The sequence below is a fragment of the Tissierella creatinophila DSM 6911 genome (assembly GCF_001940565.1).
GTDB lineage: Bacteria > Bacillota > Clostridia > Tissierellales > Tissierellaceae > Tissierella_A > Tissierella_A creatinophila.
The window spans coordinates 1-55,099 of the sequence record NZ_LTDM01000008.1 but is presented as its reverse complement, the minus strand read 5'-3'; the positions used below and the strand labels follow the sequence as shown (position 1 = coordinate 55,099).

Below are 55,099 nucleotides of genomic sequence, written 5' to 3'. Positions count from 1 at the left end.
TTCAATTTCCGTTTTGAGTTATAAACAACTTGATACTGTATATATACCCAAAATCGGGGGAATCCCAGCCATTTCAATAGATTGAAATGCAGTAAAATAGCTCGCTACAGAGTTCTGCAACGAGCTACTAAAGTAACCATAAGGGGGACGAAATACTTTGGATTCAATATCTGTTAATGATCGGATAATTTCTTGAGTTTTATTGAACTCTTCCTCAAATTGTTCCCTAGTGGCTTTACGCACATCGACATGAGAATAAGTGTGATTTCCAATTTCGTGTCCTTCTGCTGCTTGTCTTTTTATTATATCAGGATATTGTTCTGCGAGCTTTCCTAACACAAAAAAGGTGGCTTTAATATCATACTCCTTTAATAGGTCTAATATTTCAGCAGTATATTCAGGATGAGGTCCATCATCAAAAGTTAAAGCAATGTTTTTTTGTTTTTTAGAACCATAACTGATCAAATTTTGCTTATTATTTTTTAAGCTTTGTTCATTTCCAAAACTTATATACCCAATAGATAATACTAATATTAGTGAAAATGTAATAACAACAATAATATTAGTGGACTTATGCTTTCTCATAAAAGTTTATCCTCCTTTTTAATTAGGATATATAATAGTTTGCTTTATAAAATAAAAAGTATTCTTCTAACTTTATAAAATAATATGTATTTTTCTTAAAGCTTTTTTAAAGATGAATGATGTTTAATTTATCTACAAAGTTTTTTTACATCGATTTAATTTAAGGTGGTTTATCCGTCTTTTTTTATTGACTAAAAATAGTTCTATATAAATAAAGCATATAATACAAAGGTTTGGAAATACTAGAATTGATTTTAAATTAAAATAAAAATACAAATTGTATGCTTAAACTTCGTTATTTATTAAAATAACTAGAAAAGTAAAAACATTTGATAAATTGCCTAAATTACAAAATATATTATTTTATTTTTTAAAACTAAGTGATATAATATAAATGAGTAATTAATCATTTGTAGTACAAACAGAAAAAGGAGGAATTAAGTGATGGATTTAATTAAGTTTGTAGATAAAGTAAACGGAATCTTGTGGGATAATGTCCTAATCTTTGTATTAATGGGAACAGGAATATTTTATACTCTTTATTTAGGTTTGCCCCAATTTACTAAAATTGGGAGAGCATTTAAACATACTTTTGGAGGTGTATTTTCCAAAAGAAAAGAAACAGCAGAAGGAGAAATGTCTTCTTTTCAAGCTTTAGCTACTGCTATTGCAGCTCAAGTAGGTACTGGCAACCTTGCAGGTGTGGCATCAGCTATTGCCGCAGGAGGACCAGGGGCTATATTTTGGATGTGGGTAAGTGCATTTTTTGGAATGAGTACTATATTTGGAGAGGCAGTACTTGCTCAAAAGTATAATGAAAAAATAGATGGGGAAACTACAGGAGGTCCTGCTTATTATCTATCTAAAGGAGTTAATAGTAAGTTTTTAGCAAGTACATTTGCAGTTCTTATAATAATCGCTTTAGGATTTGTAGGAAACATGGTTCAGTCAAACTCTATAGCCGATGCAGTTCACGCTGCTTTTGGAATAAACAAACTTATTATTGGTATTATAGTTGCAATCTGTGCAGGAGCTATTCTTATAGGTGGAGTAAAGCGTATAGCATCATTTGCTGAACTTGTAGTACCCTTTATGGCAATTCTTTATATACTGGGTGGTTTAGTTATAATGGCTAAAAATGGTTCGCAAATTCTTCCAGCATTTAAAAGTATTTTTGTAGGTGCATTTAGTCCTCAGGCATTAGGTGGTGGACTGGTAGGTGTTACTGTAAAAGAATCTGTAAGATATGGTATCGCTAGGGGGCTATTTTCAAACGAAGCTGGTATGGGTTCAACCCCTCACGCTCACGCGGTAGCTAAAGTAAATCATCCCGCAGAACAAGGTATGGTTGCGATGGTTGGAGTAGTTATAGATACTTTAATAATTTGTACATTTACAGCACTTGTAAACATAGTAACTGGTGCCAATACTGAAGGACTCGATGCAGCAGCTATGACTCAAAGGGCATTTGAAATAGGACTTGGTAGATTTGGTGTAGTATTTATAGCGGTAAGTTTATTCTTTTTTGCTTTTACAACTATAATAGGTTGGACTTTCTTTGGAGATGCAAATATAAAGTATCTATTTGGTAAAAAAGGATCAGGTCCATATAAATTAGTTGTACTTGTATTTATAGTTTTGGGCTCTACTTTAGATGTAAAACTTGTTTGGAAACTTGCAGATATGTTTAACGGACTTATGGTTATACCAAACATTATAGGACTTCTAATATTAGCTCCTCAGGTAAGAAAACTAGTAACAGATTACAATGAAAATTATTCAAGACTTTCATAATATAATTTAATAACTTAAATATAGTTTGCACAATAAAAACAGGTTGAAGAGTTATAACTCTTCAACCTGTTTTTTAAAAGATATAATATAAAGAGAAAATCCATGTTAGAACTTTTTAAATGTGGTATAATATATATATAATAAAACTTGGACAAAGTATATTGGAGGGGATATATATGTCAACCGAAGAATTTCAAAGTCTAGTGTTAAAAGAATTGCGAACTATAAAAACAGATATAGGCTCAATAAAAGAAGAACAGTCACTAATGAAAACAGACATAAGTTCAATAAAAGAAGAACAGTCGCTAATGAAAACAGATATAAGTTCAATAAAAGAAGAACAGTCGCTAATGAAAGCAGACATAAGTTCAATAAAAGAAGAACAGTCACTAATGAAACTAGACATAAGTTCAATAAAAGAAGAACAATCGCTAATGAAAGCAGACATAAGTTCAATAAAAGAAGAACAATCGCTAATGAAAGCAGACATAAGTTCAATAAAAGAAGAACAGTCGCTAATGAAAGCAGACATAAGTTCAATAAAAGAAGAACAGATAGAGATTAAAAAGTTATTAAATGCAGTTGTAGAACAAACTGCTAATTTAACTGAATTTAAAGAGGAAACAATCAATGAAATAAAATCAATAAAAGCAGATACTTTAGAAATCAGAGAAAACTTTTTAAAACTTGAAATGAACACAGCATATAATTCACTAGATATAGCAAAACTTAAAGCAGTAAGATAAATTATACAAAAGTCAATTAAATCAATAATAGGAGGAATAAATTTGAAAGAAAATATAATAAAACAACCAGCGAGTGCTTCATCATCTCCAAGGTTTGTAAATATGGGTACATTTATGAGAATGGAAAGGATCACAGATTTAGAAGGTCTTGACTTTGCTATTGTAGGTATTCCTTTTGATACAGCTAGTTCTTTTAGAACAGGTGCTAGGTTTGGTCCTTCAGGAATTAGAAATATATCCGTAATGATAAAACCAAACAATGTAATATTAGAAATCAATATTTTAGATGAATTAAAAGGTGGAGACTATGGCGATATCAACATAGTTCCAGGATATATACTTCCAAGCTACGAAAGGATAGAAGAAGAACTGACAAAGATAGTAGAAGCAGGAGTTATTCCTATTTCCTTAGGAGGAGATCATTCTATTACGCTTGCTGAGCTAAGAGCAGTAGCTAAGGAACACGGACCAGTTTCATTAGTTCACTTTGATTCACACGCCGATATAAATGAAGAAGTATTTGGTGAAAAGTACAACCATGGAACACCTTTTAGACGTGCGATAGAAGAAGGACTAATTGACCCCTCAAAATCCATTCAAATTGGTATGAGAGGTTCCCTATATGATCCAGATGAACATAAAATGGCAGCAGAACTTGGATTAAAGCTCATTCCATCTCATAAGATGAGAGAAATAGGATTTGATGAAACTATAAGACAGGTTATTGAAAGAGTGGGAGATAATAAAGTATTTTTAACTTTTGATATCGACTTTGTAGATCCAGCTTATGCACCAGGGACTGGAACACCAGAAGTTGCAGGATTTACATCTCTTGAGACTTTAAATTTAATAAGGGGACTTAAAGACTTAAACTTTGTAGGATTTGATGTAGTTGAAGTTGCACCGCCTTATGATTTTGGTGAAATTACATCGCTTTTAGCTGCTAATATTGTATTTGAATTTTTATCAATGCTTGCTCTAAAAAAGAAAAATAGCAAATAAATTATTTAATTGTAATATTTATTTTTAGATTAGAGTATAAATTTTGATGAATTTGTTATATACTATATTAAGAATTATAAAAATAAATTAAATGAATGTAAATCATAGAGTATTTAATTCACATTTGTGATATTTTACTCTATGATTTTTGTTTATAAAGGAGAAATAAATTTTGTTAATAGAAGATTTAAATTTAATACAGCCCATTCAGAAGGCTTTAAAATCTGAAGGTTATACGGCAGCAACACCTATACAGATTAAAGCTATACCAGAACTACTTAAAGGTAAAGACCTTCTTGGATGTGCCCAGACAGGCACGGGTAAAACGGCTGCCTTTTCTATTCCTATATTGCAAGGACTTGCACAGGCACAAGAGAAAGTAAAGGGTAATAGAATTACTAAGGCCTTAATAGTTGCACCGACGAGAGAACTAGCTATTCAAATCTCAAATAGTTTTAAAGCTTATGGGAAAAACTTAGAATTTAGAATAGTTCCTATATATGGTGGTGTTTCTCAAAAACCTCAAACAAAGAGATTGGAAAAAGGGGTAGAGATAATAGTAGCAACTCCAGGAAGATTGTTAGATCTTATAAACCAAAAATATATAAGTCTTAAATCAATAGAATATTTTGTGCTAGATGAGGCAGATATGATGCTTGATATGGGTATGCTTAAGGATGTAAAAAAGATTATCACATACTTGCCTAAAAAGAAACAAACAATGTTTTTCTCGGCTACTATGCCTACTGAAATTGAAAAACTTGCAAATAATATATTAAATGATCCAATAAAGATAGTAGTTTCTCCAGTTTCTTCTACTGTAGATATAATAAAGCAAGAGTTTTACTATGTTGATAGAAACAATAAGACAAACTTACTTATACATTTACTTAAAAATAAAGATATATCTTCTGCTTTAGTATTTTCAAGGACTAAACATGGAGCAAATAAGATAGTAAAGCAATTAGAGCATAATGGAATTATGGCTGAGGCAATTCACGGCAATAAATCTCAAAATGCGAGACAACTTGCTTTGAGTAATTTTAAAGATAAGAGAATAAGAGTATTAGTTGCTACAGATATAGCAGCTCGTGGGATTGATATAGATGAGCTTTCCCATGTAATAAACTTTGATCTTCCTGAGGTTTCTGAAACTTATGTCCATAGAATAGGTCGAACTGGACGTGCAAGTCATGGGGGGACTGCAATTAGCTTTTGTAGTCATTCAGAAAAACCATTGCTTATTAGCATTCAAAAGCTTATAGGTAAAAAGATTAAAGAAATAGAAGATCACCCATATCCATTAAAAGATACAACAGTAGAAGAAAAGAAAAAACCTTCTAGAAAATCTAACTCTAGTTCAAGCAAGAGCAAATCATCAGATAATTATAGGAGAGATAAAAAGAAAACAGACTCAAAAAAGGATGAATCAAAATATGAAAAGACTTGGAGAAAATATAGAACAAATAAAAAGAGACCGAAGGTTTAAATGTTATATAGATAAAAACCAAACTTGATGTTTGGTTTTTATTTTATTAAAATTAATTTAAATGAAGGATTTTGAAGATAAATGTAGAACATAATATATTAGCATTATATGGATGTTCAAACTTTCCTAAGTGTAGATAAACAAAGGGTATTTAGATAGATTAAAAAAAATAAAGATAAATATTGATTCAATAGATTTAATGAAATCAGAGCACGTGGAAGGAAAGTTAACCTATACAATTATTTATTCTAAAAAATTATAGATTTAAATGTTAATATGCAGAATACAAACTATATTCTGTAGTTAATAAGGACATATTAACTATCTTTATTATTATGATATAATGCATATACTAAAGATACTTGTAAATTAGTATTATATCGAATAGAAAAGGGAAGTTGATTATATGATAAAAGAGAATTTTAAAGATTATAAATTAAGCAGTGATATATTAAAATCGATTGAGATTTTAAATTATAAAAGACCTACTAAAGTTCAAGAAAAAGTAATACCTATTGGTCTTAAAGGTAAAGATATAGTTGTAAAATCACAAACTGGAAGTGGTAAAACAGCAGCTTTTGCGATACCAGTTTGTGAATTAGTAGATTGGGAAGAAAATAGACCTCAAGCTTTAGTTATTACACCTACTAGAGAACTAGCTATGCAAGTAAGAGAAGATTTCTTTAATATAGGTAGATTTAAAAGATTAAAGGTGGTACCTGTTTATGGTAGGGCACCTTTTTATAATCAGCAAAGGGAACTCAAACAAAAAACCCATGTAGTAGTTGGTACTCCAGGACGTATAATTGACCATATAGATAAAGGTACGCTCGACATATCAATGATAAAATACCTAATAATAGATGAAGCTGACGAAATGTTTAATATGGGATTTTTAGAACAAATAGAAACGATAATAGATAAATTACCAATAGAAAGAATGACAATGCTTTTTTCAGCAACATTACCTACAGATATAGAATCTCTATGCAATAGATATATGACTAATCCAACATATATAGAAATAGAAGATGAAAGTGTAACTGTGGATAAAATTGATCAATGGAGATATATGGTAGAAGAAAAAGATAAAATAAAGCTCTTAAAGGATGTAACGGTTTTAGAAAATCCAGATAGCTGTATAATATTTGCAAATACCCGTGAAAAGGTTGATGAAATTACTATGCAAATTGAAGATGAAAATTTTACCTGTGATAAAATCCATGGAGGAATGGAACAAAGAGATAGAACAAAAGTGATGGAGGACTTTAGACAAGGCTACTTTAGATATTTAGTAGCAACGGATGTTGCGGCTAGGGGAATAGACATTGATAATATAACTCATGTTATAAACTATGATGTGCCCATGGAGAGAGAATCCTATGTTCATAGAATTGGTAGAACAGGTCGTGTAGGTAAGAAAGGAAAGGCTATTACATTTGTTACATCTAGAGATGAGAGATTTTTAAAAGATATCGAAGATTATATAGAAAGAGAAATACTCATTAGAGAAATGCCTGAAAAGGAAGAAGTGAACTTCTTAATAGATAAGTTTGAAGAAAAGATGAGAGAAAGACCTGCGATAAAAGAATTAAAAGGTGAAGAATTAAGTAAAAATATAATGAAAATACACATAAATGCTGGTAGAAAAACAAAGATGAGACCAGTAGATATCGTAGGAACACTATGTAATATAGAAGGAATGACTGCAGATGATATAGGTATTATAAATGTTTTAGATATATCCACTTTTGTAGAAATTTTAAATGGTAAAGGTGAGTTTGTTTTAGAAAAGCTTCAGACTACAAAGATAAAGGGAAGGCTAAGAAATGTAAATAAGGCAAACGAATAATTATAGTTAAGGATATTTTGCTAAATCCATCAATAGTGTATAATATAAGACCTAAGAGATGTTAAATATGAAATTAAGGGTATTAAATTATATGAATAATATTATATAAACTCAAATAATATAAATGAGGTAGATTGTTGTGAAAAAACATACAAAAAAATTAATAGCTCCAATTATAATTACCGTTTTAATAGTTTCTTATTTTGTTTTTTATATGTGGATGGGTTTATTTATAAGCGAAATACCTTCAATTATGAAAATGTTATTATTAGTTTTTCCTGTCGGTTTAATAGCACTAAGTGTATATATGCTATTTGAAAGAGTTAAAGAAATAAAGGATGGTGAAGAGGATGATCTTAGTAAATACTGACTATATAACTGGTAAAGAACTTGAAATGTTAAGCCTTGTAAAGGGAAGTACTATTCAGACTAAGAATGTCGGTAAAGATATTTCACAGGGTCTTAAACATCTTATAGGTGGAGAGCTTAAAGCCTATAATGAAATGATGAACGATGCAAGAGCTCTTGCTACAAAGAGAATGGTAGAAGAAGCTATTAGTTTAGAAGCAGATGCAGTTGTAAATATTAGATATGCATCCGCCGCAATTATGCAAGGAGCAGCTGAAGTGATTGTATATGGAACAGCAGTTAAATTCAAATAGGCAGTAAAAAAGAACTCAAAGAATGAGTTCTTTTTTACTGCCATGCACATAATAAGCTTACCTAGAATAAATTGATAATATACTTAAATAGGGAGGTTTTTTTATGACAAAAATAAGAAGAATGTTTCCTGGAGGAAATACAAGTAGAGGATTTTTTCCACTTCAAGAAAATATAATAGGAGAAGATAAAAATTTTCTTTATATATTAAAAGGAATGCCCGGTGGAGGAAAGTCTTCTCTTATGAAGGAAATAGCTAGAAGATCACTTGAAGAAGGATATACTGTAGAGTATCACCATTGTCCATCTGACCCTACATCTGTAGATGCTGTAGTTATAGTAGAGTTAAAGATAGTTATATTAGATGGTACACCACCACATAGTATGGACCCACTTTATCCTGGTGTAAATGAAAGAATAGTAGACTTATCTATATTTATTGATGAAGAAAAAATTAGGATTCATAAAGAGAAAATAATTAAAGCTAAAAAGAATAATAAAAAGTCTTATAGAAGAGCTTTTAATTATTTTAAAGCTGCTAGATCTGTTTATGAAGAAATAGAGATGACCAATAGAGAATTTGTAGACTTTAAAGGTTTAAAAGATTATGAAGATAAGTTTATAGAAGAAATATTTAAAAAAGAGGAAGTAGAGGTTTCTAATTCTCTATTTAAAATAAGACATTTATTTTCTACAGCTTACACACCTGAAGGATACTTTGATTATACGGATTCTTTACTTAAAAACATAGGGAAAAGATATTTTATAAAAGGAGAAATAGGTACAGGAACATCTGAATTTTTACAAAGAATTGTAGATATCTGCAAGTGGAAAGATTACGATATAGAAATTTACTATAATTCTTTTATTCCAGAAAAAATTGAATCAGTATTCATATGGGATCTAGATACTATTATAAGTTCAAATCCTAAGTCAAAAGAATTTCAATGTGAATTAATAAATTTTGATAAGTTTTTTAATCCTTCAAATCAAAATAAGGATGACTATAAGATTTTGGAAGAGTTAAAGGAAAAGGGAATAGAAGGTTTAAAGGGAGCTAAGAAAAACCATTTTATTCTAGAGGAAACTTATAGACCTACTGTAGACTTTAACGGAATTGATAATGAGAGAGAAAAAATATGGAATGAAATATTAGATTTTGCAAGTAAAAAAGACTAGTGATCCACTAGTCTTTAAAATGATTTTTAATTTCTCTATAAAACATTTCAATTACCCTATCAATTATAGCCAGGGAGGTAGTGCCTTGAATCTTTTGTTTATTGCCACCTCCTTTTACTATGATTTTTTCTGCTACTAAATTAAATATTTCTTTTAAATCTATATCTAAATTATGACTTTTACTTACTAAAAAACTGCAATGATCTTCATTTCCTAATTTATAGATTTGGATTAGATTTTCATTTTTTTCTAAATATGAAGATATAAGATTTAGTTCTTCTTTATTTATATTTCCTAGATTTTCTACGACATAATCTACATGATTAATTGTTTTCTTTTTATCTAAAAGGATTTCTGCTTTTAAAGAAATAAGCTCTTCTCTTAGAGCTCTATTTTCTTTTTGCATATTTTCTTTATCTTCTTTTAGCTTAAGAAACTTCTCTAGTACATCTGGTACTCCAGATGAAAGAGATAGGGCTATATCCTTTATATATCTATTTTTTAATGAATAGTCTTTTAAGGCTCTATTTCCACATATAAAGCTCACTCTAGTATTACCCTTGTATCTCTCAAAGTTTATAATTTTTATAAGTCCTATCTCACCTGTACTACCTACATGTGTACCACAGCAAGGAGAGGAACTTATATTATCTATATTTACTATTCTGATAGTTTTCCTCCCTTCTTGTATTTTTGAAATCTTTAAAACTTCTATACTGTTAGAATCTGAAAACTCGCTTAGAACCTTAAAGTTAGATTGTATTATTCTATTGGCAAGAGCTTCGATTTTAGAAATTTCATCTTCTGTTATATCTGGAAGTTCTATATCAATAGTTATATACTTTTCTCCCATATGAAAACCTATAGTTTCTGCATTAAGAAGTTTTTTAAATGCATCAGATAGTATATGTTGGCCAGTATGATTTTGCATTAAATCAAACCTATTCTCCCAATCTATAGATAAATGAACTTTATTAGATTCTATATCTTCTTCTATTACATGAATTATATCTCTACCATCTTCATATACGTTTATTACATTTTTGCCTTCGATAGTGCCTAAATCCCTAGGCTGACCCCCAGACATATTGGGAAAGAATATGGTTCTATCAAGTTTTATAAGAAAACTCTCATCCTTAAATGATTTACTTATTATAGTAGCATGTGTTTCTTTTAAATAAGGATTATTTATATATAGTTTTTTAGTCAATTAAATGTCCACCTTTCAAATTCTGTTGTGTTTTACTCCTCTAAACTATGGTATAATATCTAAAATATATATTTTAGGAGAGCTATATGAAAAGATCTTTTACTAATCTATTAGTTTTTTATATTTTTGGTATACTCATCTTTTATTTCGTGAATATTTCTTCTAACATAATAATTTTTTTATTTTTATTTTCAATACTCTATTTATCTTATAATATAATAAAATCAAGTTTAAATCAAAGTGTTTTATTATATTTGTTTTTAATATTAGGCATTTCTATAAGCTTTTTACACGCAAATGGAAATTTAGAAAAATCACTAGGACAAGAAGTATATGTAAAAGGAGTAGTAGAGCATTTAGATAAAAAAACTTCTGAAATAGAAAAGTATATTATAAGTGTAAAAGAAGTAAATGGTAAAAGTGTCCCAAAAGAGAAATCTCTTTTAACTATTATCGGAGAAAAAGATTTAAAACTAGGAAGTAGGGTTTTCTTTAAGGCTACTCTAAAACTCCCTATGGAAAATACAAATCCAGGACTATTTAATTATAAGCTATATCTTAAAACTAAAGGTATTTATACGCTTATGAGTATAGATAGTAATGCTATAGAGAAAATAGATATATCTAATATACCTATTAGATATAAAGTAAAAGAAAAGTCAATTTTAACAATAGAAAATGTATTTAAGTCTTATTTAAATAAAGAAAATAATTCTCTTATAACTTCTATAATATTAGGAGATAGCGATTATTTAGATGAGTCAAATGTAGAACTTTATAGGGATATGGGACTTGCCCATATACTTGCAGTATCAGGACTTCATATAGGGATCATTTCTTCGTTTTTAATGTTTTTAATTTCAAGGATTGGAATAAAGAGAAAGACAAATATCTTTATAACTCTTATTTTTATATGGTCTTATGGATATATAATTGGTTATCCTCCTTCTATCCTTAGAGCGAGCATTCTTTTTTCATTTCTTTATTTATCAAAGATTATACATAAGCCTTATGATTCATTAAATATACTTAGTCTAGCAGCAATCATACTACTTTTTATAAATCCATATAATTTATTTTCTGTGGGCTTTCAGTTATCATTTATAGCTAGTGGGTCTATAATAGTTTTTACTGATAGGATAACTTATTTACTTTATCCATTAAAGGGAAAGTTTATAGATACAATATCTAGCTTATTAGCAGTAAATATAGGAGTTAGCCCTGTACAGGCCTATTATTTTAATAAAATAAGTATATTAGGGTTTTTAGCCAATATTTTAATTGTTCCTATATTATCTTTTTCGCTTATACTATCATTTATAATGCTTGGGATAGAATTTATAGTACCCAGTTTAAATTCTTTATTGGGAATCGTTTTAAATGGAAGTCTAAATTTACAGTTTTTTATATTAAGACTTATAGGGAAATTTCCGATTAACTTAATCAGAGTTTTTTCACCTGAAATAATAACTATTGTTTTTATATTTATATTTTTCTTTATAATCTTTGAGATGATAGATATAAGCTCATTTAGTAAAGGTATAGAAAAGACTATAGTAATATATCTATTATTTTTAATACTGATAAATATAGTGAGTATAAAAGAAAACATGGAAATTCACTTTATAGATGTTGGACAAGGTGATAGTATATATATTCGAAGTGGGAAAAAAGATATTTTGATAGATACTGGAGGAAGTATATTTAAAAATCATAATATACCAGAGAAGATTGTTCTTCCTTATCTAGAAAAGATAGGTGTTAGAAAACTAGATGCTATATTCATATCACATTTTCATGAAGATCACTCTCAAGGACTTGAGATACTTTTAGATAACTTCAAGATAGGAAATATATTTATAAGTCATATACCTACTGACCCTTATTTAGACTTACTAAAAGATAATAGATACGTGCTTTTAAGAAAAGGGGATAATATTACTATAGATAAAAATACTAATTTTAAAGTGCTTTGGCCAATAGATGATATGGATTATGAAGACAATATAAACAATAAATCAATGGTAGGCGTTTTAAATTATAAGGATATAAAAGTTCTCTTTACAGGTGATATAGAAAAGGAAGTAGAAGAAAGTCTTTTAGAAGAGGTTAGAGGGGTAGATATATTAAAAGTAGGTCATCATGGAAGTGATACTTCTTCTACTTTAAGTTTTATAGAAGCCATAAGTCCAAAAATAGGAGTTATATCAGTGGGCCAAAAGAACATGTATAATCATCCAAGCGGTAGAGTAATAGGTATATTTGAAGAAAACAAAACTAAAGTTTACAGGACAGATAAAAATGGACTAGTTAAAATCGTAATAGTAGAAGATGGATATGAGGTAAGTCCATACCTAATAGATGAAAAAAAGAAGGAAGTATATTTAGAAGATTATTTACTTCATAATTATAATTATTTTCTATATAATTTACTATTCTTTTTAAGTGCCTATATACTTATCAAAAAATCTCCAGAGGAGGAATTAATAAATGATTTATAAAGATTTTTTTTCTAAGCTAAAAAAAGATGAGATAGAAAATTATTATCTTTTTACGGGCGAAGAAGAATATATGATGAAACTTGCTTTAGAAGAACTCAAAAATAAATATATAAGTAATGACTTTGAAACTCTAAATTATAATGTGATAGATGGCAAAAATGCAAATTTAGATACCCTTATAAATGCATCTGAAACACTTCCATTTATGTCTTCTAAAAAAATAGTTATTTTAAAAGACATTTCAAACTTTTTAGAAGAATTAGATGATAAAGCTAAAGAACAACTATACAAATACATAGTTAATTTAGGAGATTTCTTAGTTTTAATATTTATGGATGGATCGTATAGTCTTAAGAAAAACACTAAATTTTACAAACTGATAAAAAAGAATGATAGACAAGTAGAATTTACAAAACTTATAGGACAAGATATGAATAAGTGGATTAATACTCTTGCTAAAAAAAATATAAAGAAAATTTCTCAACTAAATATTAAATATTTTATAGACCAAACTTCTTATAACAGTAGAAATGTAGATTTAAATCTTTATGATTTAGAAAACGAATTTTTAAAAATTGTAGATTATGCGAAAGAGGAAGAAATTACAAAAGCAGATATAGATAATGTACTTATTAAAACTATAGATACAAATATATTTGAATTTTTAGAAGCATTTAGCAGTAAGTCAACAGAGAGGTCCTTGATGCTATTTAATCAAATGTATATTTCTGGTGAACCAATTCAAAGAATGTTTTTTATGATGATTAGGCAAATTAGACTTATACTTGGATATGTAATTTACAAAACCAAGGGATATGATAATAAAAGTATACAAGAGAAATTAAGTATAAAACCATATGAATTTGGTAAGATTCGCAATCAAGCTAGTGGCTTTAAGCTTGAAGAATTAGAAAATATAATGCAAAGACTATTAGAAATTGATAAAGCTATGAAAACTAGTATGACAGATGATAAATTATTAATAGAAACATTTTTTGTAGAGATAGGAAATGGCATGTATAATAAATAAAACTTCGGATATCCGAAGTTTTATTTATATTGCCTTATTTAATTTTTTTGTTAAGTGACTTAATTTCCTAGAAGATGCATTTTTATGAAGTATGTTATGATGTGTAGCTCTTTTTAGTTTTTTATCGATCATTTTTATTAATTCTTTAGCTTCTTCTATGTTTCCACTTTCAATAGCTTGATCAAATTTTTTCACATATGATTTTATTTCTGTTTTTTTACCTTTATTTAATTCAGTTCTATATTTAGCAACTTCTATTCTTTTCTTAGCTGATTTAATATTAGCCAATACTTTCACCTCCAATTAATCTAACACAAAATATTTTATCACGTGGGGATGGAAATTGCAAGGATAAATAATCATATAAATGGTTAAAATTATAAAAGAGGTAAATAAGCTATAAAAGGAGGAAAAAATGAATCATATATATACAGATTTAGCTGTTGAAAGTAGAGAAATATATAGTAAAGGAAAAGATATAGAAGTAGAGGGGGTAGCGGTAAAAGTAGAAGAGCAAGAAAACTACACTATAACTCTAGTAGAAGTGTTAAATGATGAAGGAAGCAAAAAAATTGGTAAGCCAATAGGTAAATATATAACTCTTCATTCCCCAAATCTTGATAATGCAGATGAGGATTTAAAAGATGAAATGAGCTTAGTTTTAGGAAAGGAGTTTAAAGGGTTAATAAAAGATTATAAAGCGGATAAAGTTCTAATAATTGGTTTAGGAAATTGGGATATAAGTTCTGATTCATTAGGTCCTAAGGTTATTGAGAGAGTACTTGTTACTCGTCAATATTTTATCAACTTTAACAAAGAATTTGATGAGTCCATGGCAAATGTAGCAGCTGTATCACCAGGGGTAATGGGTACTACGGGAATAGAGACTTTTGATATAGTAAAGGGAATAGTAGAAAAGATAAAGCCAGATATAGTAATTGCAGTAGATGCTCTATCTTCTAGAAAGATGGATAGGATAAGTACGACTATTCAACTATCCAATATTGGAATAAATCCTGGAAGTGGAATAGGAAATAAAAGAAAAGGGCTAACTGAAAAAACACTTGGGGTACCAGTATTTGCTATAGGTATACCTACAGTTGTAAATGCAGCTACTATGGTAAATGATACTATGGATCTAATAATAGATTCTATGAAACAAACTGAAGGAGTAGGGAGAGAATTTTATAATCTTTTAGATGATCTTTCCAAAGAAGATAAATATTCTTTAATAGATGAAGTCTTAAGCCCTTTTATGGGAAATGTAATAGTTACTCCTAAAGATATAGATGTGATTATAGAAGATCTCTCTATTATAATTGCAAATGGTTTAAACATTGCAGTTCACCCTGGGATAGATTTAAAAGATGTAAATAGATATATAAGGTAAATGTTTTTTATCATAGTTTTTTCACCCAATGAATATATATTAGACTATAAGTTTAAAATAGGAGGGTAAACTATGAGAAGACGAGGAAGCATGAGAAGAAAAACGAGATTTAAAAATCCAAAAAATTCTTTTAAAAATAATAAAAGTATATATATAATAATAGCTTTAATATGTATGATTGGGTTAAATATAGTATATATGACTATAACTTTATCAAAGAATATTAAAGCTAGTATTAGTATTCAAAATGAAGACTTTTCACAGGAAAATAATTTAGATAAGGTAGGGATTCTTTTAAAAGAAATTTTTAATAAAAAAGATAAAAAACAAGCTAAAGAAGATGTTGAGACTGGATATGAAACTGTTGAAGATTTTATTATAATAGATAATCTAGAGGAATATGAAAACTTTATAGTAGTAAGAGATCCTAGTGGAGAGATCAATCTAGAAGATATACCAGAGCCTGTAAATATTAAAAAGATTAAAGTAGATAAAACCAGACCTTATATTTTAGCATTCCATACTCATGCTAATGAAGGATATCAACCATTAAAAAAGCCTATAAATTATACTTCTGATAATAACCAAAATGTAACATCTATTGGAGATATATTTTCTAAGGTTTTAGAAAATGGTAGTCATAAAATAATTCACAATAAAACTCATCATGATGTACCTTCATTTAATAAAAGTTATTCTAGGAGTTTAAATACCATTAAAACTGAAATGGCTAAAGAAGGAAATCTTAAGTTTTTATTTGATATTCATAGGGATGGAGTTCAGATTAAAGCAAATACTGATAAAGAATACTTTGAAAAAATTAAGAAAAATGCTGAAAAGTTTAGTACAACAATTGATGGGAAAGATGTAGCCACATTTTCGCTTGTAGTAGGACCTGATAGTGCAAATTTTAAAGAAAACTTAAGTTATGCTAAATATATAAAGGCAGTTTCTGATGCAGTATATCCTGGACTTTGTAAAGGTATAATAATAAAAAAAGTAGGTAGATTTAATCAATACCTATCAGATTACTCTGCTCTTATTGAAGTAGGGGCAAATGTAAATACAATTGATCAGTCAAAAGAAACTGCAAAACTTATAGGGGAAATATTGAATATTGTAATTTCAAAACTTATCCTTTAATTATCCTATTAAAATGGTATAATATAAGTATAGAAGGAGGAATAAAGTTGGTAAATAATAGAAATGATAAAAATGAATCCAATAATAATAAAGGAAATAAAGATGATATAATGGATTGGATAAAGAGTATTACATTTGCTATAATAGTTGCGGTTCTAATTAATACTTTCTTGTTTAACTCTACTTATGTATTAGGAAATTCTATGCAGCCCACCTTACATGAAAAAGATAGGCTATTTTCTGTAAAGGTGTCATTGTTTTTTAAGGGTCCTGAAAGAGGAGATATAGTAGTTATAGAAGCACCAGATGATACTAAAAAAGATTATATTAAAAGAGTAATAGGTGTAGAAGGCGATTTAGTGGAGATAATAGAAGGAAGAGTATATTTAAATAAAAAACTACTAGAAGAAGATTATATAGAAAAAGACTCTTATACACATGTATACAATACGGACACTTGGGAAGTTCCTAAAGGAGAAGTCTTTGTATTAGGAGATAATAGAGAAAAAAATGCTAGCAAGGATAGTAGAAGCTTTGGAACTGTAGATGAGAAAAGTGTAAAGGGAATAACTGGATTTAGATATTTTCCTATAGATAATAGATTTGGATCTTTAAATTAGAATAGACTTCCAGATAACTGGTTAAAATAATTTGGGTGATAATTATTGGAAACTAGAATGGGAAAAAATAAAAGACTTCGAAAATTAGGCAGAAAAAAGAAAGCAAAAAGATTTGTTATTATTTGGATGGTTTTTTTAATGTTAGTAGGACTATATATAGTTAATAGTGAAATACAAAGAAAAAATTATCTGGAAAATTCTAATTTATTTAAATTAGAGATAGAAGATAGAGCAATAAATTTTTTAGGGAAAAAATATTATTTGGATTTAAACTTTTTTAGCAAATATTTACCGTAAGGTTGAAGGATATCTTAAGTAAGATATCCTTATTTTAATAGTGTTTTACATATGTATGAAAATTTGCTATAATTATTTAGAATGAACTAAAGGAGGAACGTACCTTAAATGAATAAAAACAATAAGAGGAATATAAGAAATTTCTCCATAATAGCCCATATAGATCATGGCAAGTCTACTCTTGCAGATAGGCTTATAGAAAAGACTGGAATGTTAACTTCTCGTCAGATGCATTCTCAAGTGTTAGATAATATGGATTTAGAAAGAGAAAGAGGCATAACAATTAAATTAAAGGCAGTAAGACTTATTTATAAGGCTAAAGATGGGGAAGAATACATACTAAATCTTATAGATACTCCTGGTCATGTAGATTTTACCTATGAGGTTTCAAGATCTCTAGCTGCATGTGAGGGTGCTATTTTAATAGTAGATGCAACACAGGGAATAGAAGCACAAACTCTAGCAAATGTGTATTTAGCTTTAGACCAAGATTTAGAAATACTTCCTGTTATAAATAAAATAGATCTTCCAAGTGCAAGACCTGAAGAAGTAAAAGCTGAAGTAGAGGATATAATAGGAATTGACTGTGAAGAAGCCCCTTTAATATCAGCTAAAGATGGTACAAATATAGAAAGTGTATTAGAAGAAATAGTAAGTAAAGTACCAGCTCCTCAAATGGATGTAGATGCTCCTTTGAAGGCTTTAATATTTGATTCTATATATGACACCTATAAAGGAGTAATATGTTATATAAGAGTCTTTGAAGGAACTATAAAGCCAGGAATGGAAATAAAGCTTATGGCTACAGGTAAGACTTTTGAGGTAGTAGAAGTTGGTGTAATAACTGGCAAGCACGTTGTTTTAGATAAACTCGAAGCGGGAGATGTAGGATTTCTAACAGCAAGCATCAAAAATGTAAAAGAAGCTACAGTTGGAGATACTATAACAGAAAAATCAAATCCCACAAAAGAAGCTCTACCAGGGTATAAAGAAGTTATACCAATGGTTTATAGTGGAATATATCCAGCAGAAGGAGAAGATTTCAACTCAGTTAGAGAGGCTTTAGAAAAACTACAGGTAAATGACGCAGCTTTAATATTTGAACCGGAAACATCTGTTGCTCTAGGGTTTGGATTTAGATGTGGATTTTTAGGTCTGCTTCATATGGAAATAATACAAGAGAGACTAGATAGAGAATTTAATTTAAATATAATTACAACAGCTCCAAGTGTTATATATAAAGTAATGAAAAATAATGGAGAGATGCTTGAGATTCAAAATCCAAGTAATCTACCACCCCAAACTGAAATTGATTATATGGAAGAACCAATAGTTAAGGCTTCTATTATGACACCTACTGATTACGTAGGAACTATAATGGAACTTTGTCAAAACAAACGAGGTAGCTTTATAAATATGGAGTATTTAGAAGAAACTAGGGTAATACTTCATTATGAATTACCTCTAAATGAGGTTATATATGATTTCTTTGATGCTTTAAAATCTAAGACACGAGGCTATGCTTCTTTTGATTATGAACTAAAAGGATATGTAAGATCAGATCTTGTAAAATTAGATTTACTTATAAATGCTGAATCAGTAGATGCTTTTTCACTTATAGTTCATAGAGATAAGGCATATGAAAGAGGAAAAAGTATAACCCAAAAGCTAGTAGATGTCATTCCAAGGCATCAATTTGCAGTGCCTATACAAGCTGCGGTAGGTTCTAAAATAATTGCACGTGAAACTATTAGAGCGCTCCGAAAAGATGTATTAGCTAAATGTTATGGAGGAGATATTTCTCGTAAGAGAAAATTATTGGAAAAGCAAAAAGAAGGTAAAAAGAAAATGAGACAAATAGGTTCAGTAGAAGTTCCTCAAGAGGCATTTTTAACTGTATTAAAATATGATGAATAAAAAAATGCGTACCGGAAAGGTACGTATTTTTAAATATGGGAGGAACAATGAAAGAAATAGGACTTTATATTCATATACCATTTTGCAAAAGCAAATGTTACTATTGTGATTTCACTAGCTTTTCAAACCAAGAAAATATCGTAGAAAAATATATAGAAAACTTGGTAAAAGAATTAAGTATCTATAAAGAAATTATAAAGGAAGACAGGATAAAAACTATATTTATAGGAGGTGGTACTCCTTCTTATATAGATGAAAAACATATAGAGCAAATACTTAAGTTTATAAGAGCAAACTTTAATATAGAAACTTTAGAAGAGGTAACTATAGAGATAAATCCTGGTACTTTAGATATTAAAAAAGCAAAAGTATATAAAAATGCTGGGATAAATAGAATTAGTATGGGTGTACAAACTTTAAATGATACTCATCTAAAAAATATAGGGAGAATTCACACTCAAAAAGAATTTTATGATTCATATGATATTTTAAGAAAAGCAGGCTTTACCAATATAAACGTAGATTTTATATTTGGTCTTCCTGATGAAACTATAGAAGATGTAGAGGAAAATTTAAAAGCGATAGAATCTCTCAAACCAGAGCATGTTTCTTATTATGGATTAATACTTGAAAAGGATACACCTTTATATAGATTAAATAAAAACAATAAACTAAATCTTCCAAGCGAAAGTCAAGAACGAGAGATGTATCATCTTATAAAGAAAAGGTTAAAAAATATGGGCTATAGACATTATGAAATTTCAAATTTTGCATTAAAAGAAAAAGAATGTAAACATAATATACTATATTGGACAATAGAACCTTATATAGGAGTGGGGCTCTCTAGTCATTCATATCTTAACAATAGAAGGTTTTGGAATAGAGATAATTTTAAGGATTATTTTATAGATTTAAACAAAGGAATACTACCTATAGAAGGTGGAGAAGATACAAATAGAGATATGGAGATTGCAGAGTTTTCTATAATGAGCCTGAGACTTATAGAAGGTATAGATAAAAAAAGATTTAAAGAAAGATTTAAAAAAGATATAAAATATTATTTTAAACAAATAATTAATAAACATTTAAAGGATGGACTAATAGTAGAAGATGATAACTTTATAAAACTTACAAGTAAAGGATTGGACCTTTCTAATCTAGTAGAAATAGATTTTTTATTATAATAAATAGGAAAGTTCTTGTTTTTTAAATTTATAGATAAAAAGAGCTTTCCGTCAATGAATTTCAATAAAAATTACCTTATAATATTTTTATTGAAGTTTTTATTATAAATTTTGCCTTTATCTATTGACAAATAAGTTTAAAAGTGATAATTTAATACTATAGTAGTTAGCACTCTAAAGGATAGACTGCTAACAACATCCAAGATATAGATTCCGAGGTGAGAATAATGTTGGATGAAAGAAAGTTAAAAGTTTTATATGCTATAATAGATAGTTATATAGATAGTGCTGAGCCTGTAGGTTCTAGAACTATTTCTAAAAACTTTAATTTAGGTGTTAGTTCAGCTACCATAAGAAATGAAATGTCAGATTTAGAAGAACAAGGATATTTAAATAAACCGTATTCTTCAGCGGGCAGAATCCCTTCGGAAAAAGCTTATAGGCTTTATGTAGATGAACTATTAAAGTCACAAGCAACAATTGAAAAGAAATCAAAGGATTTCGATATAAAAAACATGACATCTAAAGAGGGATATGATATAGAGGATTTTATGCAAAATGCAGCTAAGTTTCTTTCTGTATTTACAAATTATACCTCTATCGTTGCTTCACCTAAATTCCAAGATAGCATAATAAAACATATTCAATTGATACCTTTAGAAGGTCTTGGGGTATTAATAGTTATAGTTTTAAACAATGGAATGGTTAAAAATCCTATATATAAATCAACTAAAAAGATTAGTTCAAATGATTTAAATACTATATCTAATATTATCAGTGAAGAATTAAAGGGCATAAATTTAGAAGAGCTATTTATTAAATTGGAAAATGGGTATTCTTATAAAGATGATAAAAAAGAACCCCATAAGTATAAGGAGTTAATAGATAGTATATTTCCGATAATTTTAAATTCTATTGAGGATCTAATTACTATAGAATTATATTTTGAAGGGCTTACTAATATTTTTAATTTTCCAGAATATAAAGATATAGAAAAAGCTAAATCACTGATGTCTTTTATAGAAAACAAAGATTTAATATTAAATATGTTAGCAAATACTTCTTCAAATGAAGATGTAAATATTATAATTGGAAATGAAAATATTTACTCTCCAATAAAAGATATAAGTATTATAACTACCAATTACAAGACTGGAGATAAAATCTTTGGGAGGGTAGGACTTATTGGCCCTATGCGTATGGATTATGAAAACTTGATCAATACTTTAAAAAGATTCTCTAAAGATATAAATGAAGCAATGAATTTTTTATTTGATGAGTAGATGTAGATAAATAATTAAATCTGAGGTGAAAAGATGAAACTAGATAAAGATGAAAAAGAAAAAGAAGATTTGAAAGATGAAAATCTAGAAGAAGAGCAAAATTTCCAAGCAGAACAATCAATAGATTCTAACAATGAAGAATTAGATAAAGTTTTAAAAGAAAATGAAGAGCTTACTACTAGATTTCAAAGGCTACAAGCTGATTTTGTAAATTATAGAAAAAGAGTTGAAAAAGAAAAAGAAAGTCTTGTAAGCTATGGCGTAGAAACATTAGTGTTAGAAATACTGCCTATATTAGATAATTTCGAAAGAGCAATGGATGTTGAGAAAGATAAGGAAGATTCATTTTTTAAAGGTATAGAGATGATTTATGATGGACTCATAGAAGTTTTAAATAAAAATGGTATTGAAGAAATAGATTCTTTAGAAAAACCATTTAATCCAGAGTATCATCATGCAGTCGGAATGGAAGATTCTAAAGAATATGATAAGGATACAATAATTAGAATCTTACAAAAAGGGTATATTATAAAAGATAAGGTTATAAGACCATCAATGGTAATAGTTTCACAATAAATATGTTATTTAGGAGGAAAATTAAATGGGAAAAATAATAGGAATTGACTTAGGTACAACTAACTCTGCTGTAGCTGTAATGGAAGGTGGAGAAGCTACAATAATACCTAATGTTGAGGGAAATAGAACTACACCATCAGTTGTTGCTTTTACAAAAGATGGTGAAAGATTAGTAGGAGAAACTGCAAAAAGACAAGCTATAACAAATCCAGAGAGAACTATACAATCTGTAAAAAGAGAAATGGGTACAGATTATAAAATAAGCATAGATGGCAAAGATTATACGCCACCAGAATTATCCGCTATGATTCTTCAAAAGATAAAAGCAGATGCTGAAAGTTATCTAGGTGAAAAAATTACAGAAGCAGTAATAACTGTTCCAGCTTATTTTACTGATAGCCAAAGGCAAGCTACTAAAGATGCAGGAAAAATTGCAGGTTTAGAAGTAAAAAGAATTATAAACGAGCCTACAGCAGCAGCTCTTGCTTATGGAATGGATAAACAAGAAGGCCAACATAAGATAATGGTGTTTGACTTAGGTGGAGGAACCTTTGACGTTTCTATACTTGAACTTGGAGATGGAGTATTTGAAGTACTCTCTACTAGAGGAAACAATGTTCTTGGAGGAGACGATTTTGACAATAAATTAATAAATTATATAAATGATTCATTTAAAAAAGAAAATGGTGTAAATCTTACAAAAGATAAGATGAGTCTTCAAAGATTAAAAGAAGCAGCAGAAAAAGCGAAAAAAGAATTATCTTCAACTATGTCTACAAGTATAAACTTACCATTTATAACTGCAACTCAAGCAGGTCCTGTTCACTTAAATATGGATATAACTCGTGCAAAGTTTGAAGAACTTACTTCAGATTTAGTAGACAAGACTATGGAACCTGTGAAGCTTGCTCTTAAAGATGCTAATCTTAAAGCGGGAGATATAGAAAAAGTATTGTTAGTAGGGGGATCTACTAGAATACCAGCAGTTCAATCAGCAGTTAAAAACTTAATAGGAAAAGAACCTCAAAAAGATATAAACCCAGATGAGTGTGTGGCATTAGGAGCTGCAATTCAAGGTGGAGTTTTAAGTGGAGAAGTAAAAGATTTATTATTATTAGATGTTACACCTCTTTCATTAGGGCTTGAAACACTTGGAGGGGTAACTACAAGATTAATTGAAAGAAATACAACCATTCCTACTAAGAAATCTCAAACATTTACAACAGCTGCTGATCAACAAACATCAGTAGACATTCATGTACTACAAGGTGAAAGAGAGATGGCAAGGGATAATACTACTCTAGGTAGATTCCAACTTACTGGAATACCAACAGCTCCAAGAGGAGTTCCTCAAATAGAGGTTACTTTTGACATAGATGCCAACGGTATAGTAAATGTTAGTGCTAAAGATTTAGGAACAGGAAAAGAACAAAGAATAACTATAACATCTTCTTCAAATCTAACAGATGATGAAATAGATAAAAAAATAAAAGAAGCAGAAAGATTTGCAGAAGAAGATAAAAATAAAAAAGAAGCTATCGAAGTTAGAAATACAGCAGATACACTAGTTTATCAAACAGAAAAAACATTAAAAGATTTAGAAGGTAAGATTTCAGAAGATGAAAAATCTCAAGTAGAATCTAAATTAGAAGAGTTGAAAAAAACATTAGAATCTGATAATATGGAAGAAATAAAAGCAAAAACTGAGGAACTAAATCAAGAATTTTATAAGATTTCAGAAAAACTATATCAAAATGCAAATCCAGGCGAAGCTGGCCCAGAGGGAAGTGCTCCTGAAGATGATGTAGTAGAGGGAGATTATGAAGTAGTAGATGAAGACTAATACTAGATAAAGATTAGTATTAAATCATTAACAAATAAAATTCAAAGCTAAATCTTAAGATTTAGCTTTGAATTTTTAATGTTACATATCGTTCTTTTAAGAAAGTGGGGAATTTTGTTTGAGAGATTATTATGAAATATTAGGATTAGAAAAAGATGCTAGTGAAGATGAGATAAAAAAAGCATATAGAATTATAGCTAAAAAATATCATCCTGATTTAAATCCAAATGATGAAGAAGCGGAGCAAAAGTTTAAAGAAGCGACAGCTGCCTATGAAATACTTAGAGATTCAGAAAAAAGATCTCGCTATGATAGATTTGGTCATGATGGAGTAGATTCAAATGGACAAGGTTTTGGAGGATTTGGAGGTTTTGGAGATATATTTGAAGATATCGCTGATATCTTTGGAGGAGGATTTTCAAGCAGTAGGGGTAGAAGATCAGGTCCTGTGCAAGGTGAAGATTTAAGATATGGTTTAAATATAGATTTAAAAGATGCAGTCTTTGGAGCTAAAAAAACTATTAATATAAGAAGACAAGAAACATGTAGTACATGTGATGGGAGCGGTGCAAAGCCTGGTACAGATAAGAAAACATGTAGTAGATGCAATGGGTCGGGTCAAGTAAGATATGCTCAACAAACTCCATTTGGACAGTTTGTAAGGAGTGCTACTTGCGATACATGTGAAGGTACTGGAGAGCTATTTGAAGAAAAATGTGATAAATGTGATGGAATAGGAAAAGAATATAAAAATAGAGAAATAAACATAAACATTCCACCTGGAGTAGATAGTGATTCGGTTATATCTATGAGAGGAGAAGGAGAAGCAGGAGAAAGAGGAGGACCTCCGGGAGATCTTTATATTTATATAGATGTAGAAGAAGATACTATATTTAAAAGAGATAGAAACAATATATTTGTAGAGATACCTATAACTTTCCCAGAAGCAGTTCTTGGTTCAGAGATTGAAGTACCAACTTTAGAAGGAATTGAAAAGTTTGATCTTCCAAAAGGAACTCAAACTGGTACTGAGTTTAAACTAAAAAACAAAGGAGTACCAAGCTTAAGAGGTGGAGGAAAGGGAGATTTATACTTTACTGTAGTTGTTCAAGTTCCAAAGACTATAAATGAAAAACAAGAGGAGCTTCTTTTAGAGTTTTCTAAGAGTATGGGAGAAGAACTTCATAAACATAAAAAAGGATTTTTTGACAAAGTAAAAGATGTTTTTAAATAAAAACTATTACCTCTTTTGAGGCAATAGTTTTTTTACTAGAAAATAAACTTTCTTTAAGATATAATTAAATAGAATACAAAAATAGGAAGTGTTATAGATGAAATGGTTAGAGATAAATGCAACTATATCTAATGAAAATGAAGAAATAGTTGCAGGAATATTTTATAGCATAGGGGCAAATGCGTTAGATATAGAAGATCCAAATGATTTAATAGATTTATCCCAGAGAAAACAAGAGTGGGACTTTTTTGGGATAGACTTAGAAGGTCTAAATTTTGATAAGATAAAGATAAAAGCTTATTTTTCTAAGGAAGAAGATATAGATTCAATATTATCTTTTTTAAAAGAAAACATCGAAGCAAAAGGATTAGGGAGCATAAGCACTACAGAAATAGAAGATGAAGATTATCTAAACAATTGGAAAAAGTACTTTAAACCTTTTAAAATAGGTGATAATATAATTATAAAGCCTTCTTGGGAAGAGTATGATGAAAAGAAAGAAGATATAATTATAGATATAGACCCTGGTATGGCATTTGGTACGGGAACTCATGAGACAACTTCTCTTTGTATCGAAGCATTAGAAAAATATATAAAAAAAGGTGATACTGTTTTTGACATAGGGTGTGGGAGTGGTATTTTAAGCATTGTATGTGCTAAACTTGGAGCTAAAAAAGTTGTAGCTATAGACTTAGATCCCCTATGCGTAAAAATATCTAAAGAAAACATATTAAAAAACAATCTAGAAGATATAGTAGAAGTTAAAAAGGGAGACTTGTTACAGGTCATAAAAGGTAAGGCTGATGTAATAGTAGCCAATATAATAGCAGAAATTATACTTAATATGACAGATAGTATCAAAAACTATTTAATTGATGGTGGTATATTTATATCATCTGGTATAATATTGAATAAAAAAGATATGGTTTTAGAAGCTTTAAATAAGAATGATTTCAAAATAGAAGAAATAAAAATACAAGGTGAATGGGTATCTATAATATCCGTTAAAAATTAGGTGATAAGATGCATAGGTTTTTTGCAATTAAAGATGATGTTAAACAAGACAAAATAATTATAAAAGATAAAGACTTTAACCATATTAAAAATGTTTTAAGAATGCAAGTAGGGGAAAAACTAGAAGTATCTTCTGATGGAATGCTCTATGCAGGAGAGATAGCTAGTATTTTAGATGACTCTATAATTATAAATATATTAGAATCCAAAGTTTCTTGCCAAGAAGACATAGAGATAACGCTTTTTCAAGGATTAGCTAAAGGTAGCAAGATGGATTTAATAATTCAAAAGGGAACAGAGATAGGTATCAAAAATTTTTATGCTGTTTCAACCCATAGAACAATAGTTAAGATAAATGATGAAAAAAAAGAAAAAAATCGACTTAATAGGTGGAATGCTATAGCCCAGGAGGCTGCTAAACAGTCAAAGAGAACTTATATACCTGAGGTTAAAGACATAATAAATTTTAAAGAGATGATAGGATTATTAAAGGAAGAAAATATAATTATAGTTCCATATGAAGATGAAAAAAACATCTCTATCGGTGAAGTTTTAAAAGAAATAAAAGGTAAAAATGAGAAAAAAATAAATTTAATTATAGGACCAGAAGGTGGGTTTGAAAAAGAAGAAATAGAGACTATAAAGGATGTAGGAGGAAGCATTGTTTCTCTCAGTTCTAAGATACTACGAACTGAAACAGCGGGTTTCGTTGCTTCTACAATTATATTATATGAACTTTCTGGATTAGGAGTGATTTGATGAAGAAAGTAGCATTTCATACTCTAGGTTGTAAAGTAAATCAATATGAAACTGGGGCTATGGAAAAGTTGTTTGAAGATAGAGATTATTCTATAGTAAGTGATACTGAAGTAGCAGATATATATATTATAAATACTTGTACAGTTACAAATCTATCAGATAGAAAATCTAGGCAATTTATTAGAAGAGTAAAAAAACTAAATGAAGAAGCCATAATAGCAGTAGTAGGATGCTATGCTCAAGTTTCACCTGAAGAAATAGAAGATTTACCGTTTGTAGATGTTATAATGGGAACTACTGAAAGAAATAGAGTAGTAGACTTATGTGAAATGGCTAAACAAGAAAATAAAAAATTTAATATAGTAAAAGATATAAGCACTAATACGGAGTTTGAAAAACTTGAAATAGATAATATCAATTCTAAGACTCGTGCATATATAAAAATTCAAGATGGATGTAATCAGTACTGTTCATATTGTATAATACCATATGCTAGGGGTCCTATAAGAAGTAGAGACTTAGAAGATATAATAGAAGAGGCGAAGACTCTTTCTGAAGCAGGATTTAAAGAGCTAGTCCTTACGGGTATTCATGTTGCATCATATGGAAAGGATTTAAAAGATCTTGCTCTTATAGATGTTATAGAAAAAATATCCCAGATAGATGGGATAGAGAGAATTAGGCTAAGTTCAGTAGAACCAAATCTAATAGATAAAGAGTTTATGGAAAGAATAGTTAAAACTAAAAAGGTATGTGATCATTTCCATCTTTCACTTCAAAGTGGTTCAAATACTGTATTAAAGAGAATGAATAGAAAATATACTTCAGAAGAATTTGAGGAAAAGACTAGTTTAATTAGAAAATTCATGCCCTATGCTGGGTTAACTACAGATATAATAGTGGGTTTTCCAGAAGAAACTGAAGAAGAGTTTAATGAAACATTAGAATTTGTGAAAAAAATAGGCTTTTCAAAAATCCATGTATTTAAATATTCTCCAAGAAAAGGTACGCCAGCGGCTAGATCTAAAACTCAAATAAATGGAATTATTAAAAATGAAAGAAGTAAAAGCCTTATAGAATTAGGTGAAAAATTAACAGAAAAATTTAATAGTAAATTTATAGGTCAAAGTCTTGAGGTGCTATTTGAAGAAAGTTCACAAGAAAATATATTAGAAGGTTATACTACAAATTATATTAGAGCAAAAGTTCACTCTGATTATGATATAATAGGAGATATAAAGAAGATAAATATAGTGGATACAGATGGAGAGATACTAGTAGGAAATTAAAGGAGGTGAAAATTATGGATGATTGTCTATTTTGTAAAATAGCAAATGGAGAAATAGCTAGTGAGTTTTTATATGAAGATGATGAATTTGTGGCATTTTCTGATATAAACCCAATAGCTCCAATTCATATTTTAATCATTCCTAAAACTCATATTGCTTCTGCAGATGATATTGATGAAAAAAATTCATATTTAATTGGAAAGATATTTACAATAGCAAGTCAACTTGCAAAAGATATGGGACTTAAAAAAGGATATAGGATTGTAAACAACTGCAAAGAAGATGGTGGTCAAAGTGTAGATCACATTCATTTTCATTTATTAGGTGGAAGACAAATGTTATGGCCACCAGGTTAAAAAGATTCTTGAAATAAATTTAGATTTAATGTATAATGAATTAGTATGAAAGTTCTACCAGTTAATAGTATGGCAACAGTCTAATGGGTAGAGGGGAGGGAAATCAACATGTCAGAAATAAAAGTAGGAGAAAGTGAATCACTAGATAGTGCTTTAAAAAGATTTAAAAGACAATGTGCACGCTCTGGAGTAATAGGGGAAGTAAGAAAAAGAGAACACTATGAAAAACCAAGTGTTAGAAAAAAATTAAAAGCTGAAGCGGCTAAAAAGAAAAAAAGTAAAAGATTCTAATTGAGAAGGTGAAAATATGTCCCTTGAAAAGAAACTTATGGAAGATTTAAAAACCTCCATGAAAAACAAAGATACCATTAGAAAAAATACTATAACATTGGTAAGAGCTGCTATAAAGCAAATTGAAGTTGATGAAAGAAGAGAAGTATCACAAGATGAGATTATGGAAATAATTTCTAAGCAATTAAAGGAAAAAAGGCTTGCAATTGAAGACTTTGAAAAAGGAAATAGGCAAGATCTTATAGATTTGACAAATAAAGAAATGGACATTCTTTTAGAATATCTTCCTAAACAACTTACAGAAGAAGAAGTTGAACTAATAGTTGAAGAAACTATTGCAGAAATAGGGGCTTCTTCTATGAAGGATATTGGACTTATGATGAAAAGTGTTATGCCAAAAGTAAAAGGCAGAACAGATGGAAATATAGTAAGTAAAATAGTAAAGAATAAATTAACTTAGCCTGGGATTAAATCCAGGCTTTTTTGTAACTAAAATCACTAAAGATGGGTAAATATAATAAGTATACATTATTTATGTTTTATATAGAATTTATTTATGTTTTTAAAATATAAATATAATGGGGGTGGATTTATGAAAAAGATAAGAATTTTTTTACCAATACTTATACTTTTATTAGTTTTTAGTTCTCTTAGCATTGCAGATAATAGTGATGATGTATATGTAGTACCTATAAAGGGAGAAATAAACAAGGCTACTGCAAATTTTGTAAAAGATGCTATAAAAGATGCAAATAAAAATAGCCCAAAAGCTATAATATTTGAAATCAACACATATGGAGGTTTGGTAGATCAGGCTATAGAAATAAAAGATGCTATTATTTCTACTAATATACCAACTATATCCTTTGTAAATAACAAAGCTATCTCAGCAGGGGTTCTAATAACTATAGCAAGTGAAAACGTAGTTATGTCTACAAATTCCACTATTGGATCTGCAGAAACAATTCCAAATACAGAAAAAAACCTTTCATTCTGGAGATCGGTATTAAGAGATACCGCTGTATATAGAGGTAGAAATGATAAAATAATTCAAGCTATGGCAGATAAAGATATAGAAGTAGAAGGATTAAATAAAAAAGGGAAATTAGTAAATCTCACATCAAAAGAAGCTTTAAAATATGAAATAACTGATCATATATCTAATGATTATGAGGATATATTGGCTAAGCTTGACATTGAAAATGCCAATATAAAAGAATACAAAGAAGGTTTACAAATAAAGCTTGCTAAATATATTGCAACACCAGCTCTTAGTAGTTTACTTTTAACTATCGCATTTGTAGGACTTATAATAGAACTTTTAACCCCAGGGTTTGGATTAGGAGGAACTTTGAGTATACTTGGTTTTGGGCTATATTTCTCAGGAAATATTTTAGCCGGAAGCTCAAACTGGACCTCACTTGCACTATTTGTCACAGGGCTTATACTTATTGTGATAGAAGCTATAATTCCAGGGTTTGGGTTGCCAGGTATAAGTGGTGTAATCTTAGTATTAGTTGGGATAGTTTTAGCTACTGATTCTTTAAATATTGCACTGTTTTCATTGAGTATCTCTATTATAATAACTACAATCGTAACTATAATTTTAGTCAAACTTGGTTATAGAAGTAAACTTTTAGATGCGTTTATATTAACCGGACAAAATAAAAAACAAGAAATCTATATAAATTCTAGATCTAAAGATGTATATTTAGAAAAGATAGGAACAGCAGTTACGGAACTTCGACCCTCAGGGTTTATAAATATAGAAGGTGAAAGATTAGATGCATTATCTGATGAAGGATTTATTCACTCAGGAGAATCTATTAAAGTAATAAGGGTTGAAGGATCAAAAATATTTGTTAGGAGGATTTGATATGATAGAAGGAGGTTCAGTTATTTTGCCAATAGTATTAGCTATAATGATTATAATTATAGTTATGTTATTCTTTACATTTATTCCAGTGGGCTTATGGATAACAGCTTTTTTCTCAGGAGTTAAGATTAAGATATTAACTCTAATGGGAATGAGACTTAGAAGAGTAGCACCAGGTAGGATAGTTAATCCAATGATAAAAGCTACAAAAGCAGGACTTGATTTAGATGTTGATGAACTAGAGGCACATTATTTAGCTGGAGGAAATGTAAATACTCTAATAGATGCACTTATAGCTGCACAAAGGGCAGAGATACCTCTAGACTTTGATAGAGCTGCTGCAATAGATTTAGCAGGAAGAAATGTGTTAGAAGCGGTACAAGTAAGTGTTAATCCAAAGGTGATAGAAACACCCCAAATAGCTGCAGTATCTAAAGATGGAATAGAGGTAATAATTAAAGCTAGAGTTACAGTTAGGGCTAATATTGAAAGGCTAGTTGGAGGTGCAGGAGAGGAAACTATAATAGCAAGAGTAGGAGAGGGTATTGTTACTACAGTAGGTAGTTCTAACAACCACAAAGATGTATTGGAAAATCCAGATAGTATATCAAAGACTATTTTAAGTAAGGGTCTTGACTCTGGAACTGCATTTGAAATTCTATCAATTGATATAGCAGATGTTGATATCGGGAGAAATATAGGGGCAAGGTTACAGATGGATCAAGCTGAAGCCGATAAGAGGATAGCTGAGGCAAAAGCTGAAGAAAGAAGAGCAATGGCAGTAGCCAAAGAACAAGAAATGAAGGCGGAAGTTGTGGCAATGAGATCTAAAGTAGTCGAAGCCGAAGCTGAAGTTCCACTAGCACTTGCAACTGCTTTAAGGGATGGAAAACTTGGAGTAATGGACTATTATAATATGGAAAACGTATTAGCTGATACGGATATGAGAAACTCAATTTCCAAGATTACTGATGACGATAAAAAAGGTAAATAGGATGTGATAATATGAAATCCTTAATATTTTTTGCGTTTATAATAGGGATAGACCTTTTTTTAAAGAGTATAAAAGATAAAAAGAAGATACAAGAAGCAAGATACAAAAAGATGCAGGAATTAAAAAACATAGGGAATATTAAAACAGTTAAACAAACTCAAACAAGATTAGAAGAAGAATTCCAAAGAAAACCGAGTCTTTCTAGAAGTCAGGAAAGAGATAATTTATTTGAGGAAAATAAATCTTATATAGAAGATTATCAATTTGATGAAGAAAAATATGAAAATCTCTATAAAGATATAGAAAAAAGGTATGAAGATATAAGAGAGAGTTATAAATATAAAAAAACAGATATGCAAAGTCAAGGTCTTTATGATCCAAACTCAATAGAGCCAAGTGCTAAAAAAGAATATGATGTGTTAGATGTAAGAAATTATGGAAAAAGTGATGAAACAATAGTTAACCTAGCACCTAAAGCTTCAACTTTCAAAAAAGATATTTTAAATGGGATAATCTTTTCAGAAATTCTAGGTAAACCAAAAAGTCTAAAAAATAAATAAACTAAGTAAAGAGTACCCTAAAGTAAATTGATAAATTTAACTTTAGGGTACTCTTTTGTAATAGTCACTTGCTTTTTATCATATATATAATTGGAGGGATTTCTATGAAGAAAAATATTGATAAAGTTAAAAAAGGTATTACAGATGCATTAGAATTGCCATTAGATATAGCATTAGATTTACCTAAAATTACAATGGTTGGTAATTTAAAGGTTGATATTACAAATCATAAGGGGATTATAGAATACAAAAAAGAGATTATAAGAATAAATACAAATATTGGGATAGTAAAAATAACGGGTGATTCATTAGAGATAAAAAATATATTAATAGAAGAAATTAATATAGATGGAAATATTGAAAATATAGAAATAATGAGCTAAGGAGGATTTTATGTTAGCTATAAAAATATGGAATTATTTAAAGGGATATGTTATTATTAGAATTAAGGGACTTAGCCTAGAAAGGCTTTTAAATCTTTGTTTAGTTAACGATATTTATCTATGGAATGTAGATAGAATAAATAATGTAGAAATAGAAGCTTCTATTTCTATTTTAGGGTATAATGATTTAGAAGAGCTAGTCAATAAGGTAGGATGTAGGGTTGAAATAAAGGAAAGAGTGGGTTTTCCCTTCTTCTTGGACAGATTTAAGAAAAGAAAATCACTAGGCATAGGTGCAATTATTTTTTTTGTTTTATTTGGAGTATTATCCTCTATTATATGGAAGATAGATATAATAGGATTACAACAAATCCCTCATGAGGAAATAATAAAAGAGTTAAACAGAGATGGGATTAAAATAGGTAATTTTAAGAAAAACATAGATGAAGACAGTGTACAAAAAAAGATACTTGAAGAATTTAAATACATATCATATATACAAGTTAAGAAAAAAGGTGTTAAACTTATTATAGAAATCAAAGAAGAAGATATGCCGATGGAAGATAATTATAATCAATATCCTAGTAATATTGTAGCAAAAAGAAAGGGAGTAATTTTTAAAGTAATAGCTAAAAAAGGTAAAGCTATAGCTCAAAAGGGTCAAATTGTAAAAGAAAATGATCTTTTGATTTCTGGAACTGTAGATAGTGAAATAACAGAAGAAACGGGCTTAGTATCTGCTAAAGGAGAGGTTTTAGCATATACTACTTATTCTGATACTGTAGAATCTCCCATAATAATAAAAGAAAAAAGAGAAACTGGCAATAAATTTACTCAAAGAGGGATAAAGTTAAAGAAAAAAAGAGTTAAATTTTTTTCAAGTGATATTCCATATAAGGATTATATACAGGAAATAGAAGAAAAATCTATATTGGGTTTAAATAATATAGATATTCCTGTTAAATGGGTAGAATATATATATAAAGAAGTAGAAGTAGAAGAAGTAAAACGTGATGTAGATGCACTCAAAAAGTCGTCTCAAATTAAAGCAATTGAAAATATAAATAAAGAGCTTGCCAAGAAAAGTGAAATAATCTCTAAAAATGCAGTATTTACTATAAAAGATAATATACTTACCACAAAAGTTATTATAGAGACTATAGAAGATATAGGCAAAGTAAAAATTATAAAAAAATAGGAGGCTATAATTTGGAAAATGGGAAAATAGAAAAGGAAATTATAATTGAAAATAATAATATAATAAATGAAATATTTGGTAGATTAGATGAAAATATTAATGTAATAAAAGATAAATTAAATATCAACTTACTTTTAAGAGAAGGAAAAATAAAGCTAGTAGGAAAAGAAAAGCAAGTAGATTTAGGGGAAAGACTTATATATGATTTGATAGAAATTATAAAATCACAAAAAAAACTAAATATGCATGATTTATTATATGCTTTAGATTTGGTATTAAAAGGAGAAGATGGAAAGATTAAGGACTTATTAAATGATATAATTATGGTAACAGCAAGTGGAAAAACTTTAAAGCCAAAGACTTTAGGTCAAAAAAGATATATAGATTCTATAAGGAAAAAGGATATTGTATTTGGAATAGGACCTGCTGGTACGGGAAAAACTTATCTCGCTATGGCCATGGCTATAAAGGCTTTTAAAAATAAAGAAGTAGATAGGATTATTCTTACAAGACCTGCGGTAGAAGCAGGAGAAAATTTAGGGTTTTTACCAGGAGATCTTCAAGAAAAAGTAGATCCATATTTAAGACCTGTATATGATGCATTGTTTGATATAATGGGATCAGATCATTATCTTAAATATTTAGAAAAAGGACTTATAGAAGTAGCCCCACTTGCATATATGAGAGGTAGAACCTTAGATAGTTCATATGTAATACTGGATGAAGCACAAAATACAACAAATGAACAGATGAAAATGTTTTTAACTAGACTTGGCTTTGGCTCAAAAGCTATTATAACAGGAGATATAACCCAAATAGATTTACCGCGTGGAAAAGAATCTGGCCTTAAAACAGCTATAAATATATTAAGTGATGTAAAAGGAATAGATATGATTCATTTATCCAAAGCAGATATAGTAAGGCATCCATTAGTGCAAAAAATAGTAACGGCATATGAAGAGTTTGAAAAGAATAAATAGACTATAGGAAAAAGGATGATTTTTATGGAGGTTTTTCTTGACAACAGACAGTCAAAAGTTGATATAGATGAAAAAATCTTAGATACTTTAATTCGTGTAGTAAAGGAGAGTTTACGAGTTGAAGATTTGGAAGGAGACTTTGAAGTATCTATATCATTTGTAGAAAATGAAGAAATAAAAGAGTTAAACAAAGAGTATAGAGGAATAGATAAGGAAACAGATGTCTTATCTTTCCCACTGGATGAGGATTTATTAGTTCCAGTACCTCTCCTTGGAGATATAATTATATCAGTAGAAAAGGCTTTAGAACAAGCTCAAGAATATGGTCATAGTCTTGAAAGAGAATTAGCTTATTTAACTGCTCATAGTATGCTTCATCTTTGTGGTCATGATCATATGGAAAACCAAGAGAAAATAATTATGAGAGATAAAGAAAAAGAAATAATGAAAAGTTTAGGTGTTTTTAAGGGAGAAAAAGGCGTATGAAAAGAAGCATAATCGATAGTTTCAATTATGCAGTATCGGGAATAATTCTATCGATAAAAACTGAAAGAAATATGTTAATTCATTACATTGTTGCTATAGGAGTACTTTTTGCTAGCCTTTTTTTTGATTTTAGCAGAATGGAATTTTTAATTCTCCTATTTGCTACTACATTGGTAATAGTATTAGAACTTATAAACACTGCTATAGAAAAGACTATAGACATGATAACAAAAGAATATCATCCTCTAGCAAGGCTTGCCAAAGATATAGCTGCAGGAGCGGTACTTATATCTGCTATAAATGCATTTCTAGTAGGATATTTATTATTTTTTGATAGATTAAATTCTTTTACAGAGGTAATAATATTTAAGATAAGAAGTTCAAGTGTCCATTTAACATTTGTAAGCCTGATACTAGTGGTTCTACTTACAATAGGGATTAAGGCCAAATTTTATAGAGGACGAGGAACACATTTTCAAGGAGGAATTGTAAGTGGACACTCAGCCATATCTTTCTGTATAGCTACTATAGTGGCTTTTTTATCAGAAAATATATTAGTGATTACTATGACTTTTGCCTTAGCATTACTAGTTGGGGAAAGTAGAGTAGAAGGTAGAATCCATAGCCTATCTGAAGTGGTACTTGGAGCTATACTTGGAACTATAGTGGGAATTCTTATATTTCAAATTATTGGATAAAGGAGATTTATATGATGAAAATCAAATTGAGATACATCTTTATATTGATGTCTATACTAATGCTATTGACTGCATGTAAAAAGGACAAACAAGATATAGATGCTAAATTGCCTGTTGAGGAAGACCTAACTAAAGAAGAGGGAATTAAAAAAGAAGATGATAAAGAAAATGACATCAATAAGTCTAAGTCTCCTTTAAGTGGAATATATGTGGAAAAAGAGAAAGTAAATAGAAGAATAATGGGAGTTATGTTTGATAATCATCCAAAAGCTAGATGGCAAGCAGGTCTTAAAGATGCAGAAATAGTTTATGAATATGCAGTAGAAGCTCCATATACAAGATATCTAGCTCTGTTTTTAAGTAATGACCCCTCATCTATAGGGCCTATGAGAAGTGCTAGACCATATTTTGTTACAACTATTTTAGAGTATGATGCTCTTTATGTGAGATGTGGAGGAAGTACTGAAGCTGAAGCTGATATAGTTAAATACGATATAGATGATTTAGATGCAAGAGTTAGTGGTTCTAATATATTTTGGAGAAAAAAACATAAAAAATCTCCAAACAATCTATATTCAGACATGAAAACTCTTAGAAAACTGGCAGATGAAAAAGGTTTAAATGAAAAAAGCGATATAAATATGTTTATATTTAATAGAGAAGATAAAGATATAAATGGCTCTTTAGCAAACGAAATAAACATCAAATATAATAGCATGAATACAACAGATTATTTATATAATGAGGAAGAGAAAAAGTATTATAGAAAAAAAGATGGTGAGAAACACATTGATGAAATAGATAATACTCCTATAACTGCTAAAAATATAATTATAAGAGAAGTAGAAACTAAAGCACTACAAAATGGTAAGAAATTAGAGATGGATTTAGTAGGAGAGGGAAAGGGTAAATACTTTACAAATGGGAAAACTGTAGATATAAATTGGGTTAAAAATTCCAGAGAAGAAAAAACTATATATAGTTATGAAAATGGTCAAGAACTAAGGTTAAACCCTGGTGTTACATTTATTCAAGTAGTAAATCCTAAGATGGAAATCACAATTAAAGAATAATTGGAGGCATTAAAATGGATGAAAAAACGCTCATAAAAAAAGCATTAGAAGTTAAAGAAAAAGCTTATGTACCTTATTCAAATTTTCATGTTGGGGCAGCTATTCTTACAGAAGATGAAAAGTTATATAGTGGTTGCAATATAGAGATAGCATCATATTCTCCAACTATTTGTGCAGAAAGGACGGCTATATTTAAAGCGGTTTCAGAAGGAAGTAAAAAAATAAAAAAAATTGCGATTGTGGGAGATGGAGGATTTACTTATCCATGTGGGGTTTGTAGACAAGTAATAAGAGAATTTGGTAAAGATGCAAAGATTATAATTGCAAAATCTGAAGATGAATATAAGGAATACACTCTAGAAGATCTTCTTCCACATAGTTTCGGGCCAGAAGATCTAAAAAAAATAGGAAGTGATAAAAAAGATGTATAAATCAGGATTTATAAGTGTTATAGGAAGACCAAATGTAGGGAAGTCCACCCTTTTAAATGAAGTAATAGGTGAAAAGATATCTATAATATCAGATAGACCTCAAACCACTAGAAATAAAATACAACTTGTATATACAGGAGATGATTTTCAATTAGTATTCTTAGATACTCCTGGTATGCAAATGCCAAAGAACAAACTGGGAGAATACATGTTAAAAGTATCTAAAAGTACACTTGGAGAAGTAGATGTAGTTACTTTTATGGTAGATGAAAGTATGGATATCGGAAGTTTAGATAGCTATATCTTAAATATATTAAAAGAAATAGATACTCCTATAGTTTTACTGATAAATAAGATTGATAAGATGGAAAAAGAAGATATAGCCAAGCTTATAAATAAATATAATAAGATGAATATTTTCAAAGAAATTATCCCGATTTCTGCATTAAATAATGATAATGTAGAAAAGTATGTAGAAGTTTTAAAGTCACTAATACCAGAAGGACCTCAATATTTCCCTGAGGATATGATAACAGATCAACCTGAAAGATTTATAATTTCAGAACTTATAAGAGAAAAAGCTTTAATAAATTTAAACGAAGAGGTTCCCCATGGTATATATGTAAATATAGATGATGTAAAGACTAGAAAAGATGGTGAATTAATAGATGTATTTGCAACTATATATACTGAAAAAGAGTCTCACAAAGGCATAGTAATAGGTAAAAAAGGACAAATGTTAAAACAAATAGGACAGAGCGCCAGAGAAGACATAGAAAGACTTATGGGCACTAAAATAAATCTTCAACTTTGGGTAAAAGTAGAAAAAAACTGGAGAGATAAAGTCAATAAGGTTAAATATTTTGGATATAAATAGGTATGAAATATGATAAAAACAGAAGGAATCGTATTAAGTGAAATGCGATTTAAAGATACCAGTAAGATATTAAATATATATACAAAGAATCTAGGGAAAATTCCTGTTATGGCAAAGGGAGCTTATAAAGCAAACTCTAGGCTTATGGGCAGTACTCAGGTTTTTTCCTACAATGAATATATATTAAAAAAGGGACAAACCTTTTATTATTTAAATCAAGGTAATATAATAGAATCCTTTTATAATATGAGAGAAAACGTTGAAAGATTTGTGTATGGATCCTATATTTTAGAGTTAATAGAAAAGTCTTCTCCGGAAGAAGAGGAAAATTTAACTTTATTTTTACTTTTAGAAAAAAGTCTTAAAATACTATCAGAATTAAATGATGGGTTTTTAAAGTTCATCGTAGCATTTCAATTGAAATTTGTTTCATTTATTGGATACAAGCCTCATCTTAACACTTGTGTTAGTTGTAATAAAACACCTATATCAGATATAAGATGGAGTAATATAGAAGGTGGGATTATCTGTAGTAGTTGTTTTTCTAAGGATATGAGTTCTATTTATATAAATAAGCATATATATAAGGCAATGATAGAACTGCTTTATATACCATTTGAAGAGTTGGAAAATATCAATATTTCCTTAAAAACTTTAAAATCAATGCAATCTCTTTTGGAAAGATATATACTATTTAATATTGATAGAAAAGAATTTAATAGCTTTAAAATGATAGATATGATACTAGAGAATTAGGATTTAAAATGATACAATATTGACATATAGTAAATAATTTGTTAAATTATAAAAAGAAAAGTTTAATAAGGATACGTGAGAATTAAACCTTCATAATGATAAATATGAAAGGTTTTGTTTTCTAAATGAGGAGGATGTTTATGTATTTTCAAGACATGATATTAAAGTTATACGATTATTGGGGCGAAAAAGGATGTACGATTATGGAGCCTTATGACATAGAAAAGGGTGCGGGAACTATGAGTCCACATACTTTTTTAAGAGCACTAGGACCTGAGCCTTGGAAAATAATATATGTAGAACCATCAAGAAGACCAGCAGATGCAAGATATGGAGAAAATCCTAATAGAGTATATCAACACCATCAAATGCAGGTTATAATAAAACCATCCCCAGAAGATATACAAGATTTATATCTAAATAGTCTAAAAGTATTAGGAATAGATCCTTTAAAACATGATATCAGATTTGTAGAAGATAACTGGGAAGCGCCTACCCTTGGAGCATGGGGACTTGGATGGGAAGTATGGCTAGATGGTATGGAAATTACTCAGTTTACTTATTTTCAACAGGTTGGAGGTATAAACTGCGAATTAGAATCTGCAGAGCTTACTTATGGACTTGAAAGAATAGCTATGTATCTACAGGATGTAGAAAATGTATTTGATATAAGATGGAACGAAAACTTAACTTATGGAGATATATTTAACAAAGCAGAATATGAACACTCAGTATATAGTTTTGAAATAGCAAATATAGATACACTAAAACAACTCTTCAATATATATGAAAAAGAAGTTAAAGAAATTTTAAAAGAAAAACTGGTTCTTCCGGCTTATGATTATGTTTTAAAATGTTCACATGTATTCAATGTATTAGATGCAAGGGGAGCTCTTTCTGTATCGGAGAGAACAAAATATATTGGAAGAGTAAGAGATTTAGCAAAAGTAGCTGCATCTTCATATATAGAACAAAGAAAAGAATTAGGATTTCCTTTAATAAAGAAAGCAGGTGAAGTAAATGAATAATACTTATTTACTTGAAATAGGAATAGAAGAAATTCCGGCAAGATATGTAAAAGACACTTTAAGACAGTTAGAAGAAAAATTTTCAAATCTTTTTAAAGAAGAAAATATCTCCTTTTCTAAAATAGAAGTTTATTCTACACCTAGAAGATTAACTACTATAATAAGGGGACTTCAAGAAGATAAAGGTGAAAAAATAGAAAATATAAAAGGTCCTTCTAAAAAGATATCTTTTAATGAAGAAGGAGAACCTTCTAAAGCTCTTTTAGGATTTATGAGAGGTCAAGGAGTAAATTTAGAAGATATCTCTTTTATAGATCATAATGGTGAGGAATATGCCTATGCAAAGGTAGTAAAAAGAAGTAAAGATATAGAAACCATTATAGAAGAAAATGTAGCTGAACTAATAAAGAGTATTAACTTTCCAAAATCAATGAAATGGGGAGGGAAAGATATTAGATTTGCAAGACCGATTAGATGGATAGTATCTTTGCTTGATGACAAAATAATTTCATTTGATTTTGAAGGTATAAGAGTTTCAAATAAGACAAATGGTCATAGGTTTTTAGGAGATTCTGATATTGTTTTAGAAAATGTAGAGGAATATGAAGAAGTTTTAAAGAAAAACTTTGTAATAGTTAATCACAATGAAAGAAAAGAAATAATAAAATATGGAGCTGAGAGATTAGCCAAAGAAAAAGGTGGAAAACTTCTTCAAGATGAAGACCTACTAGATGAAGTAACAAATTTAGTAGAGTATCCTACTCCAGTTATAGGTAGAATTAAAGAAGAATACCTAAATCTTCCTAAGGATGTTATAGTAACTCCTATGAAAGAACATTTAAGATATTTTCCAGTACTAGATATTAAAGATAGATTACTTCCTTATTTTATTACCGTAAGAAATGGTAATGATGAACATTTAGATACAGTAATTAAAGGAAATGAAAAGGTTCTTGGAGCAAGGCTTGAAGATGCTAAATTCTTTTTTAGGGAAGATATAAGTAAACCTTTAGAGGACTATACAGAATCTTTAAAGAACATTACTTTCCAAGAAAAATTAGGTACTTTATATGATAAAAGTGTGAGAATTGCAAAACTTGGTGAAAAAATAGGGGAACACTTAGAAGTTGGAGAAGAGACAAAGAAAAATATTAAAAGAGCGGCTATCTTATCTAAAGCTGATCTTACAACTAAAATGGTAACTGAATTTACAGAGCTTCAAGGTAAGATGGGAATGGTATACGCATCAATTTCAGGAGAAAATGAGATAGTAAGTTTAGCTATATTTGAGCAATATCTTCCAAGATCGCTTGGAGATGAACTTCCTTCTACTACTGCAGGAGCTGTTCTTAGTATAGCAGATAAGCTTGACTCTATATCTGGGCTTTTTGCAATAGGAATACATCCTACTGGCTCACAAGATCCTTTTGCACTTAGAAGAAGTGCACTTGGAATTATAAAGATAATATTAGATAAAAAATTAAACCTCTCCCTACAAGAACTAATAGAGTTTGCACTATATATTCAAGTAGAAGAAAATGTATTAACCTTTGACTATGAAAAGGTCAAAATGGAGATAAATGAGTTTTTCTTAGGTAGAATAAAAAGTATGTTTTTAGAGATGGGAATAAGATATGATATAATTGATTCTGTAACTCAAAATGAGATTGATGATATTTATGATATAAAGATAAAAGCAAATAAATTAAATGAGTGGCTTAAAACTAGAGATACATCTGAAATTCTAACTGCATTTAATAGAGTTGCTACATTAGCAAAGAATACATTATCTAGTGATGTAAAAAGAGACCTACTTTCAGAATATGGTATATCATTATTTGATAGTTATAATAATATTGAAGAAGAGACTTTAAATTCTATAGATAAAAAAGAGTATGATAAAGCATTAGATTTATTGACTAGTTTAAAAGAACCTATAGATAATTTTTTAGATAATACAATGATAATGGTCGATGATGAAATTATTAAAAATAATCATTTATCACTATTAAGAAAGATATATGATACCATTATCAAGGTGTGTGACTTATCTGTGATAGTTAACTAATAATAACTATATTTTAAAATAGGTGGTGAGTCTAATACAATTTAGTAAAAGGCAAGAGAAGATTATTGATATCGTGAAAAAAAATGAACCTATTACTAGTGAAGATATAGGAAGTAAATTGAACTTATCTAGAGGTACTTTAAGAACTGATTTAGCTCTTTTAACTATGATAGAAGTTTTAGATGCTAAGCCTAGAGTTGGTTATTTTTATGTTGGAAGAACAAATTTTAACGATATATATACTAAATTAGAAAATATATTAGTGCAAGAAATTTACTCTGTCCCAATTGTTTTAGCAGATACTACTCTTGTTTATGATGTAGTAGTTACTATGTTTGTAGAGGATGTAGGATCTATATTTCTTTCAAACGATGGAGAACTATCAGGAGTTGTTTCTAGAAAAGATATTATTAAATTTCTTATGGGTGGAAAAGACCTTTATACCGTTCCAATAAGTATAATAATGACAAGAATGCCTCATATAGTATATACTACTCCCGATAAAAGTGCACTAAGTGCTGCCAAGAAATTGATAGACAATGAAATAGATAGCATTCCAGTAGTAGAAATAAAAAAAGAAAAAGCATTACATGTTATAGGGAGGATTACTAAGACAAATATAACGAGGCTATTTGTGGAACTTGGAGAAGATTTATAAGGGGGAATTATGTGGAAAGAAAACTTACCATTTATGTGATATCAGACTCTATAGGAGAGACTGGAGAATTAATTGCAAGAGCAGCAGTAAGACAATTTACAGAAAACTACGAGATTAAAAGATACCCTTATATTGTGAGTGAAAATCAAATAAAAGGTATATTTGATGAGGCGGAAGTAGGTAAAAGTCTAATTATATATACAACTGTTTCTGAAAAAACCAGAGATTTTATAGAAATAAAAGGAAGAGAACGGGGTATACCTACAGTAGATATTATGACTCCTCCTTTAGTTGCCTTGGAAAACACTTTAAACGTTTCACCTAAAAGAGAATCAGGAATAATTAGAAGACTTGATGAAGATTATTTTAAAAAGGTTGAAGCAGTAGAATTTGCAGTAAAATATGATGATGGAAAAGATCCGCGTGGAGTTAAAAAGGCTGACATATGTTTGGTAGGAGTTTCTAGAACATCAAAAACTCCTTTAAGTATGTATCTAGCACATAAAAACTATAAAGTAGCAAATGTTCCTTTGGTACCTGAAGTAATGCCCCCTAAAGAATTATTTGAAAAAGATAAAAATAAAATTATAGGACTTATTGCAAACCCTTATAAGTTAAATGAGATACGAACAGAAAGACTTAAAACTCTTGGACTAGGATTTACAGCTAATTATGCTAATGTAGATAGAATTAACTTAGAGCTTGAATATTCCAGGAAGATAATGAAAGAGTTAGATTGTATAGTAATAGATGTTTCAAGTCGGGCAATTGAAGAGACCGCAGGTATTATTTTAAATCATATGGCAGAAATGTTTAATTAATAAATTAAAAGAAGTGTTTATATAAACACTTCTTTTAATATTCTAAAGAAAGTTTAAAAAGATAAAGGAATTTAACATGTTTTGTAGTATATATAATATAGACTATTTTTAAAATACTTTTATGGAAAGAAGGAATATAAAATGAAGATCAGAGAACAAATAGAACAAAGAGAAAAAGAAATACTATCTCCTTTCGCATCTCTTGCTTCTGATTCCAAAGGTAGAAAAGTATTTGAAGCAAAATGTGATATAAGAACAGAATTCCAAAGAGACAGAGATAGAATAATACACTCTAAAGCTTTTAGAAGATTAAAGCATAAGACACAAGTATTTATCTCTCCAGAAGGTGATCATTTTCGAACTAGACTTACTCATACATTAGAAGTTTCTCAAATCGGAAGAACAATAGCAAGAGCTTTAAATTTAAATGAAGATTTAGTAGAAGCTATTAGCTTAGGTCATGATTTGGGGCATACTCCCTTTGGACATACTGGAGAAGCCATATTAAATGAACTTCACCCACGTGGTTTTAAACATTATGAGCAAAGTTTAAGAGTAGTAGATTTTTTAGAACATAATAAAAATAGACAGGGCTTGAACTTGACTTATGAAGTGAGAGAGGGTATAATTAACCATTCTGGAAAATGTCCAAGTAGGAGTTTAGAGGGACAAATTGTCAAATTATCTGATAGAATTGCTTATATTAATCATGATATAGATGATGCTATTAGAGCTAATATAATAGATGAAAGAAATTTACCAAAAGACTGTATAGAAGTCTTAGGTTCATCTCATGGTGTTCGTATAAATAATATGATTCTTGATATAGTAAATATGAGTCTAAATAAAAACGAAGTAAAGATGAGTCCTAAAATAGGAGAAAAAACAGAAAAATTAAGAGAGTATATGTTTAAAAATGTCTATTATAATAATATAGCAAAGTCTGAAGAGAAAAAAGCCGAGTATATAATTAAAGAATTATATAAATTCTACCTTAAAAGTCCTGATGAAATGCCTTTTGAATATCAATATTCTTATTCTTTAGAAAATTCTTCTCTTGAAGATAGGATATGTGACTATATAGCAGGAATGACAGACCGCTATGTAATACATGTCTTTGAGAATCTATTTGTGCCTAAACCGTGGGAAAAGTATTAAAAATAATAGTAGGTGAATATCAAGGTGATGACATTAAAATGTATATAAATGAAGATTTAATAGACCAAATAAAAGAAAGAGCTGATATTGTAGATATAATATCAAGTTATCTAACTTTAAATAGATCAGGATCTAATTTAGTAGGTCTTTGTCCTTTTCACAATGAAAAAACACCCTCATTTACAGTATCAAGCTCAAAACAATTTTTTCATTGTTTTGGATGTGGTGAAAGTGGAGATAGTATCACTTTTATAATGAAAAAAGAAAATTTAGATTTCAAAGAAGCAGTAGAGTTTTTGGCAGATAAGCTAGGAATTGAATTAGATGGAAAAGAAGTAGACACAAAAGAAATAGAAGAAAAAAGAAGATTATATGAAATAAATAGACAAGCAGGAAGGTATTTTCATGAACTACTTTTAAAAAACAACACATCCTTAGATTATTTGAAGAGAAGAGGAATGGAACTTAGTGAAATAAAAAGATTTGGAATAGGTTTTGCACCAGATGAATGGGGAAATCTATATAAGTTTTTAAAATCTAAAGGATACGTAAGTGGAGAAATAGAAAAGATAGGTCTAATAAACAAGAAAAAAGGTAATAATGGATATTATGATAGATTTAGAAATAGAATAATGTTTCCGATAATAGATAGAAATAATCAAATAATAGGTTTTGGAGGAAGGGTCATAGATGAAACTATGCCTAAATATCTAAACTCCAAAGAAAGTCTTATATTTAATAAAGGAAATAATTTATATGGACTAAATTTAGTTAAAAAATATTCAAATAAAAAAAACATACTTTTAGTAGAAGGATATATGGATGTAATAGCACTTTTTGCTAAAGGAATAAATTATGCTGTAGCAAGTCTTGGAACAGCCCTTTCACCTAATCAAGCTAAACTTTTAAAAAGATATGGAGAAGAAATTTATATAGCATATGACTCGGATTTAGCTGGTACAAAAGCTACTTTAAGAGCTATAGATATAATGTCTATAGAAGGTGTAAAGCCTAAAATAGTTCAATTACCTAAGGGTATGGATCCAGATGATTATATACAAAACAAGGGAAAGATAAGGTTTGAAAGGCTGTTAAAAGAAGCCTTAAGTCCAATTGATTATAAGATAATCTTAAATAAAGAGAAGTTTAATATAAATAATTTTGAAGAAAAAATTCTTTTTACAAAAGAGATATCAAAAGTCATAAAGGATTTAAAAAGTCCAATAGAGGAAGATGTTTATATAGAAAAGATATCTCAAGAAACTGGAATAACTAAAGAAGCAATTGAAAAAGAAGTTAGGGGTAATTATTATAATAATTTTAATAATAAAAAAGAAAATACTAAAATAGAAAAGCCTAATAGAGAAAACATAAATTCTAGAATCCAATCTGCTCATATAAAAGCAGAGATCGATCTTATAAAGCTTATGATAATTGATAAAGAATATTTTTATATTATCAGAGACAAGATTTTAGAAGAGAGCTTTTCAAATTTGGCATGTAGAAAAATATATAATATAATAAAAACTAAATATGAAAATACAGATATTTTATCTATAGATGATTTAATAAAAGAAGCTTTAAATATAGGTGTAAATGAAAATATAATAAAAGAATTAAAAAAAGATTCTTTAGAATATAAACCTACAAACATAGAGAAAGTAATTGATGATTTAACAAATACTTTAATTTTAAATAATTTAGAAGAAAAAAGAAAAAAAACCATTAAGGCTATTAAAGAGCTTGAAGAAGATGCCCAAAAGATGGAATTAGATAGAGTTCATTTTAAAGAGCTTTGTATAGAATTAACCAATTTGAATAAGGAAATTAAATCTATTAGATATGAGTAGGAGGTACAATAGTGAAAGATACAAATAATAAAGAAGTAAATGAATTAAAAGCTTTACTAAAAGTGTTAACAACCAAGGGAAAGAAAAAGGGCAATTTGACATATAAAGAGCTAATGGATACCTTAGAGAGTGTTGAACTAGAAACTGAGGATATAGATAAAGTTTATGAACATTTAGAAGACCTAGGAATTGAAATACTTGGAGAAAAAGATGAAGATTTACTTATAGATAATGAAGAAATGATTGAAGATGAAAAGATTGAAAAAATTGAAAATCTATCAGTTCCAAAGGGAGTAAGTGTAGATGATCCTGTAAGGATGTACTTAAAGGAAATAGGTAAGATACCACTACTAACTGGATTAGAAGAAGTAAATTTAGCTCAAAGAATGGAAAATGGAGATGAATTAGCTAAAAAAGAGTTGGCTGAAGCCAATTTAAGATTAGTAGTAAGTATTGCAAAAAGATACGTGGGAAGAGGTATGCTTTTTTTAGATCTTATACAAGAAGGCAATTTAGGACTTATGAAAGCGGTAGAAAAGTTTGAATATAAAAAGGGATTTAAATTTAGTACCTATGCAACTTGGTGGATTAGACAGGCTATAACAAGAGCAATAGCCGATCAAGCTAGGACTATTAGGATACCTGTTCATATGGTAGAAACTATAAATAAGCTTGTAAGAATACAAAGACAACTTGTACAAGAACTAGGAAGAGATCCTCTTCCTGAAGAAATTGCTAAAGAAATGAGCTTAGATGTAGAAAAGGTAAGAGAAATCATGAAAATAGCTCAAGAACCAGTGTCTTTAGAAACTCCAATAGGAGAAGAGGAAGATAGTCATTTAGGAGATTTTATTCCAGATGAAGATATACTATCTCCTGCTGAAGCTGCTAACTTTACCATGTTAAGAGAACAACTTATACAAGTACTTGATGGACTTACCACAAGAGAACAAAAAGTTTTAAGATTACGATTTGGATTAGATGATGGTAGAGCAAGAACACTTGAAGAGGTAGGTAAAGAATTTGATGTAACAAGAGAGAGAATTAGACAAATTGAAGCAAAAGCGCTCCGCAAACTTCGTCACCCAAGCAGAAGCAAAAAATTAAAAGACTTTTTAGAATAATTAAAGATTCGCTTTTATGCGAATCTTTAATTATATTAAAATAAAAGGAGTAAAGGAATGAATTTAAGTGATAGACTTATTAAAATAGCTGGATTTATTAAAAAGAATACAGTAGTACTTGATGTAGGAACAGATCATGGATATATACCTATATATTTGATTGAAAACCAGATTTCAAAAAAAATAATAGCTTCAGATATTAGCCCTGATTCTTTAAACAAGACTATAGAACTTGTAAAAAAGAAAGGATTAGAAAAAAACATTGACAGTAGACTTGGAGATGGTTTAGATGTGGTTAATCCATTTGAAGTTGAAGGTGTTATTATGGCAGGTATGGGGGGGATACTTATTCAAAATATACTGGAGAAAAATAAAGAAGTTACCAACTCTATAGATTATTTTATCTTTCAACCTATGATAGCTAGCAAAGAATTAAGACAATATTTATCAAGAAATAAATTTAAAATAATAGATGAAGAGTTGTCAAAAGAAGGTGATAAGTTTTATGAAATACTCTATGTAGAAAAAGGGTTTGAAAACCCAAAAGAAGAAATATATTATGAAATAAGTGAAAGATTAATAGAAAAAAAACATCCTTTATTAAAAGAATTCATTGAAAATAAAATAAAACTTATAAACTCAGTTATGGAAGAGCTAAAAGATAAAACTAATAAAAGAAGTATAGAAAGATATAATGAATTAAAAATAAAAACAAAACAATATATGGAGGTGTTAAATCAAGTTGAAACTTAAGAATATAATAGATTATATAGAAGATTGGGCTCCAAAGAGCCTTATAGATACTTGGGATAATACAGGTTTTCAAATAGGTTCAGAAAAAAAGGATATAAAATCTATATTGATAGCATTAGATTTAGATGAGGATATACTAAAAAAAGCCATAGAAGATAAATTTGATCTTATAATTACCCATCACCCTATAATATTCAAGCCATTAAAAAATATAATTTCTACAAATCCAAAAGAAAAACTTATATTGGATATAATAAAAAATGATATTGCGGTTTATAATGCTCATTCAAATTTAGATTTAGCTATAGGTGGAGTAAATGATGAACTTGCCAAGTTATTAAATATTAAAAATACAATTAATTTAAAAGAAATATTTAAAAGAGAAATCAATGGTGAAAGCATATCCTATGGATATGGTAGAATAGGAGAAATATCAGAGACTGGTTTAGAAGAATTTATAGGAGTAATAAAAAGTTCTTTAAATATTGAAAACCTAATCCTATATGGCTCTATACATAAGACTATAAGAAAAGTAGCAGTATGTGGTGGAAGTGGCAGTGACTTTATAGAGAATGCAATAGAAGGAAAAGCAGACTTATATATTACAGCAGATATAAAATACCATGAAGCCCAAGATGCCTATGAGAGAGGTTTAACGCTTATAGATGTGGGTCATTTTCATAGTGAAAAAATCATCTTACCTGTTATAAAAAGATATCTAGAAAAAGAATTTAAAACATTAAGTATAGAAGTTGTTATGCAACAAAGTCTACCCAAAAAAATATATTAGGGGGAAAGAAATGAAAAAACTAGAATTATTGTGGAAACTAGAAGAGAATAATGTTAATCTAGATAAAAATTTAAAAAAACTAGACATTTTAAAAAAAGAATTAGAAACAGGAAGTATTGAAAAGAAGATTACAAATATAAATAGGAAGTTAGAAATATTAACTAACAATAGTGGTATAATAAAAGCTTGTATTATAGAACAAGAGAATAGTTTAACTCAGTATGAATATGAAATAAATCTTTTAAACGATAAATTATATAAAGATAATATAACAGATATTAGACAACTAGAATATTTAAGCTTTGAAAAAGAAGAAATAAAAAAGAAATTAAAAGAAATCGAAATAGAAATGATAGCATATATGGAAGAAGATGAATCCATAGAATCAAAACACAAGGATAATGTGTTCATATTAAAAGAACTTAAAGAAAACTCAAAAGAAAAAAGCTCTTCTATTAAAAATGAATTAAAAAGTTTAGAAGAAAAAGTAAAACAAGAAGAAAGTAAAATAAAAGAAATTGCTGATAAATTAGATGATGATTTATTAAAACAATATAATAACTTAAAAGAAAGAAAACATAGTCCTATTGTATTAATAGAAAACAATATATGTATAGGATGTAATATGAGATTACCGACATATCAACTAGAGGAATTAAAAAACAAAGAAAACATTATAAACTGTGAATCCTGTGGAAGAATTCTCTATTTAAGGGATTAATATTAAGTAAAAATTCTTTGCTAAAAACTTAAAAACATGTTATAATTTTAAATGTACTAAGAGTAAGTTGTTTGATCGCGTGCTTTATAAGCATGAGGAAAGTCCGTGCTCCATAGAGCAAGATGCTGGATAACGTCCAGTGGGGGCAACCCTAAGGATAGTGCAACAGAGAGATACCGCCTATCTATTATATAGATAGGTAAGGGTGGAAAGGTGAGGTAAGAGCTCACCAGCGTTTAGGTGACTAAGCGGCTATGTAAACCCCATCTGGAGCAAGACCAAAAAGGATAACAAAGGGTAGTGGCTCGTTACCTTTCCAATGGTAGGTCGCATGAACTTATTGGCAACAATAAGTCTAGATAGATGATCAAATAAACAGAACACGGCTTATAGATTTACTCTTAAACAATTGTGGAAAATGCAGCCTTCAAGGGCTGTATTTTTTTATAATCTTCTTTTAGTATCTAATTATAGTACAAATGTACTATAATTTACTAAATGGAGATGATGTATTTGGAAAAGACTGATGAATATATGTAAATACTTGTGAATTCAAGCTTGGTTCAAGAAACTTTGAAAAACGTCCTTCCATGAAAGGAAAAATCGCCTTTCATAAGTCAGTCCTTATTTTCAAAATTTCTTCGATCTAGAAGTAGGTTTTGTTTAATATTAGTAGAATTATACGAAGAAGTAAGGAGTTGTAATTAGTGAGAGAGATAAATGTTAATGGTGAAAAGGTTATAATTAGAAAGGCTAACAAATCTGATGCTAAAGAATTAGTAGAATATGTTAATATAATTGGTGGACAATCAGATTTCTTGACATTTGGAGTAGGAGAATTTAATATAAGTATTGAAGAGGAAGAAAAAATTATTGAAAACAGTTTAAAAAAAGACAACAAGTTGTTTATTATAGCTGAATATAAAGGAGAAATAATTGGAAATCTTAATTTTTCTGGAGGTTTAAGACAAAGAACCGCTCATACTGGAGAGTTTGGAGTTAGTGTTCTTAAGGAATATTGGGGAAATAAGATAGGAGAAGAACTAGTCAACTATTTAATTAACTGGAGTGAAGAAACTGGAATAATTAGAAAGATTAATTTAAGAGTCAGAACAGATAATGAAAGAGGTATTTGTTTATATAAAAAGCTTGGTTTTGTAGAAGAAGGTATGTTAAAAAGAGAATTTTTAATAGATGATAAGTTTTATGATTCTTTAATGATGGGTTTACTTATTAATTAATATGCAATGTTAATAAAGGACGTAACAAGGGAGGTTTTATAACATGAATGGAAATAAGCTTCTAATTGACTTCTCAATGTTTATGATTGCCGTTTCCTTTGGAAGTTTTATACTTAAGTATTATAAACAGGGAGTTTGGTCTTTACCACATTTAGCAGGAGCTTTAACTGGAGCAATTATTTTAATACCTTCATTATTTTGGAGAAGAAAACATAAAAAGATAGCAGAATCAGGAACTAAAAAAGATGAACATCATTAATAAAAAGCTCAAGTATATAAATATTAAGTTGTAAATTAAAAGAGGTGTTTTTTTGAAAATAGCAAGAATCATATTTTCTTTAATAATAATAATTTCAGCAGGGGTTGTTATGATTATAAAATCTCCTTCTGAACCAAGGTTAAAACCTTATATGATCATAGCTCTACTTCTTATTAGTATAATTGATGGAAGAGTATTTACTAGACAAAAAGAAAAAGATAAGGATATAACGACATTTTTAATTAAATTTATTGCACTTATAGGTTTTATTTATTTGTTCCTGTAGTTTTCCATTATACGTATTAGAAAATATACAAACTATTTATAATATGATACCCTTCATAAAAGGAGATGATAAATTATGAGAAAAGATTTAAATAAAAACTTTAGAGACATAAGCAAGGAAAATAAAAGTAGAGAAGAAAGTAAAATTACATCTTTTGATATAATAATTGGTTTATTAATAGGAGGATTTTTTTATTTTGCTTATTATATTTTAATGCCTGACTATTTCAAGTTGAACCCTCTTAAATTTCCCTATATGTTGGTTAGCATATATTTTGTAGTTTCTACGCTTTTATTCCCATACGTTAGTAAGAGAGTTAGTGGATTGTCAACACTTATTTAGACAGTTTTTTTAAGGTTATGGAATTTATATTCTTTAGGACTTAAATATCCTAGTGCTCCGTGAATCCTAATATTATTGAACCAATTTACATAGTCTGCTAACATTATTTCTAGTTGCTCTAAGCTTTCAAAATGATAGTTATAAACAAATTCAGTTTTAAATATTTTGAAGGTTGATTCAGCTACAGCGTTATCATATGGACAGCCTTTCATGCTCAGAGATCTTTTAATTTTAAATGTATCTAATACTTCATCTATTAGTTTGTTTTTAAACTCATTACCTCTATCTGTGTGAAATAAAGTGATGTCATTTAATTTTGTTTTAACCTTTGCAAATGCCTTGTATACTAGAGGTGCGTCCTTATTAGATCCAGAGCTATAGCCTATAATTTCTCTGTTGAAAAGATCGACTAAAAAGCATACGTAGTTCCATTTTTTATTAACTCTAACATATGTTAAATCGCTAACCACTACTTCATAAGGATTATCTGGATTGAATTCTCTATTTAGTTCATTTGCTATTTTTGATTCATTACATTTATCTACATGAGGCTTATGCTGAGCGACTGTATAATTTGATACTAAGCCGTTTTGTTTCATTATTCTACCTATTTTTCTTCTTGATACTATAAAGTCTAGTTTTTTAAGCTCCACCTTGATTTTTCTAGTACCATAGTTGTTTCTACTTGCTTTAAATATATCTATTACCTTTGGAGTTATTTCATCTGTTGTTTCTTTAACTTTAGATTCATAATAATAGGTACTTCTATTAACTTCTAGGACCCTACACATTGCTGAAATACTGTATTTGTGAGAATTGCTTTTAATCACATTTACTTTCGTCCTAAGATCAGCGCTGCTTGCTTTAAAATATCATTTTCCATCCTTAATTGCTGGTTTTCTTTCTTTAATTTGATTAATTCGTTTTCTTCTGGAGATCTATTATCTTTCTCGCTGAAAGATCCAGTAGTCTGACTTCTATTAATCCAGTTATTGAAAGCTGTAGTTGTTAATTCATATTCAGCTATTATATCTTTTTTAGGTTTGCCATTTTCATATAATTTCACCATTTGTTCTTTAAATTCTGGGGTAAATGTTCTTCTTTGATTTTTAGTCATATAAAATCGCTCCTTCTTATACTTTTATTTTACATGACCTTAATTTAGTTGTCTAGTTTATTGTAACCTATCCATAGTGTATAGATTGAAGGTAATAAAGCTATAAGATTTATTTCAACAAGTAAAATAGCAATGCCATTTGCATATATTTTTTCTCCTATTGAATTGTCTTTTTCTGATCAATAGTGAGTCCTTCTATCAACCATCTATATTGCTGTGGACTAATTTCTCTAACATCTTCTGTGGTTCTTGGCCACTAAAACACGCCTCCCTCTAGACTTTTGTATAAAAGAAGGAAATCATCACCCTCCCAAAGTATGGCTTTCATTCTATCTCTTTTTCCTCCACAAAAAACAAATAGTGCATTTTCAAATGGATTTAGGTTGAAATTCTGAGATACTATTGCTGAAAGACCATCTATGGACTTGCGCATATCAGTCTTACCACAGGCAATGTATATTCGCATGTCATCAGGAAGTCCTATTCTCATAGCCTACCTATTAGATTAGTACTGTTCCTAATGTATTTGGATCTACTCCATTTAAAATTTCAATTTCATTTCCATTAGAACTAAGGATAGCACAAGTACCTTGATTGTTAGATTTGGACTCTTGGCTAGGGGTCTTAGATTCATTAGGCTTAATTTCTACAAATTGAGGTTGCCCTGTAACAGCTAATGTTCCAACTTTAATTAGAGTATCTTGTCTAATTACCCGCTGCCAGTAGTAGAATTTGGTTCTTGAAATGTCATTTTCCTCACACCATTTTCTTATGGACTGACCGCTTATGGCATGACTTTCAATGATTTTCATCCATTCAACCTTAAGTATTTCATGGTTAGTTGCTTTCATAGTTGTAATGTTAATCATCTCCCTACGCTTTTAATGTTTGCAAAATTACTTCGTTAACTTTAAAAATATTTTGTTGTATTTGTCAATTGAAATTTGGTTCTTTCCAATCTTAGTTGAAATTTAAAATATTATTACTTGATTAACAAGCGTTTTATTTAGGTTTTCTATTAAGTAGTAATTGATTTCAATTAACTATGGAAAGAACCACTTTTAGAATATCATAAACATTTGTAGAGAGTATTATCTCATGTTACGTAACATTTTTAAATCCATGATATTATTGACCGCTTACTTTTTATTTACTTAAGGATAATAATTCAACTTTAACTCTAACTTACTTTCTATCCTTATAATAGTATATAACTAAAAACTAAAATAGATAACCTCTACATGTCTTATACCCTATCTTTAAATATTGATTGTTGTTTATATATGTGATAATCTATATGAGTCCAATTGTATATAGAGATAATAAT

The 55,099-nt window shown here is 29.0% G+C and carries 57 protein-coding genes and 1 other RNA gene; 52 read left to right on the top strand and 6 right to left on the bottom strand.

The window, feature by feature from the left end; all coding sequences use genetic code 11:
• Positions 1–18: 18 nt before the first annotated feature.
• Positions 19–585 (bottom strand): polysaccharide deacetylase family protein, encoded by a 567-nt coding sequence (locus tag TICRE_RS03180; protein WP_075725054.1) that lies wholly within the window; start codon positions 583–585, stop codon positions 19–21.
• Between the two features lie 444 nt (positions 586–1,029).
• Here TICRE_RS03180 and TICRE_RS03175 point away from each other — a divergent pair, with 444 nt between their 5' ends.
• From TICRE_RS03175 to TICRE_RS03140, 7 genes are all read left to right on the top strand, one after another.
• Complete coding sequence (locus TICRE_RS03175) at positions 1,030–2,379, top strand: alanine/glycine:cation symporter family protein (protein WP_075725052.1); 1,350 nt, start codon at positions 1,030–1,032, stop codon at positions 2,377–2,379.
• 176 nt (positions 2,380–2,555) lie between these two features.
• Positions 2,556–3,125, top strand: a complete 570-nt coding sequence (locus tag TICRE_RS03170; protein WP_075725050.1) for a hypothetical protein — start codon at positions 2,556–2,558, stop codon at positions 3,123–3,125.
• Between the two features lie 42 nt (positions 3,126–3,167).
• A complete protein-coding gene (gene speB, locus TICRE_RS03165) occupies positions 3,168–4,127 on the top strand; it encodes an agmatinase (RefSeq protein ID WP_075725048.1) in 960 nt (319 codons plus the stop codon).
• A gap of 172 nt (positions 4,128–4,299) precedes the next feature.
• Complete coding sequence (locus TICRE_RS03160; RefSeq protein WP_075725046.1) at positions 4,300–5,616, top strand: DEAD/DEAH box helicase; 1,317 nt, start codon at positions 4,300–4,302, stop codon at positions 5,614–5,616.
• A 406-nt stretch (positions 5,617–6,022) separates the two neighbouring features.
• Positions 6,023–7,468, top strand: coding sequence for a DEAD/DEAH box helicase (locus TICRE_RS03155; protein WP_075725044.1), 1,446 nt, complete (start codon positions 6,023–6,025; stop codon positions 7,466–7,468).
• Between the two features lie 350 nt (positions 7,469–7,818).
• Positions 7,819–8,130 (top strand): YbjQ family protein, encoded by a 312-nt coding sequence (locus tag TICRE_RS03145; RefSeq protein ID WP_075725040.1) that lies wholly within the window; start codon positions 7,819–7,821, stop codon positions 8,128–8,130.
• Positions 8,131–8,233: 103 nt separating this feature from the next.
• On the top strand, positions 8,234–9,307 hold the full coding sequence (locus TICRE_RS03140; protein WP_075725038.1) for a hypothetical protein: 1,074 nt from the start codon (positions 8,234–8,236) through the stop codon (positions 9,305–9,307).
• A gap of 7 nt (positions 9,308–9,314) precedes the next feature.
• On the opposite strand, the gene TICRE_RS03135 is transcribed toward TICRE_RS03140, so the two are convergent.
• Entirely contained in the window at positions 9,315–10,517 is a 1,203-nt protein-coding gene (locus TICRE_RS03135; RefSeq protein WP_075725036.1) for an alanyl-tRNA editing protein, read from the bottom strand.
• Positions 10,518–10,603: 86 nt separating this feature from the next.
• Between TICRE_RS03135 and TICRE_RS03130 the strand changes: the two genes are divergently transcribed.
• Positions 10,604–13,018, top strand: a complete 2,415-nt coding sequence (locus TICRE_RS03130) for a DNA internalization-related competence protein ComEC/Rec2 (RefSeq protein WP_075725034.1) — start codon at positions 10,604–10,606, stop codon at positions 13,016–13,018.
• Entirely contained in the window at positions 13,008–14,048 is a 1,041-nt protein-coding gene (gene holA / locus TICRE_RS03125) for a DNA polymerase III subunit delta (RefSeq protein WP_075725032.1), read from the top strand. The genes TICRE_RS03130 and holA overlap by 11 nt, the downstream gene beginning before the upstream one ends.
• Positions 14,049–14,072: 24 nt before the next feature.
• On the opposite strand, the gene rpsT is transcribed toward holA, so the two are convergent.
• Entirely contained in the window at positions 14,073–14,336 is a 264-nt protein-coding gene (rpsT, locus tag TICRE_RS03120) for a 30S ribosomal protein S20 (RefSeq protein WP_075725030.1), read from the bottom strand.
• Positions 14,337–14,463: 127 nt separating this feature from the next.
• On the opposite strand from rpsT, the gene gpr reads away from it, so the two are divergent.
• From gpr to TICRE_RS02905, 43 genes are all read left to right on the top strand, one after another.
• On the top strand, positions 14,464–15,438 hold the full coding sequence (gene gpr / locus TICRE_RS03115) for a GPR endopeptidase (protein WP_075725028.1): 975 nt from the start codon (positions 14,464–14,466) through the stop codon (positions 15,436–15,438).
• A gap of 72 nt (positions 15,439–15,510) precedes the next feature.
• Positions 15,511–16,581 carry a stage II sporulation protein P gene (gene spoIIP / locus TICRE_RS03110; protein ID WP_075725026.1) on the top strand — a complete coding sequence of 357 codons (1,071 nt, stop codon included), beginning with the start codon at positions 15,511–15,513 and terminating at the stop codon, positions 16,579–16,581.
• A gap of 47 nt (positions 16,582–16,628) precedes the next feature.
• Positions 16,629–17,201, top strand: coding sequence for a signal peptidase I (lepB, locus tag TICRE_RS03105; protein ID WP_233120133.1), 573 nt, complete (start codon positions 16,629–16,631; stop codon positions 17,199–17,201).
• Between the two features lie 57 nt (positions 17,202–17,258).
• On the top strand, positions 17,259–17,498 hold the full coding sequence (locus tag TICRE_RS03100) for a hypothetical protein (protein WP_158016393.1): 240 nt from the start codon (positions 17,259–17,261) through the stop codon (positions 17,496–17,498).
• A 108-nt stretch (positions 17,499–17,606) separates the two neighbouring features.
• The gene (gene lepA, locus TICRE_RS03095; RefSeq protein ID WP_075725022.1) at positions 17,607–19,415 is read left to right on the top strand and encodes a translation elongation factor 4; all 1,809 of its coding nucleotides are present in this window, start codon (positions 17,607–17,609) and stop codon (positions 19,413–19,415) included.
• Between the two features lie 47 nt (positions 19,416–19,462).
• Positions 19,463–20,599: a radical SAM family heme chaperone HemW gene (gene hemW / locus TICRE_RS03090; protein ID WP_075725020.1), complete on the top strand. Its 1,137-nt coding sequence runs from the start codon at positions 19,463–19,465 to the stop codon at positions 20,597–20,599.
• A gap of 227 nt (positions 20,600–20,826) precedes the next feature.
• On the top strand, positions 20,827–21,882 hold the full coding sequence (gene hrcA / locus TICRE_RS03085; protein WP_084191785.1) for a heat-inducible transcriptional repressor HrcA: 1,056 nt from the start codon (positions 20,827–20,829) through the stop codon (positions 21,880–21,882).
• Positions 21,883–21,915: 33 nt separating this feature from the next.
• Entirely contained in the window at positions 21,916–22,458 is a 543-nt protein-coding gene (gene grpE / locus TICRE_RS03080) for a nucleotide exchange factor GrpE (RefSeq protein ID WP_075725018.1), read from the top strand.
• 25 nt (positions 22,459–22,483) lie between these two features.
• Positions 22,484–24,301, top strand: coding sequence for a molecular chaperone DnaK (gene dnaK, locus TICRE_RS03075; RefSeq protein ID WP_075725016.1), 1,818 nt, complete (start codon positions 22,484–22,486; stop codon positions 24,299–24,301).
• A 118-nt stretch (positions 24,302–24,419) separates the two neighbouring features.
• Complete coding sequence (dnaJ, locus tag TICRE_RS03070) at positions 24,420–25,535, top strand: molecular chaperone DnaJ (protein ID WP_075725014.1); 1,116 nt, start codon at positions 24,420–24,422, stop codon at positions 25,533–25,535.
• Between the two features lie 97 nt (positions 25,536–25,632).
• On the top strand, positions 25,633–26,550 hold the full coding sequence (gene prmA, locus TICRE_RS03065; protein ID WP_075725012.1) for a 50S ribosomal protein L11 methyltransferase: 918 nt from the start codon (positions 25,633–25,635) through the stop codon (positions 26,548–26,550).
• A gap of 8 nt (positions 26,551–26,558) precedes the next feature.
• Positions 26,559–27,308 carry an RsmE family RNA methyltransferase gene (locus TICRE_RS03060; RefSeq protein WP_075725010.1) on the top strand — a complete coding sequence of 250 codons (750 nt, stop codon included), beginning with the start codon at positions 26,559–26,561 and terminating at the stop codon, positions 27,306–27,308.
• Positions 27,308–28,597: a tRNA (N(6)-L-threonylcarbamoyladenosine(37)-C(2))-methylthiotransferase MtaB gene (mtaB, locus tag TICRE_RS03055; protein ID WP_075725008.1), complete on the top strand. Its 1,290-nt coding sequence runs from the start codon at positions 27,308–27,310 to the stop codon at positions 28,595–28,597. The genes TICRE_RS03060 and mtaB overlap by 1 nt, the downstream gene beginning before the upstream one ends.
• A 14-nt stretch (positions 28,598–28,611) precedes the next feature.
• A complete protein-coding gene (locus tag TICRE_RS03050) occupies positions 28,612–28,953 on the top strand; it encodes a histidine triad nucleotide-binding protein (RefSeq protein ID WP_075725006.1) in 342 nt (113 codons plus the stop codon).
• Between the two features lie 108 nt (positions 28,954–29,061).
• On the top strand, positions 29,062–29,244 hold the full coding sequence (gene rpsU / locus TICRE_RS03045; protein WP_075725004.1) for a 30S ribosomal protein S21: 183 nt from the start codon (positions 29,062–29,064) through the stop codon (positions 29,242–29,244).
• A gap of 16 nt (positions 29,245–29,260) precedes the next feature.
• The gene (locus TICRE_RS03040) at positions 29,261–29,704 is read left to right on the top strand and encodes a GatB/YqeY domain-containing protein (protein WP_075725002.1); all 444 of its coding nucleotides are present in this window, start codon (positions 29,261–29,263) and stop codon (positions 29,702–29,704) included.
• A 132-nt stretch (positions 29,705–29,836) separates the two neighbouring features.
• Positions 29,837–31,120 carry an NfeD family protein gene (locus tag TICRE_RS03035; protein WP_075725000.1) on the top strand — a complete coding sequence of 428 codons (1,284 nt, stop codon included), beginning with the start codon at positions 29,837–29,839 and terminating at the stop codon, positions 31,118–31,120.
• Position 31,121: 1 nt separating this feature from the next.
• Positions 31,122–32,114 carry a flotillin-like protein FloA gene (gene floA, locus TICRE_RS03030; protein ID WP_075724998.1) on the top strand — a complete coding sequence of 331 codons (993 nt, stop codon included), beginning with the start codon at positions 31,122–31,124 and terminating at the stop codon, positions 32,112–32,114.
• Between the two features lie 11 nt (positions 32,115–32,125).
• Complete coding sequence (locus TICRE_RS03025; RefSeq protein ID WP_075724996.1) at positions 32,126–32,674, top strand: hypothetical protein; 549 nt, start codon at positions 32,126–32,128, stop codon at positions 32,672–32,674.
• Positions 32,675–32,778: 104 nt separating this feature from the next.
• Positions 32,779–33,057 carry a sporulation protein YqfC gene (yqfC, locus tag TICRE_RS03020; protein ID WP_075724994.1) on the top strand — a complete coding sequence of 93 codons (279 nt, stop codon included), beginning with the start codon at positions 32,779–32,781 and terminating at the stop codon, positions 33,055–33,057.
• A gap of 10 nt (positions 33,058–33,067) precedes the next feature.
• A complete protein-coding gene (yqfD, locus tag TICRE_RS03015) occupies positions 33,068–34,255 on the top strand; it encodes a sporulation protein YqfD (RefSeq protein WP_075724992.1) in 1,188 nt (395 codons plus the stop codon).
• An 11-nt stretch (positions 34,256–34,266) separates the two neighbouring features.
• Positions 34,267–35,235, top strand: coding sequence for a PhoH family protein (locus TICRE_RS03010; protein ID WP_143583033.1), 969 nt, complete (start codon positions 34,267–34,269; stop codon positions 35,233–35,235).
• Between the two features lie 24 nt (positions 35,236–35,259).
• Positions 35,260–35,721, top strand: a complete 462-nt coding sequence (gene ybeY, locus TICRE_RS03005; RefSeq protein ID WP_075724990.1) for an rRNA maturation RNase YbeY — start codon at positions 35,260–35,262, stop codon at positions 35,719–35,721.
• Positions 35,718–36,419, top strand: a complete 702-nt coding sequence (locus tag TICRE_RS03000; RefSeq protein ID WP_075724988.1) for a diacylglycerol kinase — start codon at positions 35,718–35,720, stop codon at positions 36,417–36,419. Before ybeY ends, TICRE_RS03000 begins: the two co-directional genes overlap by 4 nt.
• 14 nt (positions 36,420–36,433) lie before the next feature.
• Positions 36,434–37,492, top strand: a complete 1,059-nt coding sequence (locus TICRE_RS02995; RefSeq protein ID WP_233120132.1) for a DUF3048 domain-containing protein — start codon at positions 36,434–36,436, stop codon at positions 37,490–37,492.
• A 14-nt stretch (positions 37,493–37,506) separates the two neighbouring features.
• Entirely contained in the window at positions 37,507–37,923 is a 417-nt protein-coding gene (locus TICRE_RS02990; protein ID WP_075724984.1) for a cytidine deaminase, read from the top strand.
• The gene (gene era, locus TICRE_RS02985; RefSeq protein ID WP_075724982.1) at positions 37,916–38,800 is read left to right on the top strand and encodes a GTPase Era; all 885 of its coding nucleotides are present in this window, start codon (positions 37,916–37,918) and stop codon (positions 38,798–38,800) included. The genes TICRE_RS02990 and era overlap by 8 nt, the downstream gene beginning before the upstream one ends.
• A gap of 9 nt (positions 38,801–38,809) precedes the next feature.
• The gene (gene recO / locus TICRE_RS02980) at positions 38,810–39,556 is read left to right on the top strand and encodes a DNA repair protein RecO (protein WP_075724979.1); all 747 of its coding nucleotides are present in this window, start codon (positions 38,810–38,812) and stop codon (positions 39,554–39,556) included.
• A gap of 140 nt (positions 39,557–39,696) precedes the next feature.
• A complete protein-coding gene (gene glyQ, locus TICRE_RS02975; protein WP_075724977.1) occupies positions 39,697–40,584 on the top strand; it encodes a glycine--tRNA ligase subunit alpha in 888 nt (295 codons plus the stop codon).
• Positions 40,577–42,652: a glycine--tRNA ligase subunit beta gene (glyS, locus tag TICRE_RS02970; RefSeq protein WP_075724975.1), complete on the top strand. Its 2,076-nt coding sequence runs from the start codon at positions 40,577–40,579 to the stop codon at positions 42,650–42,652. Before glyQ ends, glyS begins: the two co-directional genes overlap by 8 nt.
• Before the next feature lie 25 nt (positions 42,653–42,677).
• On the top strand, positions 42,678–43,310 hold the full coding sequence (locus tag TICRE_RS02965; RefSeq protein WP_075724972.1) for a helix-turn-helix transcriptional regulator: 633 nt from the start codon (positions 42,678–42,680) through the stop codon (positions 43,308–43,310).
• 11 nt (positions 43,311–43,321) lie between these two features.
• Positions 43,322–44,131 carry a pyruvate, water dikinase regulatory protein gene (locus tag TICRE_RS02960; protein WP_075724970.1) on the top strand — a complete coding sequence of 270 codons (810 nt, stop codon included), beginning with the start codon at positions 43,322–43,324 and terminating at the stop codon, positions 44,129–44,131.
• Positions 44,132–44,272: 141 nt separating this feature from the next.
• On the top strand, positions 44,273–45,289 hold the full coding sequence (locus TICRE_RS02955; RefSeq protein ID WP_075724968.1) for a deoxyguanosinetriphosphate triphosphohydrolase: 1,017 nt from the start codon (positions 44,273–44,275) through the stop codon (positions 45,287–45,289).
• Positions 45,274–47,139, top strand: coding sequence for a DNA primase (gene dnaG, locus TICRE_RS02950; RefSeq protein WP_233120131.1), 1,866 nt, complete (start codon positions 45,274–45,276; stop codon positions 47,137–47,139). The genes TICRE_RS02955 and dnaG overlap by 16 nt, the downstream gene beginning before the upstream one ends.
• Before the next feature lie 8 nt (positions 47,140–47,147).
• On the top strand, positions 47,148–48,263 hold the full coding sequence (gene rpoD, locus TICRE_RS02945) for an RNA polymerase sigma factor RpoD (RefSeq protein ID WP_075724966.1): 1,116 nt from the start codon (positions 47,148–47,150) through the stop codon (positions 48,261–48,263).
• 57 nt (positions 48,264–48,320) lie between these two features.
• Complete coding sequence (locus TICRE_RS02940) at positions 48,321–49,016, top strand: tRNA (adenine(22)-N(1))-methyltransferase (RefSeq protein ID WP_075724964.1); 696 nt, start codon at positions 48,321–48,323, stop codon at positions 49,014–49,016.
• A complete protein-coding gene (locus TICRE_RS02935) occupies positions 49,006–49,806 on the top strand; it encodes a Nif3-like dinuclear metal center hexameric protein (RefSeq protein WP_075724962.1) in 801 nt (266 codons plus the stop codon). The genes TICRE_RS02940 and TICRE_RS02935 overlap by 11 nt, the downstream gene beginning before the upstream one ends.
• A 10-nt stretch (positions 49,807–49,816) precedes the next feature.
• Positions 49,817–50,527: a zinc ribbon domain-containing protein gene (locus TICRE_RS02930; protein WP_075724960.1), complete on the top strand. Its 711-nt coding sequence runs from the start codon at positions 49,817–49,819 to the stop codon at positions 50,525–50,527.
• A gap of 59 nt (positions 50,528–50,586) precedes the next feature.
• Positions 50,587–50,933, top strand: an RNA gene (gene rnpB, locus TICRE_RS02925) — RNase P RNA component class A.
• Positions 50,934–51,234: 301 nt separating this feature from the next.
• Positions 51,235–51,768, top strand: a complete 534-nt coding sequence (locus TICRE_RS02920; RefSeq protein ID WP_075724958.1) for a GNAT family N-acetyltransferase — start codon at positions 51,235–51,237, stop codon at positions 51,766–51,768.
• A gap of 43 nt (positions 51,769–51,811) precedes the next feature.
• Positions 51,812–52,027 carry a hypothetical protein gene (locus TICRE_RS02915; RefSeq protein ID WP_075724956.1) on the top strand — a complete coding sequence of 72 codons (216 nt, stop codon included), beginning with the start codon at positions 51,812–51,814 and terminating at the stop codon, positions 52,025–52,027.
• Positions 52,028–52,079: 52 nt separating this feature from the next.
• Positions 52,080–52,313 (top strand): hypothetical protein, encoded by a 234-nt coding sequence (locus tag TICRE_RS02910; RefSeq protein ID WP_075724954.1) that lies wholly within the window; start codon positions 52,080–52,082, stop codon positions 52,311–52,313.
• Positions 52,314–52,388: 75 nt separating this feature from the next.
• The gene (locus TICRE_RS02905) at positions 52,389–52,655 is read left to right on the top strand and encodes a hypothetical protein (RefSeq protein ID WP_075724952.1); all 267 of its coding nucleotides are present in this window, start codon (positions 52,389–52,391) and stop codon (positions 52,653–52,655) included.
• Here TICRE_RS02905 and TICRE_RS02900 read toward each other — a convergent pair.
• From TICRE_RS02900 to tnpA, 3 genes are all read right to left on the bottom strand, one after another.
• Positions 52,652–53,772, bottom strand: a protein-coding gene (locus TICRE_RS02900; RefSeq protein WP_143583031.1) for an IS3 family transposase whose coding sequence is annotated in 2 segments (ribosomal slippage) — positions 52,652–53,523 and positions 53,523–53,772 — 1,122 coding nt in all. Because the reading frame shifts where the segments join, the coding sequence is not laid out codon by codon here. The two genes, TICRE_RS02905 and TICRE_RS02900, sit on opposite strands and share 4 nt — an antisense overlap.
• Positions 53,773–54,028: 256 nt before the next feature.
• Positions 54,029–54,262 (bottom strand): IS66 family insertion sequence element accessory protein TnpB, encoded by a 234-nt coding sequence (gene tnpB, locus TICRE_RS02890; RefSeq protein ID WP_084191779.1) that lies wholly within the window; start codon positions 54,260–54,262, stop codon positions 54,029–54,031.
• A gap of 10 nt (positions 54,263–54,272) precedes the next feature.
• Positions 54,273–54,641 (bottom strand): IS66 family insertion sequence element accessory protein TnpA, encoded by a 369-nt coding sequence (gene tnpA, locus TICRE_RS02885; protein ID WP_143583029.1) that lies wholly within the window; start codon positions 54,639–54,641, stop codon positions 54,273–54,275.
• Positions 54,642–55,099: the final 458 nt, after the last annotated feature.

Bases quoted from the DNA above. Each gene is read 5' to 3' on its own strand.
- floA (WP_075724998.1), top strand. From the start codon at position 31,122: ATGATAGAAGGAGGTTCAGTTATTTTGCCAATAGTATTAGCTATAATG.
- TICRE_RS03155 (WP_075725044.1), top strand. From the start codon at position 6,023: ATGATAAAAGAGAATTTTAAAGATTATAAATTAAGCAGTGATATATTA.
- hemW (WP_075725020.1), top strand. From the start codon at position 19,463: ATGAAAGAAATAGGACTTTATATTCATATACCATTTTGCAAAAGCAAA.
- TICRE_RS03100 (WP_158016393.1), top strand. From the start codon at position 17,259: ATGGGAAAAAATAAAAGACTTCGAAAATTAGGCAGAAAAAAGAAAGCA.
- TICRE_RS03060 (WP_075725010.1), top strand. From the start codon at position 26,559: ATGCATAGGTTTTTTGCAATTAAAGATGATGTTAAACAAGACAAAATA.
- TICRE_RS03175 (WP_075725052.1), top strand. From the start codon at position 1,030: ATGGATTTAATTAAGTTTGTAGATAAAGTAAACGGAATCTTGTGGGAT.
- tnpB (WP_084191779.1), bottom strand. From the start codon at position 54,262: ATGAGAATAGGACTTCCTGATGACATGCGAATATACATTGCCTGTGGT.
- tnpA (WP_143583029.1), bottom strand. From the start codon at position 54,641: ATGATTAACATTACAACTATGAAAGCAACTAACCATGAAATACTTAAG.
- rpsU (WP_075725004.1), top strand. From the start codon at position 29,062: ATGTCAGAAATAAAAGTAGGAGAAAGTGAATCACTAGATAGTGCTTTA.
- TICRE_RS02930 (WP_075724960.1), top strand. From the start codon at position 49,817: ATGAAAAAACTAGAATTATTGTGGAAACTAGAAGAGAATAATGTTAAT.
- era (WP_075724982.1), top strand. From the start codon at position 37,916: ATGTATAAATCAGGATTTATAAGTGTTATAGGAAGACCAAATGTAGGG.
- spoIIP (WP_075725026.1), top strand. From the start codon at position 15,511: ATGAGAAGACGAGGAAGCATGAGAAGAAAAACGAGATTTAAAAATCCA.
- TICRE_RS02915 (WP_075724956.1), top strand. From the start codon at position 51,812: ATGAATGGAAATAAGCTTCTAATTGACTTCTCAATGTTTATGATTGCC.
- mtaB (WP_075725008.1), top strand. From the start codon at position 27,308: ATGAAGAAAGTAGCATTTCATACTCTAGGTTGTAAAGTAAATCAATAT.
- TICRE_RS03140 (WP_075725038.1), top strand. From the start codon at position 8,234: ATGACAAAAATAAGAAGAATGTTTCCTGGAGGAAATACAAGTAGAGGA.
- TICRE_RS03035 (WP_075725000.1), top strand. From the start codon at position 29,837: ATGAAAAAGATAAGAATTTTTTTACCAATACTTATACTTTTATTAGTT.
- TICRE_RS03050 (WP_075725006.1), top strand. From the start codon at position 28,612: ATGGATGATTGTCTATTTTGTAAAATAGCAAATGGAGAAATAGCTAGT.
- yqfD (WP_075724992.1), top strand. From the start codon at position 33,068: ATGTTAGCTATAAAAATATGGAATTATTTAAAGGGATATGTTATTATT.
- TICRE_RS03170 (WP_075725050.1), top strand. From the start codon at position 2,556: ATGTCAACCGAAGAATTTCAAAGTCTAGTGTTAAAAGAATTGCGAACT.
- gpr (WP_075725028.1), top strand. From the start codon at position 14,464: ATGAATCATATATATACAGATTTAGCTGTTGAAAGTAGAGAAATATAT.
- ybeY (WP_075724990.1), top strand. From the start codon at position 35,260: ATGGAGGTTTTTCTTGACAACAGACAGTCAAAAGTTGATATAGATGAA.
- TICRE_RS03130 (WP_075725034.1), top strand. From the start codon at position 10,604: ATGAAAAGATCTTTTACTAATCTATTAGTTTTTTATATTTTTGGTATA.
- grpE (WP_075725018.1), top strand. From the start codon at position 21,916: ATGAAACTAGATAAAGATGAAAAAGAAAAAGAAGATTTGAAAGATGAA.
- TICRE_RS03180 (WP_075725054.1), bottom strand. From the start codon at position 585: ATGAGAAAGCATAAGTCCACTAATATTATTGTTGTTATTACATTTTCA.
- holA (WP_075725032.1), top strand. From the start codon at position 13,008: ATGATTTATAAAGATTTTTTTTCTAAGCTAAAAAAAGATGAGATAGAA.
- TICRE_RS03040 (WP_075725002.1), top strand. From the start codon at position 29,261: ATGTCCCTTGAAAAGAAACTTATGGAAGATTTAAAAACCTCCATGAAA.
- TICRE_RS02905 (WP_075724952.1), top strand. From the start codon at position 52,389: ATGAGAAAAGATTTAAATAAAAACTTTAGAGACATAAGCAAGGAAAAT.
- glyQ (WP_075724977.1), top strand. From the start codon at position 39,697: ATGTATTTTCAAGACATGATATTAAAGTTATACGATTATTGGGGCGAA.
- hrcA (WP_084191785.1), top strand. From the start codon at position 20,827: ATGTTGGATGAAAGAAAGTTAAAAGTTTTATATGCTATAATAGATAGT.
- TICRE_RS02940 (WP_075724964.1), top strand. From the start codon at position 48,321: ATGAATTTAAGTGATAGACTTATTAAAATAGCTGGATTTATTAAAAAG.
- recO (WP_075724979.1), top strand. From the start codon at position 38,810: ATGATAAAAACAGAAGGAATCGTATTAAGTGAAATGCGATTTAAAGAT.
- TICRE_RS03025 (WP_075724996.1), top strand. From the start codon at position 32,126: ATGAAATCCTTAATATTTTTTGCGTTTATAATAGGGATAGACCTTTTT.
- TICRE_RS02995 (WP_233120132.1), top strand. From the start codon at position 36,434: ATGAAAATCAAATTGAGATACATCTTTATATTGATGTCTATACTAATG.
- TICRE_RS03145 (WP_075725040.1), top strand. From the start codon at position 7,819: ATGATCTTAGTAAATACTGACTATATAACTGGTAAAGAACTTGAAATG.
- yqfC (WP_075724994.1), top strand. From the start codon at position 32,779: ATGAAGAAAAATATTGATAAAGTTAAAAAAGGTATTACAGATGCATTA.
- TICRE_RS02990 (WP_075724984.1), top strand. From the start codon at position 37,507: ATGGATGAAAAAACGCTCATAAAAAAAGCATTAGAAGTTAAAGAAAAA.
- TICRE_RS02955 (WP_075724968.1), top strand. From the start codon at position 44,273: ATGAAGATCAGAGAACAAATAGAACAAAGAGAAAAAGAAATACTATCT.
- dnaK (WP_075725016.1), top strand. From the start codon at position 22,484: ATGGGAAAAATAATAGGAATTGACTTAGGTACAACTAACTCTGCTGTA.
- prmA (WP_075725012.1), top strand. From the start codon at position 25,633: ATGAAATGGTTAGAGATAAATGCAACTATATCTAATGAAAATGAAGAA.
- glyS (WP_075724975.1), top strand. From the start codon at position 40,577: ATGAATAATACTTATTTACTTGAAATAGGAATAGAAGAAATTCCGGCA.
- TICRE_RS03000 (WP_075724988.1), top strand. From the start codon at position 35,718: ATGAAAAGAAGCATAATCGATAGTTTCAATTATGCAGTATCGGGAATA.
- lepA (WP_075725022.1), top strand. From the start codon at position 17,607: ATGAATAAAAACAATAAGAGGAATATAAGAAATTTCTCCATAATAGCC.